This window comes from Agathobaculum sp. (genome assembly GCF_034098985.1).
In the GTDB taxonomy this organism is placed as follows: Bacteria; Bacillota; Clostridia; order Oscillospirales; family Butyricicoccaceae; genus Agathobaculum.
Genome location: NZ_JAXEOA010000014.1, coordinates 1 through 56,172, shown reverse-complemented (window position 1 = coordinate 56,172; position 56,172 = coordinate 1). Strand labels below are relative to the sequence as shown.

Annotated in this window: 61 protein-coding genes (1 of these 61 only partly in view); 60 read left to right on the top strand and 1 reads right to left on the bottom strand. The window is 60.6% G+C overall.

The window, feature by feature from the left end; all coding sequences use genetic code 11:
- From rplO to SO058_RS03845, 33 genes are all read left to right on the top strand, one after another.
- Positions 1-111, top strand: partial view of a 50S ribosomal protein L15 gene (gene rplO / locus SO058_RS04005; RefSeq protein WP_320841712.1) — the end only. 330 nt of this gene lie to the left of the window's left edge; 111 of the gene's 441 nt are visible here — the last part of the coding sequence; its start codon lies off the left edge, out of view; it ends in the stop codon at positions 109-111.
- A gap of 1 nt (position 112) precedes the next feature.
- On the top strand, positions 113-1,414 hold the full coding sequence (gene secY / locus SO058_RS04000) for a preprotein translocase subunit SecY (protein ID WP_320841711.1): 1,302 nt from the start codon (positions 113-115) through the stop codon (positions 1,412-1,414).
- Between the two features lie 17 nt (positions 1,415-1,431).
- Positions 1,432-2,061 carry an adenylate kinase gene (locus tag SO058_RS03995; RefSeq protein ID WP_320841710.1) on the top strand — a complete coding sequence of 210 codons (630 nt, stop codon included), beginning with the start codon at positions 1,432-1,434 and terminating at the stop codon, positions 2,059-2,061.
- A gap of 3 nt (positions 2,062-2,064) precedes the next feature.
- Positions 2,065-2,829 carry a type I methionyl aminopeptidase gene (gene map, locus SO058_RS03990; RefSeq protein ID WP_320841709.1) on the top strand — a complete coding sequence of 255 codons (765 nt, stop codon included), beginning with the start codon at positions 2,065-2,067 and terminating at the stop codon, positions 2,827-2,829.
- A gap of 4 nt (positions 2,830-2,833) precedes the next feature.
- Positions 2,834-3,109, top strand: coding sequence for a KOW domain-containing RNA-binding protein (locus SO058_RS03985; RefSeq protein WP_320841708.1), 276 nt, complete (start codon positions 2,834-2,836; stop codon positions 3,107-3,109).
- A gap of 15 nt (positions 3,110-3,124) precedes the next feature.
- Entirely contained in the window at positions 3,125-3,343 is a 219-nt protein-coding gene (gene infA, locus SO058_RS03980; protein ID WP_016148769.1) for a translation initiation factor IF-1, read from the top strand.
- A 100-nt stretch (positions 3,344-3,443) separates the two neighbouring features.
- On the top strand, positions 3,444-3,557 hold the full coding sequence (gene rpmJ / locus SO058_RS03975) for a 50S ribosomal protein L36 (RefSeq protein WP_320841707.1): 114 nt from the start codon (positions 3,444-3,446) through the stop codon (positions 3,555-3,557).
- Between the two features lie 130 nt (positions 3,558-3,687).
- Complete coding sequence (gene rpsM / locus SO058_RS03970; protein WP_320841706.1) at positions 3,688-4,056, top strand: 30S ribosomal protein S13; 369 nt, start codon at positions 3,688-3,690, stop codon at positions 4,054-4,056.
- A 16-nt stretch (positions 4,057-4,072) separates the two neighbouring features.
- On the top strand, positions 4,073-4,474 hold the full coding sequence (gene rpsK, locus SO058_RS03965) for a 30S ribosomal protein S11 (RefSeq protein ID WP_320841705.1): 402 nt from the start codon (positions 4,073-4,075) through the stop codon (positions 4,472-4,474).
- 18 nt (positions 4,475-4,492) lie between these two features.
- A complete protein-coding gene (gene rpsD / locus SO058_RS03960) occupies positions 4,493-5,086 on the top strand; it encodes a 30S ribosomal protein S4 (RefSeq protein WP_320841704.1) in 594 nt (197 codons plus the stop codon).
- A gap of 87 nt (positions 5,087-5,173) precedes the next feature.
- Entirely contained in the window at positions 5,174-6,121 is a 948-nt protein-coding gene (locus tag SO058_RS03955) for a DNA-directed RNA polymerase subunit alpha (protein ID WP_320841703.1), read from the top strand.
- A gap of 66 nt (positions 6,122-6,187) precedes the next feature.
- The gene (rplQ, locus tag SO058_RS03950) at positions 6,188-6,532 is read left to right on the top strand and encodes a 50S ribosomal protein L17 (protein ID WP_320841702.1); all 345 of its coding nucleotides are present in this window, start codon (positions 6,188-6,190) and stop codon (positions 6,530-6,532) included.
- 141 nt (positions 6,533-6,673) lie between these two features.
- Positions 6,674-7,546 (top strand): AraC family transcriptional regulator, encoded by an 873-nt coding sequence (locus tag SO058_RS03945; RefSeq protein ID WP_320841701.1) that lies wholly within the window; start codon positions 6,674-6,676, stop codon positions 7,544-7,546.
- Between the two features lie 143 nt (positions 7,547-7,689).
- On the top strand, positions 7,690-8,157 hold the full coding sequence (gene rimP / locus SO058_RS03940) for a ribosome maturation factor RimP (protein ID WP_320841700.1): 468 nt from the start codon (positions 7,690-7,692) through the stop codon (positions 8,155-8,157).
- 18 nt (positions 8,158-8,175) lie between these two features.
- On the top strand, positions 8,176-9,240 hold the full coding sequence (gene nusA, locus SO058_RS03935) for a transcription termination factor NusA (RefSeq protein WP_320841699.1): 1,065 nt from the start codon (positions 8,176-8,178) through the stop codon (positions 9,238-9,240).
- A gap of 21 nt (positions 9,241-9,261) precedes the next feature.
- Positions 9,262-9,540 (top strand): RNase P modulator RnpM, encoded by a 279-nt coding sequence (rnpM, locus tag SO058_RS03930; RefSeq protein WP_320841698.1) that lies wholly within the window; start codon positions 9,262-9,264, stop codon positions 9,538-9,540.
- Positions 9,530-9,991 (top strand): L7Ae/L30e/S12e/Gadd45 family ribosomal protein, encoded by a 462-nt coding sequence (locus SO058_RS03925; protein ID WP_320841697.1) that lies wholly within the window; start codon positions 9,530-9,532, stop codon positions 9,989-9,991. The genes rnpM and SO058_RS03925 overlap by 11 nt, the downstream gene beginning before the upstream one ends.
- Entirely contained in the window at positions 9,981-12,332 is a 2,352-nt protein-coding gene (gene infB / locus SO058_RS03920) for a translation initiation factor IF-2 (protein WP_320841696.1), read from the top strand. Before SO058_RS03925 ends, infB begins: the two co-directional genes overlap by 11 nt.
- Positions 12,333-12,359: 27 nt before the next feature.
- Entirely contained in the window at positions 12,360-12,731 is a 372-nt protein-coding gene (gene rbfA, locus SO058_RS03915; protein WP_320841695.1) for a 30S ribosome-binding factor RbfA, read from the top strand.
- Positions 12,728-13,687 (top strand): DHH family phosphoesterase, encoded by a 960-nt coding sequence (locus tag SO058_RS03910; RefSeq protein WP_320841694.1) that lies wholly within the window; start codon positions 12,728-12,730, stop codon positions 13,685-13,687. Before rbfA ends, SO058_RS03910 begins: the two co-directional genes overlap by 4 nt.
- Positions 13,674-14,588: a tRNA pseudouridine(55) synthase TruB gene (gene truB, locus SO058_RS03905; protein ID WP_320841693.1), complete on the top strand. Its 915-nt coding sequence runs from the start codon at positions 13,674-13,676 to the stop codon at positions 14,586-14,588. The genes SO058_RS03910 and truB overlap by 14 nt, the downstream gene beginning before the upstream one ends.
- 14 nt (positions 14,589-14,602) lie before the next feature.
- On the top strand, positions 14,603-15,508 hold the full coding sequence (gene ribF / locus SO058_RS03900; protein ID WP_320841692.1) for a riboflavin biosynthesis protein RibF: 906 nt from the start codon (positions 14,603-14,605) through the stop codon (positions 15,506-15,508).
- A 94-nt stretch (positions 15,509-15,602) separates the two neighbouring features.
- Positions 15,603-16,127, top strand: a complete 525-nt coding sequence (locus SO058_RS03895; RefSeq protein ID WP_320841691.1) for an RNA polymerase sigma factor — start codon at positions 15,603-15,605, stop codon at positions 16,125-16,127.
- Complete coding sequence (locus SO058_RS03890) at positions 16,090-17,022, top strand: hypothetical protein (protein ID WP_320841690.1); 933 nt, start codon at positions 16,090-16,092, stop codon at positions 17,020-17,022. Before SO058_RS03895 ends, SO058_RS03890 begins: the two co-directional genes overlap by 38 nt.
- 124 nt (positions 17,023-17,146) lie before the next feature.
- Positions 17,147-17,638 carry a tRNA (uridine(34)/cytosine(34)/5-carboxymethylaminomethyluridine(34)-2'-O)-methyltransferase TrmL gene (trmL, locus tag SO058_RS03885; RefSeq protein WP_320841689.1) on the top strand — a complete coding sequence of 164 codons (492 nt, stop codon included), beginning with the start codon at positions 17,147-17,149 and terminating at the stop codon, positions 17,636-17,638.
- 9 nt (positions 17,639-17,647) lie between these two features.
- Positions 17,648-18,529 carry a DegV family protein gene (locus SO058_RS03880; RefSeq protein ID WP_320841688.1) on the top strand — a complete coding sequence of 294 codons (882 nt, stop codon included), beginning with the start codon at positions 17,648-17,650 and terminating at the stop codon, positions 18,527-18,529.
- Positions 18,530-18,738: 209 nt separating this feature from the next.
- On the top strand, positions 18,739-19,929 hold the full coding sequence (locus SO058_RS03875) for a phosphoglycerate kinase (protein WP_320841687.1): 1,191 nt from the start codon (positions 18,739-18,741) through the stop codon (positions 19,927-19,929).
- 90 nt (positions 19,930-20,019) lie between these two features.
- Entirely contained in the window at positions 20,020-20,796 is a 777-nt protein-coding gene (gene tpiA / locus SO058_RS03870) for a triose-phosphate isomerase (protein ID WP_320841686.1), read from the top strand.
- A 101-nt stretch (positions 20,797-20,897) separates the two neighbouring features.
- Complete coding sequence (gene gpmI, locus SO058_RS03865) at positions 20,898-22,694, top strand: 2,3-bisphosphoglycerate-independent phosphoglycerate mutase (protein ID WP_320841685.1); 1,797 nt, start codon at positions 20,898-20,900, stop codon at positions 22,692-22,694.
- A 46-nt stretch (positions 22,695-22,740) separates the two neighbouring features.
- A complete protein-coding gene (eno, locus tag SO058_RS03860) occupies positions 22,741-24,051 on the top strand; it encodes a phosphopyruvate hydratase (protein ID WP_320841684.1) in 1,311 nt (436 codons plus the stop codon).
- A gap of 129 nt (positions 24,052-24,180) precedes the next feature.
- Positions 24,181-24,861 carry a response regulator transcription factor gene (locus tag SO058_RS03855; RefSeq protein ID WP_320841683.1) on the top strand — a complete coding sequence of 227 codons (681 nt, stop codon included), beginning with the start codon at positions 24,181-24,183 and terminating at the stop codon, positions 24,859-24,861.
- A 3-nt stretch (positions 24,862-24,864) separates the two neighbouring features.
- Complete coding sequence (locus tag SO058_RS03850; protein ID WP_320841682.1) at positions 24,865-26,310, top strand: sensor histidine kinase; 1,446 nt, start codon at positions 24,865-24,867, stop codon at positions 26,308-26,310.
- A 73-nt stretch (positions 26,311-26,383) separates the two neighbouring features.
- Positions 26,384-27,907, top strand: a complete 1,524-nt coding sequence (locus SO058_RS03845) for a S1C family serine protease (protein ID WP_320841681.1) — start codon at positions 26,384-26,386, stop codon at positions 27,905-27,907.
- 57 nt (positions 27,908-27,964) lie between these two features.
- Here SO058_RS03845 and SO058_RS03840 read toward each other — a convergent pair whose 3' ends face one another.
- Complete coding sequence (locus SO058_RS03840; RefSeq protein WP_320841680.1) at positions 27,965-29,164, bottom strand: ATP-binding protein; 1,200 nt, start codon at positions 29,162-29,164, stop codon at positions 27,965-27,967.
- 111 nt (positions 29,165-29,275) lie between these two features.
- On the opposite strand from SO058_RS03840, the gene SO058_RS03835 reads away from it, so the two are divergent.
- From SO058_RS03835 to secD, 27 genes are all read left to right on the top strand, one after another.
- Entirely contained in the window at positions 29,276-29,503 is a 228-nt protein-coding gene (locus tag SO058_RS03835; protein ID WP_320841679.1) for a DUF3343 domain-containing protein, read from the top strand.
- Entirely contained in the window at positions 29,500-30,627 is a 1,128-nt protein-coding gene (locus tag SO058_RS03830; RefSeq protein ID WP_320841678.1) for an aminotransferase class V-fold PLP-dependent enzyme, read from the top strand. Before SO058_RS03835 ends, SO058_RS03830 begins: the two co-directional genes overlap by 4 nt.
- Before the next feature lie 122 nt (positions 30,628-30,749).
- Complete coding sequence (gene cdaA / locus SO058_RS03825; RefSeq protein ID WP_320841677.1) at positions 30,750-31,643, top strand: diadenylate cyclase CdaA; 894 nt, start codon at positions 30,750-30,752, stop codon at positions 31,641-31,643.
- Positions 31,640-32,902 carry a CdaR family protein gene (locus SO058_RS03820; protein ID WP_320841676.1) on the top strand — a complete coding sequence of 421 codons (1,263 nt, stop codon included), beginning with the start codon at positions 31,640-31,642 and terminating at the stop codon, positions 32,900-32,902. The genes cdaA and SO058_RS03820 overlap by 4 nt, the downstream gene beginning before the upstream one ends.
- Positions 32,899-34,488, top strand: a complete 1,590-nt coding sequence (locus SO058_RS03815; protein ID WP_320841675.1) for an NAD(P)/FAD-dependent oxidoreductase — start codon at positions 32,899-32,901, stop codon at positions 34,486-34,488. Before SO058_RS03820 ends, SO058_RS03815 begins: the two co-directional genes overlap by 4 nt.
- Positions 34,489-34,499: 11 nt before the next feature.
- Positions 34,500-34,913, top strand: coding sequence for a SoxR reducing system RseC family protein (locus tag SO058_RS03810; RefSeq protein WP_320841674.1), 414 nt, complete (start codon positions 34,500-34,502; stop codon positions 34,911-34,913).
- 117 nt (positions 34,914-35,030) lie between these two features.
- The gene (locus tag SO058_RS03805; protein ID WP_320841673.1) at positions 35,031-35,915 is read left to right on the top strand and encodes a DUF5685 family protein; all 885 of its coding nucleotides are present in this window, start codon (positions 35,031-35,033) and stop codon (positions 35,913-35,915) included.
- Positions 35,902-36,507, top strand: coding sequence for a J domain-containing protein (locus SO058_RS03800; protein WP_320841672.1), 606 nt, complete (start codon positions 35,902-35,904; stop codon positions 36,505-36,507). The genes SO058_RS03805 and SO058_RS03800 overlap by 14 nt, the downstream gene beginning before the upstream one ends.
- A 1-nt stretch (position 36,508) precedes the next feature.
- Entirely contained in the window at positions 36,509-37,015 is a 507-nt protein-coding gene (locus SO058_RS03795) for a hypothetical protein (RefSeq protein ID WP_320841671.1), read from the top strand.
- 16 nt (positions 37,016-37,031) lie between these two features.
- A complete protein-coding gene (locus SO058_RS03790) occupies positions 37,032-37,907 on the top strand; it encodes a YicC/YloC family endoribonuclease (protein ID WP_320841670.1) in 876 nt (291 codons plus the stop codon).
- Positions 37,908-37,931: 24 nt separating this feature from the next.
- Positions 37,932-38,198 carry an extracellular matrix/biofilm regulator RemA gene (gene remA, locus SO058_RS03785; RefSeq protein WP_320841669.1) on the top strand — a complete coding sequence of 89 codons (267 nt, stop codon included), beginning with the start codon at positions 37,932-37,934 and terminating at the stop codon, positions 38,196-38,198.
- Positions 38,191-38,754: a guanylate kinase gene (gmk, locus tag SO058_RS03780; RefSeq protein ID WP_320841668.1), complete on the top strand. Its 564-nt coding sequence runs from the start codon at positions 38,191-38,193 to the stop codon at positions 38,752-38,754. The genes remA and gmk overlap by 8 nt, the downstream gene beginning before the upstream one ends.
- A gap of 66 nt (positions 38,755-38,820) precedes the next feature.
- On the top strand, positions 38,821-39,186 hold the full coding sequence (rpoZ, locus tag SO058_RS03775) for a DNA-directed RNA polymerase subunit omega (protein WP_320841667.1): 366 nt from the start codon (positions 38,821-38,823) through the stop codon (positions 39,184-39,186).
- Positions 39,187-39,190: 4 nt separating this feature from the next.
- Positions 39,191-40,393: a bifunctional phosphopantothenoylcysteine decarboxylase/phosphopantothenate--cysteine ligase CoaBC gene (gene coaBC / locus SO058_RS03770; protein WP_320841873.1), complete on the top strand. Its 1,203-nt coding sequence runs from the start codon at positions 39,191-39,193 to the stop codon at positions 40,391-40,393.
- Between the two features lie 21 nt (positions 40,394-40,414).
- Entirely contained in the window at positions 40,415-42,868 is a 2,454-nt protein-coding gene (priA, locus tag SO058_RS03765; protein WP_320841666.1) for a replication restart helicase PriA, read from the top strand.
- Between the two features lie 15 nt (positions 42,869-42,883).
- On the top strand, positions 42,884-43,393 hold the full coding sequence (gene def, locus SO058_RS03760; RefSeq protein ID WP_320841665.1) for a peptide deformylase: 510 nt from the start codon (positions 42,884-42,886) through the stop codon (positions 43,391-43,393).
- Entirely contained in the window at positions 43,390-44,313 is a 924-nt protein-coding gene (fmt, locus tag SO058_RS03755) for a methionyl-tRNA formyltransferase (RefSeq protein ID WP_320841664.1), read from the top strand. The genes def and fmt overlap by 4 nt, the downstream gene beginning before the upstream one ends.
- Before the next feature lie 9 nt (positions 44,314-44,322).
- Positions 44,323-45,027 (top strand): zinc metallopeptidase, encoded by a 705-nt coding sequence (locus tag SO058_RS03750; protein WP_320841663.1) that lies wholly within the window; start codon positions 44,323-44,325, stop codon positions 45,025-45,027.
- Positions 45,020-46,369: a 16S rRNA (cytosine(967)-C(5))-methyltransferase RsmB gene (rsmB, locus tag SO058_RS03745; protein WP_320841662.1), complete on the top strand. Its 1,350-nt coding sequence runs from the start codon at positions 45,020-45,022 to the stop codon at positions 46,367-46,369. The genes SO058_RS03750 and rsmB overlap by 8 nt, the downstream gene beginning before the upstream one ends.
- Positions 46,366-47,397, top strand: a complete 1,032-nt coding sequence (gene rlmN / locus SO058_RS03740; RefSeq protein ID WP_320841661.1) for a 23S rRNA (adenine(2503)-C(2))-methyltransferase RlmN — start codon at positions 46,366-46,368, stop codon at positions 47,395-47,397. The genes rsmB and rlmN overlap by 4 nt, the downstream gene beginning before the upstream one ends.
- A gap of 18 nt (positions 47,398-47,415) precedes the next feature.
- Positions 47,416-48,171 (top strand): Stp1/IreP family PP2C-type Ser/Thr phosphatase, encoded by a 756-nt coding sequence (locus SO058_RS03735; RefSeq protein WP_320841660.1) that lies wholly within the window; start codon positions 47,416-47,418, stop codon positions 48,169-48,171.
- A gap of 2 nt (positions 48,172-48,173) precedes the next feature.
- Entirely contained in the window at positions 48,174-50,201 is a 2,028-nt protein-coding gene (gene pknB, locus SO058_RS03730; protein ID WP_320841659.1) for a Stk1 family PASTA domain-containing Ser/Thr kinase, read from the top strand.
- Between the two features lie 21 nt (positions 50,202-50,222).
- Positions 50,223-51,119, top strand: a complete 897-nt coding sequence (gene rsgA / locus SO058_RS03725; protein WP_320841658.1) for a ribosome small subunit-dependent GTPase A — start codon at positions 50,223-50,225, stop codon at positions 51,117-51,119.
- Positions 51,089-51,733 carry a thiamine diphosphokinase gene (locus SO058_RS03720; protein ID WP_320841657.1) on the top strand — a complete coding sequence of 215 codons (645 nt, stop codon included), beginning with the start codon at positions 51,089-51,091 and terminating at the stop codon, positions 51,731-51,733. The genes rsgA and SO058_RS03720 overlap by 31 nt, the downstream gene beginning before the upstream one ends.
- A 163-nt stretch (positions 51,734-51,896) precedes the next feature.
- Positions 51,897-53,090: a pyridoxal phosphate-dependent aminotransferase gene (locus SO058_RS03715; RefSeq protein ID WP_320841872.1), complete on the top strand. Its 1,194-nt coding sequence runs from the start codon at positions 51,897-51,899 to the stop codon at positions 53,088-53,090.
- Between the two features lie 132 nt (positions 53,091-53,222).
- The gene (gene purB / locus SO058_RS03710) at positions 53,223-54,653 is read left to right on the top strand and encodes an adenylosuccinate lyase (protein ID WP_320841656.1); all 1,431 of its coding nucleotides are present in this window, start codon (positions 53,223-53,225) and stop codon (positions 54,651-54,653) included.
- Positions 54,654-54,726: 73 nt separating this feature from the next.
- Positions 54,727-56,034, top strand: a complete 1,308-nt coding sequence (gene secD, locus SO058_RS03705) for a protein translocase subunit SecD (protein ID WP_320841655.1) — start codon at positions 54,727-54,729, stop codon at positions 56,032-56,034.
- The last annotated feature ends 138 nt before the right edge of the window (positions 56,035-56,172 follow it).

The window sequence follows — 56,172 nt, the reverse complement described above, 5'->3', positions numbered from 1 at the left end:
ATCCTGGGCAATGGAACGCTCTCGAAGAAGCTGACGGTCAAGGCCGCCGCTTTCTCGGCTTCCGCCAAGGAGAAGATCGAGGCCGCAGGCGGAAAGACCGAGGTGATTTAAGGTGTTCCAGACCCTTAAAAACGCCTGGAGCCTGCCCGACCTGCGCAAGAAGATCCTATATACGCTGTTTATTCTGCTGATCTTCCGTTTCGGCTCGTCGGTGCCGGTTCCGTTCATCGACACCAATCTGCTCGCCCAGTTCTTCCAGGACTCGACGGTATCTGGTTCGATGCTCGGCTATGTTGATATGTTCACGGGCGGCGGACTGTCGCGCGCGACCATCTTCGCCATGTCGATCACGCCCTACATCAATGCGTCCATTATCCTCCAGCTGCTCACCGTGGCCATCCCCGCTCTCGAGCGTATGGTTCGTGACGGCGGCGAGGAAGGCCGCAAGAAGATCGCCAGCTGGACCCGTTATGTGGCGGTTCTGCTCGGTCTGCTGCAGGGCTTCTCCTACTATGTGCTCTTAAAGCGCGGCTTCAACGGCCAGAGCATGCTGGCCACCAACAGCCCGCTGGCTGCGGTCGCCATCATCCTGACCTTTACCGCCGGCACCGCGCTGATCATGTGGCTGGGTGAGCACATCACCCAGAACGGCATCGGCAACGGCATCTCGATCATCCTGTTCGCAGGCATCGTATCGCGCGGCCCGTCGCTGATCCGCACGCTGTGGAATCTGGCCAAGAAGGGCGGCACGGATATTATCGTGGCGCTGCTGATGATCGTCATCGGCCTTGCGCTGATCGTATTCATCGTCTTTATGTCGAACGCCGAGCGCCGTATCCCGGTGCAGTACGCCAAGCGCGTCGTCGGCCGCAAGATGTACGGCGGACAGTCCACACACCTGCCGATCAAGGTTTCGGCTTCCGGCGTTATGCCGATCATCTTCGCGTCCTCGATCCTGTCGCTGCCCCAGACCATTTCGATGTTCTGGACGCCCGCGGCCGGCACGGTGGGCTGGCATATCATGAACCTGTTCAGCCAGTCCAACCCGTTCTATATCATCGTGTACGCGCTGCTGATCATTGCGTTTGCGTATTTCTACGCATCCATCCAGTTTAACCCGATCGAGATCTCGAACAACCTCAAGAAGAACGGCGGCTTTATCCCGGGCTTCCGCCCCGGCAAGCCGACGAGCGACTTTATCACCAAGGCGCTCGGCAAGGTCACCTTTGTTGGCGCGATCTTCCTGGGCGTTGTAGCGGTTCTGCCGCTGATCGTCGGCGCAGTTTCGCCCAACCTCAGCAATGTGGCGCTGGGCGGCACGTCGGTCATCATCGTGGTCGGTGTTGCGCTTGACACGGTCAAGCAGCTGGAGGCGCAGATGATGATGCGCCACCACAAGGGCTTCTTAGAGTAATACGGGAGGCATAATCTGTGAATTTGATTTTACTCGGCGCGCCGGGTGCGGGCAAGGGGACGCTGGCGGCATACCTTATCGAAAAGATGGGCGTGCCGTCGGTATCCACCGGCAACATCCTGCGCGAAGCGATTAAAAACAACACACCGCTCGGCCGCGAGGCCAAGCAGTTTATGGACGCGGGCCAGCTCGTGCCCGATCAGGTTGTGATCGGCATGCTGAAAGACCGGATTGCCCAGGACGACTGCAAAAACGGTTTCATCCTGGACGGTTTCCCGCGCACCATCCCGCAGGCCGAGGCGCTCGACAAGATCGCGTCCATCGACTGCGCGCTGTCTCTCGAAGTGCCCGACGAGGTCATCGAAGGCCGTATGACCGGCCGCCGCGTCTGCCTCAAATGCGGCGCGACGTACCACGTCAAGGCCAACCCGCCCAAGACCCCGGATGTTTGCGACCATTGCGGCGACAGGCTGCACGTCCGCAAGGACGACCATATGGGCGTGGTCCGGCACCGTCTCGCGACGTTTCATGAGCAGACCGAGCCCCTCAAGGACTACTATGGGGCGCAGGGCAAGCTTAAAAGCATCGACGGGACGCAGGGCATCCAGCAGACCGAACAGTTTGCCACTGCGGCATTGGGTCTGTAAGCTATGATTCATATTAAATCAGAACAAGAGCTCGAACGGATGCGTTTAGCCTGCCGCATCACCGCCATGGCGCGGAAAGCGGCGGCTGACGCAGTTCGTCCCGGAGTTACCACGGGCGAGATCGACCGAGTGGTCCGCAAGACCATCGAGGAGAACGGCGCAACGCCGTCCTTCCTCGGTTACGGCGGCTTCCCGGCGAGCGCCTGCGTGTCGGTTAACGACGAGGTCATCCATGGCATCCCGTCCGAATCCCGGATCGTCCGGGAGGGCGATATCGTCAAGGTGGACGTCGGCGCCTATATCGGCGGCTTCCACGGCGATTGCGCCTGCACGGTAGCGTGCGGCGAGGTGTCGGACGAGGCCAAGCGTTTGATCGAGGTAACCCGGCAGAGCTTCTATGAGGGTATCAAATTTGCCCGGGAGGGTGCCCGCGTTTCCGATATCTCGGCAGCGGTTCAGGAATATGTCGAGAAAAACGGATTTTCCGTGGTGCGCGCCTATGTCGGGCACGGCGTCGGCAGTGCGCTTCACGAAGCGCCCGAGGTGCCGAATTTCGGCCGCCCCGGCCACGGCGTCCGCCTGCAGCGCGGCATGACCCTCGCTATTGAGCCCATGGTCAACGTGGGTGTGTATGACATTAAGGTTCTGCCTGACGGCTGGACCGTCAAAACCAAGGACGGCAAGCTGAGCGCCCATTATGAAAACACTGTCGTCATCACGGACGGCGAGCCCGAGATTTTAACGGGCATCGACGGCGAGGTGCTTTGACGCAATGGAAGCGCATACAGCCGATATCGTTTTGTCCCTGTCCGGCAGGGACAAGGGAATGCTGTTTTTGGTCATGGCAGAGGAGGGGGAGTTCCTCTTTCTGGCGAACGGACGCGCACGCCGCGCCGAAAGCCCCAAACGCAAGCGGCGAAAGCACGTGAGCTATCAGGGGCCGTGCGACGAGCGCACGAAAGCAAAGCTTTCGGATACCGGCCGCCTGACCAACAGTGAAATACGCAAGGCCCTGGCCCTTTGGACCGGGGACGAAGATTCCAATTGACCGAGGAGGGGTACAATGGCAAAAGATGATGTCATCGAACTGGAGGGTACCGTCATAGAGGCGCTGCCAAACGCCATGTTCCAGGTGGAACTGCCCAACGGCCACAAGATCCTGGCGCATATTTCGGGCAAACTCCGCATGAATTTTATCCGCATTCTCCCCGGCGACAAGGTCACCGTTCAGATGTCGCCCTACGACCTGACCCGCGGTCGTATTACTTGGCGTTCCAAGTAAGAAAAGCGGGCGGAGGCGCGTATGTGACCCGCGCGCCAGCGGTCGCCGGTTTTTGGCCGGTGTCCCATCCCACCATATCAAATGATGGAGGTAAAAAGCCATGAAAGTGAGACCGTCTGTAAAGCCGATCTGCGAGAAGTGCAAGATCATCCGCCGCAAGGGCAAGGTCATGATCATCTGCCAGAACCCGAAGCACAAGCAGAAGCAGGGCTAAGCGCAAATCCTAATGTTTCAGTGAACACGACAAGCAGGCGCACAAAGCGCCGCGCTGCAGGGGCGGAGGCGGCTCCTATACTGTGTTTGCCAACACGCCTCAGTGAAAAACAATCGGAGGTTTTTAAAGTATGGCACGTATTGCCGGTGTTGACCTTCCCCGCGAAAAGCGCGTGGAGATCGGCCTGACCTATATCTTCGGCATTGGCCGCAAGACATCGAACGACATTCTGGGCAAAACCGGGATCAATCCCGATACCCGCGTCAAGGACCTGACCGAGGAAGAGGCTGCCAAGCTTCGTGAGGTCATCGAGCGCGACTACAACGTCGAGGGCGACCTGCGCAACGAGATCGGCCTGAACATCAAGCGCCTGGTCGAAATCGGCTGCTACCGCGGCCTGCGCCACCGCCGCGGCCTGCCCGTCCGCGGACAGCGCACCAAGACCAACGCACGCACCCGCAAGGGCCCCAAGAAGACCATTGCGAACAAGAAGAAGTAAGGAGGGGAACGTATAAATGGCTAAGGTACAAAAGAAAGGCGCGACCCGTACGCGCCGCCGCGAGCGCAAGAACATTGAGAAAGGCGCGGCTCACATCCGTTCCTCTTTCAACAACACGATCGTTACCATCACGGATACGAACGGCAACGCGATCTCCTGGGCTTCGGCCGGCGAGATGGGCTTCCGCGGTTCTCGTAAGTCTACGCCGTTCGCCGCGCAGACGGCTGCCGAGACGGCTGCCGCCGCTGCGATGGAGCATGGCCTGAAGACCGTTGAGGTCTATGTCAAGGGCCCGGGCTCCGGCCGCGAGGCTGCGATCCGCGCGCTGCAGGCCGCCGGCCTCGAGGTGACCATGATCAAGGATGTCACCCCGATCCCGCACAATGGCTGCCGCCCGCCCAAGAGAAGAAGAGTCTAATAGAGGAGGAACCAAAATATGGCTAAGAATACACAGCCCGTACTCAAGCGCTGCAAGACGCTGGGCCTCTCGCCCGCGGTACTTGGTTACTCCAAGTCGACCAAGCGCCAGCCCAAGCAGTCCCGCCGCAAGCAGTCCGAATACGGCATGCAGCTGGCTGAGAAGCAGAAGGTTAAATTTGTATACGGCGTGCTCGAGAAGCAGTTCCGCGGCTACTATGAAAAGGCCGAGCGCAAGCAGGGCATCACGGGCGAAATCCTGCTGCAGGAGTTGGAGCGCCGCCTGGACAACGTCGTGTTCCGCATGGGCTTTGCCAACACCCGCCGCGAGGCGCGCCAGCTGGTAAACCATGCGCACTTCACCGTAAACGGCACTCGCGTCAACATCCCGTCGTACCAGGTCAAGCCGGGCGACGTGGTAGCGGTTTCCGAAAAGAGCCGCTCGAACACCAAGTTCAAGACCCTGCTCGAGGAGAACGGCAAAAAGTCTTGCCCCAAGTGGATCGACAAGGCTAAGGACTCCTTCGAGGGCAAGATCGTTTCCATGCCCGCGCGCGACGACATCGACTTCGACGTTGCCGAGCACCTCATCGTCGAGTTGTACTCGAAATAATAAACCCTCGTTTTGGGATTGGGTTCGGCGCTTTGCGCCGCGCCCCGTCCATCCCGAGTTTTTAACCAACGTGAAGGAGGGTACCACATGATCGAAATCGAAAAGCCGCGTATTGACTGCGAACAGCTCGCTGAGGACGGTTCGTATGGCAAGTTCGTCGTTGAGCCGCTGGAGCGCGGATATGGCACCACGCTGGGCAACTCGCTCCGCCGCATCCTGCTTTCGTCGCTGCCGGGCACGGCCGCGTCGTCCATCAAGATCGCGGGTGTGCAGCATGAGTTCTCCACCATCCCGGGCGTCAAGGAAGACGTGACCGAGATCGTGCTGAACGTCAAAGGTATTATCGCCAAGCTGCACTGCGACGGCCCTAAGACGGTCTATATCGAGGCCGCGGGCGAGGGCGAAGTGAAAGCGGGCGATATCCACGCCGACGGCGAAGTTGAGATTCTAAATCCCGACCTGCATATCGCAACGCTCATGAGCGACGCACGCCTGTCTATGGAGATCACGCTGACTTCCGGCCGCGGCTATGTCCCGGCGGAGAAGAACAAGCAGCATCAGACCTCGATTGGCGTCATTCCGGTGGATTCGATCTACACGCCGGTCTTTAAAGTCAACTATACGGTGGAAAACACCCGTGTACGCGACCTGACCGATTATGATAAGCTCACGCTCGAGGTCTGGACCGACTCGACCATCACCGCCCGCGACGCTGTGTCGCTCGGCGCAAAGGTCCTGCGCGACCACCTCGACCTGTTCGTCGACCTGTCCGAGGAGATCGGCTCCAAGTCGACCGTTGTTGAAAAAGCCGAAGCGCAGCACGATAAGGTGCTTGAGATGACCATTGAGGAGCTTGATTTCTCGGTGCGTTCGTTCAACTGCCTCAAGCGCGCAGGCATCAACACGGTGGAAGACCTGATCAATACTTCGGAAGAGGACATGATGAAGGTCCGCAACCTCGGCCGCAAATCTCTCGAGGAAGTCATCGGCAAGCTGGAGGCCATGGGGCTTTCGCTCGCCAAGAACGACGAATAACAAGGTTTTGACGCGGCGGCAGCCTTGCCGCGCCGCCGCATTACTTTTTAATGGAGGAATAACGCAATGGCTAACAATCGCAAGCTAGGCCGTCCTACCGACCACCGCATGGCGATGCTGCGCGCGATGGTGACCTACCTGCTGGAAAACGGCAAGGTTGAGACCACTGTTGCCCGTGCAAAGGAAGTCGGCCCGCTGACCGAAAAGATGATCACGCTGGGCAAGAAGAACACGCTTGCTACCCGCCGTCAGGCGATGGCGTTCATCACCAAGGAATCGGTCGTTGCCAAGCTGTTCTCGGAGATCGCTCCTGAGTACGCTGACCGCAACGGCGGCTATACCCGCATCATCAAGACCGGTCCCCGCCGCGGCGACGCTGCTGAAATGGCGATCATCGAACTGGTCAAGTAAGATGGTTTTAAAGAAGGTTATCCAGTAGCGTGCTTACTGGATAACCTTTTTTCCGTTTCGCCTGACAATACGCCGCACAAATGGTCATGAAACCTGCGCCGAAAACCGCTAAACTGGGTAACAGGAAAGGGGGAAAACATCATGGATTGGATCACAAGCCTGCAAAGCGCGATCGATTATATTGAGGAGCACCTGACCGAGCCGCTCGACTATGCCGAGATCGCCAAGCGCGCGTATTCCTCGAGCTTTCATTTTCAGCGCGTGTTCGGCATTCTTTGCGGCTGCACGCTCGGGGAATATATCCGGTTTAGGCGGCTGACGCTCGCGGCAAATGAGCTGGCGTCCCCGGGCAGCCGGGTAATCGACGTGGCGCTCAAATACGGATACGACAGCCCGGAGAGCTTTGCACGCGCGTTTCAGAGGTTTCACGGCGTCAAGCCGTCGCAGGTGCGCGCCGGCTATGTGCCGCTCAAATCGTTTTCCCGCCTCTCTGTCAAACTGATTTTAGAAGGAGGCGCAACAATGGAATACCGGATCGAAAAGAAAGACGCATTTCAGGTGATTGCAGTGAAAGAGCGGGTGCTGGGAGGCGGAGAGATCGGTAAGCAGGAGATCAAAAACCTGTGGATGCGAAGCCGCGAAAATGGCCTGATCGAAAAGCTGTGCCAATTCGCAGACCCGAACGGCGTGTTTGGCGACGCGCTTGCCGGCATCGCGCTGGACAATCCGCACGTTGGGGACTTTGATTATGCGCTCGGCGCGTGCTACACGGGCGGGGAGGTACCCGAAGGTCTGACGGTCGAAACCATTCCGGCATACACTTGGCTGATTTTCCCGTGCAGGGGGCAGATGCCGGACGCGTTTGTTACGCTGTGCAAGCGGATCTACACCGAGTTCCTTCCGACGAGCGAATACCAGCCCGCGGGCGGTCTATGCCTGGAAATTTATCCCGGAGATAACGTGGAGGACAAGGATTACTATTGTGAGCTTTGGCTCTCTGCGGAGAAAAAGTAAAGAACAAACGCTTTTTCTATTAAAAGCCTTGCAATCCCCGCAAAAGGGTGCTATACTATCTTAGTAATGTTAGATAAGAAACCGTAAGGAGTGGCGAAAGCCACTCCTTAACTGTTGCTTGGGACAAAAGAGGAGGGTATGCCTTGCAGGCAAAGCAGATCGTTGCGCGTGTGGAAGAGCTGGCGCGGCCGCTGTGCGCGGAAGCCGGCGTCTCGCTGTGGGACGTGGAATTTGAAAAAGAGGGCGGGCAGTATATGCTTACCGTCACCGTCGACCATCCCGAGGGCGTTCATATCGACCAGTGCGAGCAGGTATCCCGAGCGCTCGACCCCATGCTGGACGCGGGGGAGTTCGACAGCCTGCCGTCTTATACGCTGTGCGTGTCGTCCGCAGGGCTGTCGCGCCGCCTCAAGCGTCCCGAGCACTTTGCGGCGTTTATCGGGCATACGGTCGAGATCGGCTTTTATAAGCCGGTGGACGGCGCAAAGCAGGCAGAGGGCACGCTTGCCGCGTATGACGGCGGCCGCGTGACGCTCGACGTGGGCGGCAAGCAGACCGTCTATGAACCCAAAGACATTGCCGCGGTTCGTCTCGCGGTCGAGATAGGATAAGGAGCTGAATTGGAAAAAATGGTGAACGCAGAATTTTTCGACGCGCTCGAGCAGCTGGAACGCGAAAAGGGGATTCCGGTGGATTATATGCTCGACCGTGTCGGGCAGGCGCTGATCACCGCCTATAAGCGCGACAACGACGGCATGACCGACAACGTATACGTCGAGCCCGACCGGGAAAAGAAAACCATCCGCATGTATGTGCGCAAAACGGTTGTCAAGGCGGAGGACATTTACGAGCCTTATGAGGAGATCTCGCTCGAAGAGGCGCGCGATATGAAGCCGACCGCCATGCTGGGCGATATCATCGACATCGACATCCCGACCAAGTCGTTCGGCCGCATTGCGGCGCAGACGGCCAAACAGGTCATTATCCAGGGTATCCGTGAAGCGGAGCGCGGCATGGTCATCTCCGAGTTTGAGAGCAAGGAACATGAGATTTTGACCGCGGTCATCTCACGTATCGACCCGCGTTCGGGCAACGCCTATCTGGACGTGACCTCGGCAGGTGAAAAGACCGAGGCCGTGCTCGCAGCGAGCGAACAGGTTCGCGGCGAGGAGCTCATGGAGGGACAGCGCATCAAGGTCTACCTCATCGAGGTGCGCCGCGGTACGCGCGGCCCGCAGGTCGTCGTTTCCCGCACGCATCCGGGGCTGGTCAAGCGTCTGTTTGAACTGGAAGTGCCTGAGATCCATTCGGGTGTGGTCGAGGTCAAATCGATCGCGCGTGAGGCGGGCAACCGCACCAAGATCGCGGTCATGTCGAATGATGAGAACGTCGACCCGATCGGCGCGTGCGTCGGTACGCGCGGCGCCCGCGTGACCAATATCACAAATGAGCTGAACGGTGAGAAGATCGACATCATCAAGTGGTCGGACGATACGGCGGCGTTCGTTTCCGCTGCGCTTGCCCCGGCGGACGTGGTCTCGGCCACCGTCCAGGCGGACGGCAAAAGCTGCCGCGTGCTTGTGCCGGACGACCAGCTTTCGCTGGCAATCGGCAAGGAGGGGCAGAACGCCCGCCTCGCCGCTAAGCTGACCGGCTGTAAAATCGATATCGCACCTGCTTCACAGGGCGAATAACAGGGAAAGGGAGCGGCAATCATGGTACAAAAGAAAGTTCCCATGCGGCAATGCCTTGGCTGCCGCGAAATGTTCCCCAAGCGTGAGTTGATCCGGGTCGTGCGGTCGCCCGAGGGCGAGCTGTCGCTCGATTTTAAGGGCAAGGCTCCGGGCCGCGGCGCATACCTGTGCGGCAAGCCCGAATGCCTGAAAAAAGCGCGCAAGAGCCGCGCAGTCGAACGGGCGCTTGGTGTGCCCGTACCCGACGGGGTATACGACGCGCTCGAAGCGCAGATGGAGGCGCAGGCGAATGGCAAATGACCCGATCCTGGGAATGCTCGGCCTCGCGCGGCGCGCGGGCAAGCTCGCCGCGGGCGACGATATGGTGAAAGAACTGTGCACCGCCGGCAAGGCGCGCGCCGTGTTCGTCGCGAACGACGCGGGAGCGAGCGCCGCGAAAAAGGCGGCAGGCTATGCGGAGCGCGCGCGCGTGCCGTTCATTACGCTGCCGCAGGACAAAGACACGCTCGGCGCGGCGATCGGCCGGGCGCAGAGCGCGGTCTGCGCGGTGTCGGATATCGGCATGGCTGCGGCGACGGTGGCAAAGCTCGCCGCGGCGGACAGCCGCTATGCGGAAGCGGCTGAGCAGCTTTTGAGCAAGAACACGCGTATCCAGTTCCGCAAAGGAAAGAAGAAAAAATCCGCGTTGAGCGGCGCTGATAAACCCAACAAACAGAAAATCACTACGGAGGTGAGCGCCAATGGCAATTGATAACAAATACCGGGTGCACGAGGTCGCAAAGGACCTGGGCGCATCGACCAAGCAGATCACCGAGCTCCTGACCGAATACTGTACCGCCCCCAAAAACCACATGCAGGTGCTGGACGACCAGGAACTGAGCGTTATTTTTGAGTATATGACGCAGCATAACCAGGTGGAGGACATTGAATCCACGCTGAACGCGCAGATGGCGGCGGGAAAGCCCGCCCAGCCCGAAGCCAAGGCGGCCCCGGCGCAGGCTGCGGCCAAGCCAGCGGGCGAAAGCCAGTCTTCCGTGGCAAAACCCACGGAAGGCGGCAAGCCGGCCGACGCTAAGCCCGCCCAGCCGCAGCAGAGCAAGGTCAAGCAGGTGCACCGCATTGACACGCGCGGCGGCGGCGACGTCAACCTCGCCAAATACGACGAGCGCATCGACAAACTGGTGCCCAACAAGGCCGCGCAGATGGGCACCTCGACCAAGCAGAAGCTGACCAAAAAATCCGACCAGCGCGCGCGGCCGTTCGGTAACAAGCGCCGCCAGGAGGAGCAGGAAAAGATGCGCCGCCTGCAGCGTCAGCAACAGATGGCAGCATTGAAGAAGATCCCGGTCAAGGTCATGATCCCGGAGGAGATCTCTGTGGGCGAGCTGGCCAGCCGTATGAAGCGCACCGCGTCCGATGTCATCAAGGGTCTCATCAAGCTTGGCGTTATGGCGTCGATCTCCGAGGTGATCGATTATGACACCGCTGCGATCATTGCGGAGGAAATGGGCTGCAAGGTCGAAAAGGAAGTCCATGTCACCATCGAGGAGCGTTTGTTTGATGAGCATGAGGACAGCGCCGAGGAGCTCCAGCCGCGCGATCCGGTCGTGGTCGTGATGGGCCATGTCGACCACGGCAAGACCAGCCTGCTCGACGCCATCCGCAAGACCAAGGTGACCGAGGGCGAGGCCGGCGGCATCACCCAGCACATCGGCGCGTACCGTGTACAGATCGATGGCAAGCCGATCACTTTCCTCGACACACCGGGTCACGCCGCTTTCACCTCGATGCGCGCCCGCGGCGCGCAGGTGACCGATATCGCGATCCTAGTCGTGGCTGCGGACGACGGCATCATGCCGCAGACCATTGAAGCCATCAACCACGCCAAGGCGGCGAACGTGCCGATCATTGTCGCGGTCAACAAAATCGATAAAGAGGGCGCGAACCCGGATCGCATCCTGCAGCAGCTCACCGAATACGAGCTGGTGCCCGAAGAGTGGGGCGGCCAGACCATTGTGTGCCAGATCTCTGCAAAATACGGGCAGGGCATCGAAAACCTGCTTGAAATGGTGCTGCTGACCGCTGAGGTCGCTGACCTCAAGGCCAACCCGAACCGTCAGGCCAAGGGCACGGTCATTGAAGCCAAGCTCGACAAGGGCCGCGGCCCAGTCGCGACTATCCTCATCCAGAACGGCACGCTGCACGCGGGCGACGTGGTTATCGCGGGCACCGCGGTCGGCCGTGTCCGCGCGATGACCAACGACGACGGCAAAAAGATCGAGACTGCCGGCCCGTCTGTGCCGGTCGAGATCATCGGTCTGGCCGAAGTGCCGGGCGCGGGCGACGAGTTCTACGCGGTTGACGATGAGAAGATGGCGCGCGAGCTGGTCGAACAGCGTAAGGACAAGGAAAAGGAAGAGCGCAACAAGGCGTTCCACAAGGTCACGCTCGATAACCTGTTTGATTCCATCCAGCAGGGCGAGATGAAGGAGCTCGGTATCATCGTCAAGGCAGACGTGCAGGGCTCGGTCGAGGCCGTGCGTTCGAGCCTTGAAAAGCTGTCGAATGAAGAAGTCCGCGTGCGCGTGATCCACGGCGCGGTCGGCGCGATCAACGAGTCGGACGTCATGCTGGCTTCCGCTTCAGGTGCGATCATTGTCGGCTTCAACGTCCGTCCGGACCGCACGGCCACCGATTCGGCCGCGCAGCAGGGCGTCGATATGCGCATGTACCGCATCATTTACGACTGCATCGAGGAAATGGAGCAGGCCATGAAGGGCATGCTCGAACCCAAGTTCAAGGAAGTTGTGTTGGGCCATGCCGAGGTGCGCCAGGTCTTCAAGATCACGGGCGCGGGCGCTGTCGCCGGCACCTATGTGCAGGACGGCGTGATCCGCCGCGCGGCGCAGGTGCGCGTCGTGCGCGACGGCATCGTGTTCCACGAGGGCGTGCTCAACACGCTCAAGCGCTTTAAGGACGATGTAAAGGAAGTTGCTTCCGGGTATGAATGCGGCATGAGTATCGAAAACTATAACGATATCAAGGAAAACGATATCATCGAATGCTTCATCATGGAAGAGATCAAGCAATAACACCCCCGAAAAGGAGGGAATCCGCTTATGGCATCCAATCGAATCGACCGGATCTCGGAGGAGGTGCTCAAAGCCCTCGCCGAATCCATCCGCTCGGTCAAGGACCCGCGCGTGCAGAATGGGCTGGTGTCGGTCACGCATTGCGAGGTGACGAACGACCTGCGCTACGCCAAGGTCTTTATTTCGGTGCTGGGCTCGGAGGAACAGGCTAAAGAGGTCATGAAGGGCCTCAAGTCCGCCTCCGGTTTCCTGCGCCGCGAGGTCGGGCATAAGGTGCAGCTTCGCTATGCGCCCGAACTGGTGTTCACGCTGGACACCTCGATCGTGCATGGCGCGCACATCTCCGAGGTGCTGCACGAGCTTGACCGCGAGGGCAAGCTGGGAGGGCATGAGGAATGACGGTAGACGTAGCCGGAGCGGCGGCGGCGCTCGCCGCCGCGAATAACTTCCTCATCCTGACCCACCGCCGTCCGGACGGCGATACGACCGGCTGCGCAGGCGCGCTGTGCCGCGGCTTGCGCCAGCTCGGCAAGACCGCCTACGTGCTGGAAAATCCCGAAATTACCAAGCGTTATGCGCCGATGATTACACCATGTTATCCTCCTGCTGATTTCGTCCCGCAGTATATTGTGACGACCGACATCGCGGAGTATAAGCTGTTTTCGGACAATGCAAAGCAGTATGAGGGCAAGATCGACCTGGTGATCGACCACCACCGTTCCAACCCGCTGTTCGGCGTGAAAAATCTGGTGCGCACGGACGCGGGCGGCTGTGCCGAGGTGATCTACGACCTGCTCATGGCGCTCGGCGTGCGCCTGACGGGCGACATCGCGGAGTGCCTATATATCGGCGTTTCGACCGACACCGGGTGCTTCAAGTTTTCCAATACGACTGCGCACACGCACGCGGTCGCGGCGGCCTGCCTGTCGGCGGGCATCGACGGCGGCGAGATCAACCGCGCGCTGTTCGAGACCAAATCGCGCCCGCGCTTTGATATGGAACGCATCGTGTTTGATACGATGGAATTCACGGAAGACGGCGCGATCGCACTCGCCATGCTGTGGCGGCGCGATATCGACAATACGGGCGCGGATATGGACGATCTGGATTCGATCGCGTCGCTGACGCGGCAGGTCGAGGGCGTTCAAATCGGCCTGACGCTGACCGAAAACGCCGACGGCACGGTCAAGGCTTCGGTGCGCACAACCAAGGAGATGGATGCCTCCGCGATCTGCAAAAAGGTCGGCGGCGGCGGGCATATCCGTGCGGCGGGCGCGAGCTTCGACTGCGGTATGGACGAAGCTCGCGAGCGGCTGCTCGCGGCGGCGCGGGAGCAGTATCATGCCAAACAGTGAGTTTTCCGGCATCCTGCTGATGGATAAGCCGCAGGGCTTCACCTCGCACGACGTGGTCGCTAAGCTGCGCGGCATTTTGCGCATGCGCAGGATCGGGCATGGCGGCACGCTCGACCCGCTGGCGACCGGCGTTCTGCCTGTTTTTATCGGCGGAGCGACCAAGGCCGCCGATTTTGCCGCCGCGCAGGACAAGGAATATATTGCGGGCTTCACGCTCGGCTTTGCAACCGACACGCAGGACACGACCGGGCAAACAACCGAACAAAGCGCTCTGCGTGTCCGGCACGGCGAGGCCGAAGCCGCGCTTGCCCGCTTTTTGGGCGAGCAGGAGCAGGTGCCGCCGATGTATTCGGCGGTCAAGGTGAACGGGCAGAAGCTGTACGACCTCGCCCGCAAGGGCCGCGAGGTCGAACGGCCGGCGCGCCCGGTCACGGTACATGAACTCGAACTGCTTTCGTTCGACGAAGACGGTCAGACGGGCACGCTTCGCTGTGTGGTCAGCAAGGGGACGTACGTCCGCACGCTGATCCATGATTTTGGCGTTTCGCTCGGTACGTTTGCGTGTATGCATAGCCTCAGGCGCACCCGTTCGGGAACGTTTCCCATCGAAAGCTGTGTGGATTTTGCGGCGGTCGAGCGGGCGGCGGCGGAAAACGCAGTGGCGGGGCTGCTATTGCCGACAGACCGGCTGTTTGAGTCGTATCCCGTAACCGAGCTGACGGACGAGGGAGCGCAGCGCGCGTCCCGCGGGGCGGTCGTTTTCCCGCGCATGGCGGCGGGGATGCCCGAAACGGAAAACGCACTTTGTCGCGTGTACCACAGCGGGCGGTTCCTGATGCTCGGGCAGGTACGGACACTGGATATGGGCGGGCTTGGCCTGTTCGTGTATAAGAGGTTTTAAAGGATTTGAGCCACATGCAAGAACGACAAACGCCGCGCGCGATCGCGCTCGGCTATTTCGACGGCGTGCATCTCGGCCACCGGGCGCTAATGGATCGCGCGGTGCAGCGAGCCCGCGAGATCGGCGGCACGAGCGCGGTGTGCACGTTTGACGTGCATCCGGATTCGGTAGTTTTGGGGCGGCAGGTGCCGCTCATCACCGCAAACGCCTACCGCCGCGAGGAGATCAAGAAGCTTGGCGGTGTGGACGAGGTGATTTTTCTGCATTTCGACGCGCGCATGCAGCAGATGGACTGGCGGGGTTTCATCCATAAGCTTCTCATTGGCGAGTTCCACGCGGGCTGGATCGTGTCCGGTCGCAATAACCGCTTTGGACACAAAGGGCAGGGCACTGCCGAGGGCATGGCTGAGGAATGCCGCAAGGCCGGCATCGGTTACGACTGCATCGACGACGTGAAAGTGGACGGCGTGGTCGTTTCCTCGACCTATATCCGTCAGCTTATTTCGCAGGGTGACATGGAGGGCGCGGCGCGTTTTCTCGGCCATCCCTATACGGTGACGGGCGTGGTCGAGCACGGGCGCAAGGTGGGCACGAGCGTTTTGAAAGTGCCGACGGTCAACCTGCGCCTGCCGTCCGAAATGGCGCTGCCGCCTTACGGCGTGTACGCCGCACGCGTACTGGTGGACGGGGAGAGCTATCTTGCGGCGACCAACATCGGGGTGAAGCCGACGTTCGTGGACGGCGGCGCGCCGACCATCGAGCCGCATCTGCTCGACTTTTCAGGCGACCTATACGGGAAAATGATCCACGTCGAGCTGCACAAATTTTTGCGGCCCGAGCGGCAGTTTGCCTCGGTCGAGGCACTTAAGGCGGCGATCGCGGAAAACGTCCGGCAGACAAGAGAATTTTTTGAGGCGTAAAACGGCTGAACTTTTGTTCAGCCGTTTTTTATGTTATCATGAGAGAACAATTTGCATCCCCCAAACGTGTTGCTTGTGAAAGGAGGAGATCACCATGCAAAGTACATTGCGTTCGGACGCGTTCCTGTGCGCGGCGATGGAAAGCTGTGGCGACGCGGTCTACCGCCTCGCGCTGTGCCGCCTGCGCTCGCGTGCGGACGCGGAGGACGTGTACCAAGAGGTGTTTCTTCGGCTCATCCGCGACACGACGGATTTTCAGGACGGCGAACATCTAAAAGCCTGGCTGCTGCGGGTGACGCTCAGCCGCTGCAATGATCTTCGGCGCAGCGCGTGGTTCAAGCGCACCGCCCCGATCGACGAGCTGCCCGAAACCGCGGCACCCGTGCCGGACGAACACGCGGATTTATGGAACGCGGTCGCGCAGCTGCCTTACGACCTGCGCATCCCCATCCATCTGCACTACGTCGAAGGCTATTCGACCGAGGAGATCGCCGATATGGTCGGCTGCCGGCCGGCCACTGTCCGCACCCGGCTGCACCGGGCGCGCAAGCAACTGAAACTCGATTTGGAGGGAACTGACGATGAATATGAACGATTTGCAGAAGTTGCAGGACATTAAAACGCCGGACGAGCTCAAAGCCAAGACCCTGTCCGCCGCGCGTGAAATGCGCCGCAGCGAGCAGGCGGATCAGCCGCAGCACCTTGCCGCCGCGCCGCGCCGCCGCTTCGGCATGGCAAAACGTATCCTGGCGGCGGCCTGCGCATTCGGCGTGATCGTCGGCGGCACGGCCATTTGGAAAACGCGCGGCACCGGAGAGCCTGCGGGCGACGCGGTGGCAAACGCGGTAGCGAACACGTTTGGCCTAGTGGCCTATGCGGCCGATTCCCGTGAGGTTATGGAGCCCAAGGATTCAAAGATCGTATTCGACAGCGGTTCGGGCGCGGACGATCTGGAAAACGGCTTTTTCTCGGGCTGCCTGTTCCGCGTGACGGGCGAAAACATCAAAACCGTGTCCGCGTCCATCGACAAGGGCAGCCTATACCGCGCCAAGACGATCGAGATCGGCAAGGACGACGTGCAGGGCATGCATATGCGGACCGACCCGCGGATCGACGGCGCGTCGCAGGTCATGGTTTACGGTATAGGCGACGAGGAGATCGACCATTGGTACGCCGACCTGTGCTGGAAGCTGGAAAACGGCTTTACCGAGGACTACGACCCGGACGCGAGCTATGGCTTCTGGGCGCCGACCGAGTCGGAAATCGCCGGTGAGGAAGATTTACAGCAGGCGTGGCACAACCGCATCGACACGTTTGACGGCGCGAAACTGTCGGTAACGGTTACCTTTACCGACGGCGCGACCCAGACCCGCACGATGGATCTCAAGACCGGCAAGCTGGCTTGCGAGTACATTGACGACGTGAGCGGCCCCCAGCTGACCGGCGAGGTGCTGACCGACGAACAGGCGGAAACGCAGGGTTATCTTTACGGCGTTTACGCGGAACTTGCATAACGGGCTCTTCCCCCGATCCTTTCGGATCGGGGGATTCTTTTTGCGGAAAAACATGCAAAAAGCTTGAAAAAACGGTGCAAATCCCATAGAATAAGAAGCGTAGTTTTGAAACGAGGATAAACATATGCTGCATATCGTATTGGTCGAGCCCGAGATCCCGCAGAACACCGGCAACATTGCGCGCACCTGCGCGGCCACGGGGTGCGTGCTGCACCTGGTCGAACCGCTCGGCTTCAAGCTCGATGACAAAAAAATGAAGCGCGCCGGGCTGGACTATTGGCATCTGCTCGACGTGCGCATCCATAAAAACCTTGCGGATTTTTTCCGCGAGAACCCGTCCGGCCGCTATTTTTACGCGACCACCAAAGCCCCGCACGCATATCACGAGGTGCAGTACCGAGACGGTGATTTCTTGCTGTTCGGCAAGGAAACCAAGGGCCTGCCCGAAAGCCTGCTCATTGAACATCCTGAGCGGTGCGTGCGCATCCCGATGCGCGAAGGCGCGAGAAGCCTCAATCTGTCCAATTCGGCTGCCGTCGTAGTTTACGAGGCGCTGCGGCAGACCGGTTTTGAAAACTTGAAGCTCGCGGGGCCGTTCCCCGCGGCGCAGGAATAAGGAGAGCAAATGGAAAAGATCCATATTTTCACCGATTCGGCCGCCGATATCCCGGAAGCACAGGTCGAAGCGCACGGGATTGAGATCCTGCCGATCACGGTCACGCATGAGGGGCGCACATTTCGCGAATACTATGACATCACGCCAGAGGAATATTGGAAGCTGCTCGAAACAAGCCGTGAAATTCCCACAACCGCGCAGGTGACGCCCTCGCAGTTCCTCGATACCTACCGCCGTGCGTTTGAGCGCGGCTGCACCCATGTGCTGGGTGTGCTCATCAACGGCAACGGTTCGGGTACCTACCAGTCCGCACGGATGGCGCGCGACCTGTTTTTTGAGGAATACGGCGAAAAAATGCGCATCGAGCTGCTCGATTCCGAAACGTATACGTATATTTACGGGCACATCGTCGTGCTGGCCTCAGAGCTGCGCGACGCAGGCGACAGCTTCGACGCGATTTTGGGCGTGGTCAAAAGCAGGCTGAGCCGTGTCGAGGCGTTCCTCGGGGTGTACAGCTTAAAGCACCTGAAAAAATCCGGCCGCATTTCGGGCGGCGCGGCGTTTGTCGGCGAGGCGCTAGGGCTCAAGCCCATCAGCCATGTGTACGCGGGCGCGGTTAATGTGTGCGACAAGGTGCGCGGCGAAAAGGCTCTGGTTTCCGGGCTGATCAAAAAAGTGTCCGCGCGCGTCATCCAGCCCGAAAAGCAGACCGCCATCCTGCTCTATGGCGACGTTCCCGCCGAGCGGATCGACGAATTGGAAAAACGCCTGTTTACCGAGCTTGGCTTTATGGGTGTACGGCGCAGCCCGATCGGCGTTTCGGTCATTACCAACACCGGGCCGCAAGCCTTGGCCGTCGCGTTTTACGGCCCGGGACGCGCGGAAACGTGATTGGGCATATTGTTTAATATTTCACATAATCTGAGGTGAAAACGCAAAAATCCTCTAAAAGAAGACTTTTTGACGAGGTTTTTTGCGAATTTGCTTGCGGAGCATGGGAAAAACGAGTATAATTTTGTCTTGGAAGCGGAATTCTTTGGATAGGAGACCGCGTTTTGAATCCCTTAGGTTATCTTTTATATCTTGAAGGAGATGTATTTATGCAGTATAACAAGAAGAGCGTCGAGGACATCGACGTAAATGGCAAAAAAGTCATTGTTCGCTGCGATTTCAACGTCCCCCAGGACGAAAATGGCCGCATCACCGATGACAAGCGCATCGTCGCTTCGCTCGAGACCATCAAGTACCTGCTCTCCCACAACGCCGCGGTCATCCTCTGCTCGCACCTCGGCCGTCCGAAGGGCGAGTTTAACATGAAGTATTCGCTCGCGCCTGTTGCGGAGCGCCTGTCGGAACTGCTGAAGACCGATGTCAAGCTCGCGAAGGACGTGGTCGGCCCGGACGCCAAGGCCCTTGCGGCCGCGGTAAAGCCCGGAGAAGCCATCCTGCTCGAAAACGTCCGCTTTGAAAAGGGTGAGGAGAAGAACGACGCCGCGCTCGCCAAGGAAATGGCGTCCATGGCCGAAATCTATGTCAACGACGCGTTCGGCACCGCGCACCGCGCGCACGCCTCGACCGCCGGCATCGCGGATTACCTCCCGGCCGTATGCGGCTTCCTCATCAACAAGGAAATCTCGATCATGGGCAAGGCGCTTTCCGACCCGGCGCGCCCGTTCGTCGCCATTCTGGGCGGCGCGAAGGTTTCTGACAAGATTAACGTCATCAACAACCTGATCGACAAGTGCGACACCGTCATCATCGGCGGCGGCATGGCTTACACGTTCTCCAAGGCGCAGGGCGGCTCGATCGGCACGTCGCTGTGCGAGGAGGATAAGCTGGAGCTCGCGCTGGGGCTGATTAAGAAAGCGGAAGAAAAGGGCGTCAAGCTCCTGCTGCCGCTTGATACGGTCTGCGGCGACCACTTCGGCGCGGATGCGGAGCCCGTCGTATTTGACGCTGGTAAGCTGCCCGAAGACATGATGGGTCTCGATATCGGCCCCAAGACGGTCGAATTGTTCTCGAACGCGGTAGCGGATGCGGGAACGGTCGTTTGGAACGGCCCGATGGGCGTGTTTGAATTTGATAAGTTCGCGGTTGGCACCAAGGCGGTCGCCAAGGCGATCGCGGGATCGAAGGCGGTTTCCATCATTGGCGGCGGCGACTCGGCGGCGGCTGTTGAAAAACTCGGCTTCGCGGATAAGATGACGCACATCTCGACCGGCGGCGGCGCTTCGCTCGAGTTCCTCGAGGGCTTGGAGCTGCCCGGCATCGCCTGCCTGCAGGATAAATAAGAAAGCCTTATACCGGGGCGGAAATTTTGCCCCGTATAATACATATAGGGCGGAAGTGCCGCCCGGAAGCATTGAAAGGGGTAAAACCAAATGAATCGCAGATACCGTAAGACCATCATCGCAGGCAACTGGAAAATGAATAAGACTCCTGCCGAGGCCAAGTCGCTCATCGAGGAGATGAAGCCACTGCTTTCCAAGACCAAGTGGTGCGAGATGGTGCTTTGCGTTCCGTTCACCGATATCCAGGTCGCCGTCAAGGCCGCCAAGGGCTCCAAGATCGCCATCGGTGCGCAGAACATGCACTTTGAGAAATCCGGCGCGTTCACCGGCGAGATCTCTGCCGATATGCTCAAGGAGCTCGGCGTCAAGTATGTCATCATCGGCCACTCCGAGCGCCGCCAGTATTTTGCTGAAACCGACGAGACCTGCAACAAAAAGGTGCTCGTCGCGCTGGAAAACGGCCTGCGTCCGATCCTGTGCGTCGGCGAGTCGCTCGAGGAGCGCGAGCAGGACGTGACCATGGAGGTCATCCGCAAGCAGCTGAAAGTGGCCCTGCAGGGCGTTGCCATTGAGGATATCAAGAAGGTTGTCATCGCATACGAGCCCATCTGGGCGATCGGCACGGGCAAGACCGCTACCGCCGAGCAGGCGGGCGAGGTCTGCGGCGCCATCCGCGACTGCCTGCGCGAGAAATACGGCGCGCGCGCGGCCCGCGGCATCACGGTGCAGTACGGCGGCTCGATGAACGCCAAGAACGCGGCCGAGCTGCTTTCCCAGCCCGACGTGGACGGCGGCCTGATCGGCGGCGCTTCGCTCAAGAGCGAGGATTTCTCCAAGATTGTTGAAGCTGCGAACCAGGATAAGTAAGATAAAAACGGAACGGGTTTTTCCCGCGACGTGCTGCGGGAGGGGACATCGGGGAAACGCGTTGTCCCCTTTCGCCCGCTCTGCAAAGGAGTATTGAGTGAATGAAAGTTGAAATAGTACCGAACAAGGCCGAAAAGGCCGGTAGTACGGCCGAAGCGGCCCCCAAGGCGGAGACGGTCAAGGCCGCGCCCAAAACCGCTGCCAAAAAGCCGGCTGCAAAGCCCGCGGCGAAAAAGGCTGCTCCGAAAACCGAAGCGGCTGCAAAATCCGCTGCGGTCAAAACGGAAACGGTGAAAAAACCGGCGGTGAAGAAAGCTGCGGCCAAGCCTGCGGCGAAAAAGCCGGCTGCCGCCAAGAAGCCTGCCGTGAAAAAAGCGTCCGGCCCCAAGAAGCCGACCGCGCTTATCATCATGGACGGCTTCGGCCACCGCGCTTCCAAGGACGGCAATGCGATTGAAGCGGCCAAGACCCCGAACCTTGATAAAATTTTCAAGGAAAATCCGCTCACGTATATTGGCGCGTCCGGCTTGGACGTCGGCCTGCCGGACGGACAAATGGGCAACTCCGAGGTCGGCCACACCAACATCGGCGCGGGGCGGATCGTCTACCAGGAGCTGACCCGCATCACCAAGTCCATCCAGGACGGGGATTTCTTTGAAAACCCGGCGCTTGTCAAGGCGGTCGACCAGTGCCTGTGGTTCGGCTCGACACTGCATATTTTCGGCCTGCTGTCGGACGGCGGCGTGCACAGCCATATCGACCATATGATCGCGCTTCTGGAACTTGCTAAGCGCAAGGGGCTGCGGAAGGTTTGCTTCCACTGCTTCATGGACGGCCGCGATACGCCTCCGGAGTCGGGCATCGGCTATATCGACCGGCTGCAGAATAAGATCGACCTGATGGGCGTGGGCTGCATCGCGACGATCGAGGGACGCTACTACGCGATGGACCGCGACAACCGCTGGGACCGCGTAGAAAAAGCGTATCTGGCGATCGCAGAGGGCGAGGGCAAGCGCGCCGAAAGCGCGCATGCCGCGATGGAAGCTTCCTATAAAGCGGGCGTGACCGACGAGTTCGTCGAGCCGGTCATTATCACCGAGGGCGCGACCGTGCAGGACAACGACGCGATCATTTTCGCGAACTTCCGCCCGGACCGTGCGCGCGAGATCACCCGCGCGTTCGTCGACCATGAGTTCCAGGGCTTCAAGCGCCAGCAGCATAATATCCACTACACCTGCATGACGCAGTACGATGTGACCATCCCGGGGGTCGATGTGGCGTTCAAGCCGCAGAGCCTCCAAAACACGTTCGGCGAATATATTTCCGCAAACGGGCTGACCCAGCTTCGCATCGCGGAGACCGAGAAGTACGCGCACGTCACATTTTTCTTCAACGGCGGCGTGGAGAAAGAATATAAGAACGAGGACCGCGCGCTGATCCCAAGCCCCAAGGTCGCGACCTACGATCTTCAGCCTGAAATGAGCGAGCCCGCCGTGACTGAGGAGTGCGTTAAACGCATCAAGTCTGGCAAGTACGACATGATCGTTCTGAACTTTGCAAACTGCGACATGGTCGGCCATACCGGCGTGTTCGACGCGGCGGTCAAGGCCGTCGAGGCGACGGACGACGGCGTGGGCAAGGTCGTCGCGTCGCTGCTCGAAATGGGCGGCCAGGCGCTTTTGACCGCCGACCACGGTAACGTCGACCAGATGTACGACGCGGACGGCAAAACGCCGTTCACCGCGCATACGACAAATCCCGTGCCGCTCGTGATGATCGGCCATCCGGGAGGACTCGCGGACGGCGGCGTGCTCGCCGACCTTGCGCCGACGCTGCTCGATATGATGGGTCTTGACAAGCCCACGGAGATGACCGGGCACAGCCTGCTCGTCAAGTAATCATTGCGCATTCCAAAATTTTTATGATACAAAGGAGAAGAAAGCTATGAAGGGTTACATTGAAATCGTTGATGTACTCGGCCGTGAGGTCATGGACTCCCGCGGCAATCCGACCGTAGAGGTCGAGGTCTACGTGGAGGCCGATACCGGCGCATACATGGGCCGCGCGGCGGTTCCGTCCGGCGCTTCGACCGGTATTTTTGAGGCCTGCGAGTTGCGTGACGGCGATAAGAGCCGTTATATGGGCAAGGGCGTTCTGAAAGCTGTCGACGCGGTCAACGGCGAGATCGCCGAGACCGTTATCGGCATGAACGCGCTCGACCAGCAGGCCATCGACAAGGCCATGATCGAGGCCGACGGCACCCCGAACAAGACCAAGTTCGGCGCAAACGCCATCCTCGGCGTATCGCTGGCGGTTGCCAAGGCTGCCGCTGAGGCGCTTTCCATGCCGCTGTACCAGTATATCGGCGGCTGCAACGCCAAGACGCTGCCCATGCCCATGATGAACATTCTGAACGGTGGCGCGCACGCGACCAACAACGTTGAGATTCAGGAGTTCATGATCATGCCGGTTTCCGCGCCGTCGTTCCGCGAGGCGCTGCGCCGCTGCGCCGAGGTGTTCCACACGCTGAAGGGCACCCTCAAGGAGAACGGCACCCCCGCCGCCGGCGTGGGCGACGAGGGCGGCTACGCCCCCAACCTCAAGAAGGATGAGGACGCGCTTAAGGTCATCGTCAAGGCCATCGAGGACGCGGGCTACAAGCCCGGCGAGGACTTCATGATCGCGATCGACGCCGCTTCCTCCGAGTGGTGGAACGACGAAGAGAAGTGCTATATCCAGCCCAAGTCCGGCAAGAAGATGACCCAGCAGCAGCTGGTCAAGATGTGGAAGGGCTTTGCTGAAAAGTACCCGATCATTTCGCTTGAGGACGGCATGGCCGAAGAGGACTGGGAAGGCTGGGAGATGCTCACCAAGGCGCTGGGCGACAAGATCCAGCTCGTCGGCGACGACCTGTTCGTTACCAATGTGACCCGTCTGTCCAAGGGCATCGACATGGGCGTTGCCAACTCCATCCTGATCAAGGTCAACCAGATCGGTTCGCTGACCGAGACGCTGGACGCGATCCAGATGGCCAACCGCGCAGGCTACACCGCGGTCGTTTCGCACCGTTCGGGCGAGACCGAGGACGCGACCATCGCGGACATCGCGGTCGCGCTGAACGCCGGCCAGATCAAGACCGGCGCGCCGAGCCGCACCGACCGTGTCGCCAAGTACAACCAGCTGCTCCGCATTGAGGAAGAGCTGGACGACGTGGCGCAGTACCTGGGCAAGGACGCGTTCTTTAACCTGAAGTAAGTTTTTTGAAAAACGAAAGGCCGCCGGGAAACTTCCCGGCGGCCTTTTCTCGTGTTTTACACTTTGTTAATGCAATTTTTTTCAAAAAGCGGTATAATAAAAACATCTTACCGGAAGGCAGGGAAAACCATGGCCAAAAAGATTCTGCTCGTCGAGGACGAAGCCAATATCCGCGAGCTGCTGCGCCTCTATCTGGAGCGCGAGGGATATACCATACTGGAAGCGGAAAACGGCGTAGAGGGCGTCAAGCTCTGGAAAAGCGAAAAGCCCGATATGTTGCTGCTTGACGTGATGATGCCCGTTATGGACGGCTGGGCGGTGTGCAAGGAGATCCGCGAAACCAGCGACGTGCCCATCATCATGCTGACCGCAAAGGGCGAAACGATGGACCGCGTGTCCGGCCTGGAAATGGGCGCGGACGATTATATCGTAAAGCCCCTCGATATGCGCGAGGTCATCGCGCGCGTGCGCGCGGTGTTTCGCCGCATGGCGCCGGATGAAACGCCGGAAAAGATCTCGTTTGATAAGCTCACCATCGATAAGCAGGCCTACGACCTGATTATCGACGGCAAGCGGGTGGACGCGCCGCCCAAGGAGATCGAACTGCTTTATTTCCTCGCCTCAAGTCCCAACCGCGTGTTCACGCGCGCACAGCTTCTGGACGACGTGTGGGGCTTTGATTATTTTGGCGACACGCGCACGGTCGACGTGCATGTCAAGCGCCTGCGCGAAAAACTGGAGGACGTTTCGGATAAGTGGGAGCTCAAAACGGTCTGGGGCGTGGGCTACAAGTTCGAAACCAAGGAGTGAGCCATGAGCAGGCATACCTTTTTCTTTAAGAATTACGTCGCGCATGTTCTTTTGATCATCGCGGCGTTTTCGCTGGCCGGCGGCACATTTTATTATCAGATGAGCCAATACGCGCTGACCGCCAAGCAGGCCGAGCTCCGCACGACGGTGGACAGCCTCGCCGAGCAGACCAAGCTGCTCGTGGACAACAACTCGGAGTTTGGCCAGCAGCTTTTCAACATCTCGGTAGCCCGCGTCGCGCAGGAGGACGAGATCATTGTCATCATCACTGACCAGGACGGGCTGGTGCGCCTGATCGCGCTGCCGGACGGCACGGCTACCAACCCCTCGGAGGAGCGGCGCTATGTCGTGGAATCGGGCGCGGTGCAGCAGGTGCAGCGCACCGGCGGGTATGCGGCGGTCGGCTCAGTGGGCATCCTTTCGGAAACGTCCAGCTATTCGGTCGGAACGAGCGTTATGGACGACGACGGCAGTCTCATCGGTATGGTGTTTGTGTCCACGCAGGACCGCGCCGTTGCGGGCGTGATCCGCCATTCGACGCAGACGCTGCTGCTGATCATCTTAGTTACATTGGCGGGCGCGCTCATCATTTCGTTTATCATTTCCAGCCGCATGACCCGGCCGCTCAAAGCGATTGCGGACGCGGCCAAGCAGTTTGCGGCGGGCAATTTTGATGTGCGCGTGCCTGAGGACAACCACTGCCTGGAGATCGACGAACTTGCGGTGTCTTTCAACAATATGGCGCGCGACCTCGACCAGCTCGAGGAGCTGACGCGCGGCTTTATCGGAAATGTGTCCCATGAGTTCAAGACTCCGATGACGACCATCGGCGGCTTTGTGGACGGCATGGTGGACGGCACGATCCCGCCCGAACAGCACGACAAATACCTGCGCATCATCGCGGAGGAGTCGCGCCGCCTGTCCCGCATGGTAAACCGGATGCTGGATGCGGCAAAGATCCAGTCAGGCGAGCTGCTTTTGAGCCCCGCGCCGTTTGATTTTTCTGAAATGACCAGCCAGATTATCCTATCATTTGAACAAAAGATCGAGTCACACCGCATTGAGGTCGATTGTGACCTGACCGACCGCCTGATCGTTATGGGTGACCGCGACCATGTGTTCCGCGCGGTCTATAACCTGGTGGACAATGCGGTAAAGTTCACGCAGGAGGGTGGCAAACTGACGTTGCGCGCCGCCCCGGAGGGCGCAAACTGCGCGTTTTCTATCACCAACACGGGCGCGGGCATCTCGGAAGAAGACCTGCCGCATGTGTTTGACCGCTTCTACAAGGCCGACCGTTCCCGCTCGCTCGATAAGACAGGCGCGGGGCTGGGGCTCTATATCGTCAAGAACATCATCAACCTGCACGGCGGCGAGATCTCCGTGCGGTCGGACGGCGGCGAGACCGAGTTTGCATTTACGCTTCCGCTGGCAAATGTTCAAAAATAGTTCATATTGTTTTCAAGAAAACACCACATTGCCACCGTACAATAGCATCAGAACCGAAAGGGAGGCATCCAAAATGAACGAATTTGATAACAATGGTTACACGCCCGAACCCCGCGGCGATGAACATACCGAGCAGACTGCGCCGCAGGCCGGGGCAAATCAGCAGCAGGCCTATGAGCCGCAGCAGGCGGCCGAACCCGCACAGGCGCCGCAGAACACCGCGCCTCCGGTAGACGAACAGCCGCCGCGCACACCGTATCAAACGCCGGTGCGCGAGCAGCCGCCTTACCAGCAGCAAACTCCTTACCAAGCATATCAGAGCCAACAGGCGGGCGCGCAGCCCGAACCCCCGCAGCCGCCGAAAAAGAAAAAGCGCGGAAACGGCCCGGTGATTGCGCTGTGCTCGGTCGCGGCGGCGTGCCTGCTGTTCGCGGGCGGCGCGCTCATTGGCGGCCTTGCCGGCGGCGGCAGTGACGGCGGCGCCGCTGCGCCGGCGTTCGGCAACAGCAATATGCCGACTGTTTCGATCTCCAAAACGCCCGACCTCGACCCGGATAACTATGACGTGGTCAACGGTCTCGCGGGCGAGGAGATCTACAAAAAGGTCAACCCGTCGATTGTCAGCGTGATCTCGACTTCGCTGGAGAGCGGCGGCACCGGCTCGGGCGTCATCATGACCGAGGACGGCTACATCATTACGAACAACCACGTCATCGAGGGTGCAGACGCGGTCGCGGTCCAGCTGTCCGACGGCACGCGGCTTGAAGCCAAGGTGATCGGCGCGGACGAAAAGACCGATCTGGCAGTGCTCAAGGTCGAACCGGAAAGCGCACTGACGCCCGCCGAGTTCGGGAATTCCGATGAGTTGCAGCCCGGCGAGTATGCGTATGCGATCGGCTCGCCCGGCGGGCTGGAGTTGGCTAACACCATCACGGGCGGCCGTATTTCGGCCATCAACCGCGATATTACCATTGACGACCGCGTGATGACGCTCATCCAGACAGACGCGTCCATCAACCCCGGTAACTCGGGCGGCGCGCTCATCAACAAATACGGCCAGGTGGTCGGCATCACGTCGGCCAAGCTCGGCATCAGCTACTATGAGGGCCTTGGCTTCGCCATCCCGATGAACACGGCCAAGGAGATTGTCGACGAGCTAATCTCGAACGGCTATATCGCGGGCCGTCCCTCCATCGGCATCACGGGCTATAACGTGTCCGAGCAGACCGCGCAGTATAACAATGTCCCGCAGGGCGTTTACGTCAAGTCGGTCGATGAGCGCGCGGCGGCCTATAACGAGGGCCTGCAGCCGGGCGATATCATCACCAAGGTGAACGGCAAGACCATTACCACGATGGACGAGATCAACGCGGTCAAGGAAGAGAAAAAGGCGGGCGAGAAGCTGTCGGTGCAGGTATACCGCATGTCGACCGGCAAACTGATCGACCTGACCATTACGCTGACTGACGAGCATGACCTCGCGGGCGATTCCCCGAGCGAACAGCAGGCACAGCAGCCGCCTGAGCAGGGCGGCCGGGGCGACAACGGCTATTCGCAGTATGACGACGACCCGTTCTCCTATTTCTTTAACTGGTAAAAATCCTGCAATAGCAAAAGGAGGTTCCGTAAGGAACCTCCTTTTTTGATGATTTGGTCAATGATAACGTTCTGCGAGCTGGTGGCTGATAAACTGGCGCGCCGTGCGCGGGGAACGGCCGTTCCGGCGCAGGGCGAAACGCTCAGCCAGCAGGTGGAGCTGCTCGGCGGGCAGGGCAAGCCCGCTTTCGGCAGCGAGCTGGTCGACGATGAACAGGTATTCGTCCTTATCGGGCACGGAAAACGTGATCTCCAGCCCGAACCGGTCGGACAACGAGGTGACCGTTTCAAGCGCGTCACGCGTGCTGACCTCGTCGCCCTGCCGGTCGGCAAAGCTCTCGCGGATCAGGTGGCGGCGGTTGGAGGTCGCGTACAGCACGAGATTATCCGGCTTGCCCGCAAGTCCGCCCTCGATAAACGCCTTGAGGGCGGCGAAATTGTCGTCCTCGCGGTTAAAGGAAAGGTCGTCCAGAAATACGATGAAGCGGAACGGCGAACGCAGGGTCTCTTCAAAAATCTGCGGGAACACCGTAATGTGCCGCGGCGACATTTCAATGATTTTAAGCCCGCGGCCCGCATATTCGTTGACCACGGCCTTGACGGTCGAGGATTTGCCCGTGCCCTTGTCACCGTACAGCAGGATGTTGTTGGCTTCGCGGCCGTCTAAGAATGCGAGCGTGTTCGAAATGATCTGCTGCTTCTGGCGTTCGTAGCCCGGCAGGTCGGAAAGGCGGATGGGATCGGGGTGTACGATAGGCGTGAACGTGCCGTCATCCTGCACCGCGAACGCGGACGACTGGGCGAAAAATCCGTAGCCCTGCGCACGGTAGTAGCTTGCGAGCGCCGCGCCATCGCGGAATGGCAGCGGGGCGGAGGGGGGAAAACCGGGAAGATCACGCAGCGCGGGCTCGTTGAAGCGGCGCGCGGCGTCCTCCTTGAGTACCGCGCCGTCTAGTGCAAGCAGTGCGTTCAGCACGTCGATATCATGGGTCGCCGCGTCCAGTAGCACGGGATCGGGGTCGGCGAGCGCATCGGTCAGCGCATTCGCGTCGAACCGGACCGCGTCAAGCGCTGCCTGATACACGTCCTGCGCGTGGAACCGCGCCGCGCACAGCGCGCCATAGCACGCGGAAAAGGTATGCGCGTCCGATTGCAGCGCGTCGAGCGTGTCGCTGTAGGCACGCAGCAGCGGGCCGCCAAGAAGCTCGCGCAGCACGCTGAGCGCCTGCAAACGCAGGCGGAGAGCGGAAAGCTCCATTTTTCTGTCACTCCTCACTTGGATTGTCTATGTTTCAAAGCCAGCATAGCACACTTCATACGCTTTTTCAACATAGCATGGATAGAGATCCAAACGTAAGGAGAGACAGACATGCGCTATACGCTTTTGATATGCCGCAGCCAGACGGAAGCGATCGGCCTGCGGCGGCATCTGGCCCAGATGGGCATACCGGGAGAGGTGGCACGGCCGCCACGCCACGCGCGCACCGAATCGTGCGGCTATGCAGTGCGCGTCGCGTCCGGACAGACGGAAAACGCGCTTTACCGGATGCGCCAGCTCGGCATTTCGCCCTGCCGCGTCATGGAGGAGGATGGATGATTTATCTGGATAATGCCGCGACCACACTGTATAAGCCGCGCGCGGTGACCGAGGCGGTCTTGCGCGCGATGCGCCGCACGGCGGGCTATGCACGCGGCAACCACGCAGCGGCTGCGCGGGCGGGCGAGACGGTTTACGCCTGCCGGGAGGCCGCCGCCGCACTGTTCGGGGTCGATGATCCTGCGCGGGTCGTGTTTACGATGAATGCGACCCATGCGCTCAACCTCGCCATTCATGCGCTGGCGGACAAGGATACCCGCGTGGTGGTCGGCGGATATGAGCACAATGCCGTCATGCGGCCGCTTGCGCTGCGGGGCATCGAGCCGCGCGTGGCGGCGAGCCCGCTGTGGGACGGGGGCAAAATGGTGCGCGAATTGTCGCGCGCGGTGGCGACGGGCGCCGATCTGGTGGTGCTGAACCATGTGTCCAACGTGTTCGGCTTTGCCGCGCCGCTGGACGAGATCGCCGCGCTTTTGACACAAAAGGGCGTGCCGCTTATACTGGACGCATCGCAGTCGGCGGGCGTCATCCCGATCGATGTGAAGAAATACCCTTGCCTTGCCGCGGTTTGTATGCCCGGGCACAAAGCGTTATATGGCCCGCAGGGCACGGGCATCCTGCTCGCGCTGGACGACCGTATCGCTCAAAAGCCGCTTCTCGCGGGCGGCACGGGCAGCGTGTCGGAGGAGCTTCGCCAGCCCGATTTCCTGCCTGACGCGCTCGAAAGCGGCACGCCGAATGTTCCCGCCATCGCCGGGCTTGCGGCCGGGCTCGCATTTGTGCGCGCGGTCGGCCCGGCGGAGTTTGCCGCACACGAGCGCGAGCTGATGCACGAAATGGCGCGTGCTCTGGGGGGCGAGCCGCGCATCGAGTGCTTTACTGGCGGGGATCAAACGGGCGTGCTGTCAGTGCGGGTTGAGGGGGCTTCGTGCGAAACGCTGGCGGAGGCGCTCGCGGCGCACGACATCGCTGTTCGAGCCGGCCTGCACTGCGCGCCGCTCGCCCACCGGACGGCGGATACCGAGCAAACGGGCACCATCCGGTTCTCGGCCTCGTTCTATACGACCGCGCAGCAGGTGGAACGCGCCGCGATGGCGCTCAAACAATCTGTGAAAAATCTGTGAATCCGCTATACAGACATGGCGTTTTGTGGTACTATTATGCTAGAAATGTACACATTGGGTGGGCGCGTTCGCGTGCCCGCCCGATTCGCCGTTTGTATTTTTAGGATAGGACAGGTCGATTCATGGAAAACTTGCAAAACATCTTCATGCCTGATTTTCGCATCAACTGGAAAATGTTCATCCCCGATCTGGATTATTTGCGCACGGCTTCGCTGACCGATGTGATCGATATTCTGATTGTGGCCTATATCCTATACCGGGTGATCAAACTGTTGCGCGGCACGGGCGCGGAGCGCGTCATCAAGGGTGTGCTGGTGCTTGCAATCGCCGTTTTTCTTGCCACTTCGATGCACTTGACGACGCTCGCCTATATCCTGCAGCTCGTGTTCACTTACGGCGGCATCGTGCTGGTCGTCATCTTCCAGCCCGAGCTTCGCCGCATCCTGGAGCAGCTTGGCAAGGGCAATGTCAGCCGGCTGCTGATCGGCGTCAGCAATCCGGACGCCATTGAGGCCTCGATCAAGGCCGCTGTTTCAGCCTGCGCTGATATGTCCAAGGATCGTACGGGCGCGCTGATCGTGTTTGAGCGCGCGGAAAAGCTGGGCGAGATCGTCAGCACGGGCACGATGGTCAACGCCGAGCCTTCAGCCGAGCTGATTAAAAACATCTTTTTCAAAAACAGCCCGCTTCACGACGGCGCAATGATCGTGCGGGACGGGCGGGTGTATGCCGCGGGCTGTGTGCTGCCGCTTTCGGGCAGCCAGAACCTTTCGCGTGATCTCGGCACACGGCACCGCGCCGCGGTCGGCATGAGCGAATCGGCGGACAGCGTGCTCGTCGTCGTCTCCGAGGAGACCGGCGCGATTTCGGTCGCGCTTGGCGGCATGCTCAAGCGCCATTTGTCGCCGGAAACGCTGCAAAAGGTATTGGAGACCGAACTTTTGAAGGATCCTGTGGTCGATAAGAGCCGGGTGGCCGCCCTGCGCAACCTGTGGAAGGGAGGGCAGGACAAATGAGACAATTCATGAAAAAGCACGATATTTTCCTGCGCCTGCTGTCGCTGGTGCTCGCAGTTGTTTTATGGGCGATCGTCATGAGCGTCGTCGATCCTGAAAAGCCCTTTTCCTATGATGACGTACAAGTCGATATTCTGGGCAAGAGCGAATTGCTGCAAAAGACCGGCCTGTCGGTCATTGAGGTGTCCAATGAAACCGTCTCGGTGCGGCTGACGGGTAAAAGCAGCGAGGTCACCGCGCTGTCGGCTGACCGTATCACCACAACGGTGGATGTATCCGGGCTGCCCGCCGAACCCGGCGAGTACGACCTGCCGGTCGCGGCGCAGTCGCCCCGGTATGGCGTCGATATCAGCCGCGTTACACCCGCCACCGTGCACGTGCGCGTCGATAAGGTGACCACGGCGACCAAGGAGATTCGCGTCCATGTGACGGGCACGCCCGCGGAAGGCTACCGCGCGGGCAAGGCCAAGGCGACCACGGAAAAGCTGACCATTGAGGGCCCCTCGGCCGATCTGGACGAGGTGAAATACGCGCTCGTTACGGCTAACGTCGACGGCGCGACCAGCACGGTCCAGCAGGACTGCGCGGTGACCCTGTGCAACGAGGCGGGCGAGCCGATAACCTCGGCGCACGTCAAGAGCAAGACCGACACCATCCGCGTCACCGTCCCAATCTATCAGAACAAGGTGATCCCGCTGACCGTGTCCTTTAAGGACGGCGCGGCGGTCAAGGCGGATCAGGCGCGGTATACCATCAACCCCGAAACTGTAGAAGTGTCGGGTGACCAAAACACCATTGCTTCCATGACCGAGATCAACCTGGGCGAGATCGATCTGGGCAGCGTCAAGACCGGCACGCCGGTCTCTCTGCCGATCAAACTGCCGGACGGCGTCGAGCTGGCGGCGGGGCAGCCGCGTGAGGCCGAAGTGACCATCACGATCGACGGCGTGGACACGCGCACCATCGAGGTGACTAAGTTCGTCGTCAACGATACCTCGGAGGACAAGGACGCCTTTGTCACCGAGGTCGAAACCGAAAAGGTCGAGATCGAGCTGCGCGGCACGCAGCAGGCGCTTGAGGAAATCGATCCTGAGATATTCTCCATCGGCCTGACGATCGACACGGCCTCGCTCGGCGAGGGCACCCACGAAGTCAAGGGTGTGGTCGCCGCTACCAGCCTACCTGTCGGCGTGACGCTGGTGGATGAGGACGTGCAGGTGGTCGTGGCCATCCGGCCTGCCGGAGGGATCTCGCCGTGAGCATCCTGATTCAAAATATCCGTCTGCCGTTCGACGAGCCCGAGGCCGCAGCCATCCAGCAGGCGCTGCGGAAATGCGGGCTTGCCGCGGGAGACGGCGCGGCAGGCGTGCACCGCGTCAGCATCGACGCGCGGCGGGGCAAGCCCTGCCGCGTGTATTCGGTCCGCGTGGACGGATTGCCGGACGAAGAGGCATTTGCAGAACGCCTGCAAATGCCGTTCGTGCGTTTTGTGCCGGATACCCGCCCGGTCCCGCCGCGCGGGATCCGGGAGCTTGCACACCGGCCGGTCGTGGTCGGGCTGGGGCCGGCCGGGCTTTTCGCGGCTTATACGCTCGCGCAAAACGGCTACGCGCCCATCGTTTTGGAGCGCGGCGGCGATCTGGACGCGCGCGATCAGGCAGTGGAGGCCTTTTGGGCAGGCGGCGCGCTCGACCCGGAATGCAACATCCAGTTTGGCGAGGGCGGTGCGGGCGCCTATTCGGACGGCAAGCTGACAACGCGCATTGGCGACCCGCTGTGCGAGAGCGTGCTCGAAACGCTTCGCCGGCACGGCGCGCCCGCCGATGTCTGTAAAAAGGCCAAGCCCCACGTGGGGACGGATATCCTGAAAAACGTGGTGCGCGACATGCGCCGCGCGCTTATCGAGGCGGGCGGCGAGGTGCGTTTCCGGTGCAGGATGGACGGTGTTTCGCTGCGGGGCGGCGCGCTGCGCGCCATTTTGGCGGACGGGCAGGAGATCGCCTGCGAGCGGGCGGTTATCGCGGTCGGCCATTCGGCGCGGGACACCTTTTTTGCCCTGCATCAAAACGGGGTATACTTGGAGCCGAAAGCGTTTTCGGTCGGCGTGCGAATCGAGCATTTGCAAAGCGCGCTTGACCGCGCGCTTTACGGCAAGTACGCCGGACATCCGCTGCTGCCGCCCGCGGAATACAACCTGTCTCGCCGAGAAAACGGCAGGGCGTGCTATTCGTTCTGCATGTGCCCGGGCGGCGTGGTGGTCGCGGCGCAGAGCGAGCAGGGTACGGTCGTGGTAAACGGTATGAGTTATCATGCGCGGGACGGCCAAAACGCCAATGCGGCGCTCGCGGTCTCGGTAGACCCCACAGATTTTAACGACGGCACGCCCTTTGGCGGCGTGGCGCTGCAGCGCGGGATCGAGCGGGCAGCCTTTGCGCAGTCGGGCTCTTACCACGCGCCGTGCCAGCGCGTGGGCGACTTTTTGGCGGACAGGCCGAGTACATGCTGCGGCGAGGTAAAGCCCACCTACCCGGTCGGCGTGGCATACGGCGAGGCGGCGAAAAGCCTGCCCGCGTTCGCGCAGCGCATGCTGCGGGACAGCCTGCCCGCGTTCGGCCGAAAAATACGCGGCTTTGACGCGCCCGACGCGCTGCTGACCGGTCCGGAGACCCGCACGTCCGCGCCCGTGCGCATGACGCGCGGGGACGATCTGTTCGGCCTTAAGAGCGCCGGGCTGATTCCGTGCGGCGAGGGCGCGGGCTATGCGGGCGGCATCCTGTCCGCCGCGGTCGACGGCATCCGCGCCGCCTACCGCATCATGGAGGAATTTGCACCCATCGAGGTTTAAGGAGATACCATATGACACAGCAGGCAAAAGTAAAAAAACTGATGGATAACGATTTGGCTGAGGTCGAGGTCGTGCGCCAGGGCGCGTGCATGCACGATTGCGCAAAGTGCGGCGGCTGCGATACCATGGTCGGGCAGACGATCACGGTGACCGCGAAAAACGCCGCCGGGGCCCGGACGGGCGACCGTGTGATGATCGAGGGCGAGACCAGGCAGCTGCTCAGCATTGCGGTGCTGGTGTACCTGCTGCCGCTTGTGCTGTTTTTTGTGGGCTTTGCGTGCGGCAGCCTTGCACATTTGGGGGAGGGCCTGTCCGCGCTCGCGGGCGGCGTGCTGTTCGTGATCGGCGTTTTGGCGGCCATGCAGTACAGCCGCACGGCGAAAGCGCGCAGTGCGGTGACCTACCGCATCATCGAACGGCTCTGAACTTTTTGTGAATTTTTGCGCGCAAAACCGGGTTTTGTCTTGTGTTATCCGTAAAAATCCGGTAAAATATATTGAATACGGTTTAAGCCGCGTTTCGCGCGGCGCGGGAGGGAACGCATGTTTGGCTTTATCCGACCGGTAAAGCCCGAACTGCGCGTCAGGGAGGCCGACCGGTTCCAGCAGGTATACTGCGGGCTGTGTCACGCGATCCGCGCGCGGTACGGCAGGTTTTACACGCTGTTCCTGAGCTATGATATGACCTTTTTCGCGCTGGTCGCCGGGTGCGGGCAGGGCGAAACGCCGCCGCCCTGCAAAAAACGGTGCGACGCGAGCCCGGTGCGGAAAAAAGCCTGCGCCGAGGCGGACGGGGCGATCGAACTTGCCGCAGACGTAAGCGTGCTGCTCACCTACCACAAATTCCGCGACAGCGTGCAGGACGACCGGGGCGCAAAGCGCTTGCTGGCGCGTTCTCTGTGCCGTCTGGGGCGGAACGGCTATGAGCGCGCCCGCGCGCGCCTGCCTGAAGCGGACGCGGAAATGGTTTTCGCGCTGTCCGATTTGCAGGCGCTTGAAGCACAGAACTGCGATTCTATGGACCGCGCGGCCGACGCGTCCGCGCGCCTGACCGCCGCCGTGGTTCAAAAGACCGGGGACGCCCGCGAACGTATCCTGCGGCAGATGTTTTACCATATCGGCCGCTGGCTTTACCTGCTCGACGCGTGCGCCGATCTGGCGGACGACCTCGAAAGCGGGAACTATAACCCGGTCGCCCGGCGGTACGGGCTATCAGAGCCAACGCTTTCTCAGATCCGCGAGCCGCTTGAGCGCACGCTCGAACGCTCGCTGGTCGACGTCTGCACCGCGTTCGATCTTTTGGACGCACAGCGCGACGCCGACCTGATCAGAAATATAATTTTTCTCGGTATGCCGCTTGCCACCCGACAGGTGCTTGACGGAACCTACCAAACGAACGGAGGATGGGGCAAACATGGATCCCTATAAAGTGCTGGGCGTCACGCCACAGACAAGCGACGACGACGTCAAGCGTGCATACCGCGACCTTGCGCGCAAATACCATCCGGATAACTATATCAACAACCCGCTCTCCGATCTGGCCGAACAGCGCATGAAAGAGATCAACGAAGCGTACGACATGATCATGAATGAACGCGCGGGGCGGACAAACGGTTCGCAGCAGCAGGCGGGCGGCGCTTATGGCTCGCAGCAGCAGCGGCAGTATGCCGGCGCGAACGCCGGGATGTACAGCCAGGTGCGGCAGGCGATCAACCAAGGCAACCTCGGCCTGGCCGAATCGCTTTTGCAGCGCACGACCGCGCGGGACGCCGAATGGTTCTTCCTGATGGGTACGGTATACTACCGTAAGGGCTGGTATGACGAAGCCGGGCGGGCATATACGCAGGCCTGCCAGATGGATCCGTCGAACGCCGAATACCGGGGCGCGCTGAACAGCCTGAATATGTCGGGCGGATACGGCGGCTACCGGCCGATGAACGAGGCCAATATGTGCGATTGCTGCATGCAGATGATGTGCCTCAACTGCTGCTGCCAATCCTGCTGTGGAGGCGGATGCTGACGTGAACGCGCGGGATATCGCGCGCGGCGGGCTGCTGGCGGCAGCCGCGGTCGCGCTGCTGTGGGTGGGCAGCCTGTCCCCGTGGATGGGGCCGGCGGCTTGTATTTTAGCCGGGGTGAGTGCGGCGGTGCCGCTATTGAAGCACGGAAAGGTCAAGGCGTCCGTGCTGCTCTATCTGGCGAGCGCAGTGCTCGCCGCGCTGATCGTGCCGCGCAAGGGTCTTGTCGCGGCATATATTGCGTTTACCGGGCTGTATCCGATTGTTAAATACGGCATCGAGTGCCGTTTGCCGAGAAAAACGCAGCTTTTTTTCAAGCTGCTGTATTTTAACCTGCTGCTGGCGGCTGTGGCCGGAGCGGTAGCGTTCGGCTTGTTCCCGCAGTTCGCTATGCCGGGAACGGCGCGTCTTGTGATGGGCTGGCTTATTGCAAACGCGGTCTTTTTGGTCTATGACGGCGGCCTGTCCAGGCTGATCGCGCTGTTAACGCGCACACTGCCGCCACTATAAACAGGGGGAAACAACCATGAAGAGCATGACCGGCTACGGCCGAGCAAAAGAGCTTATTGGCGAGCGCACGATCACGGTCGAGCTGCGCGCCGTCAACCACCGCTATCTGGACTGCACGGTCAAAGCGCCGCGGCAGTATGGCTTTTTGGAAGAGGCCGTCAAGAAAGCGGCGGCCGGGCGGATCGCGCGCGGCAAGGTCGAAATCTATATCGCGGTCGAGGTGCAGCAGGCGGGCGACGTGGCCGTAACGGTCAATGAGGAGCTGGCCGGGCATTATTTAAGCGCGCTTCGCGCGCTGGCGGCGCGGCACGGCCTGAAAGACGATATCTCCGTGATGCAGCTCGCCTCGCTGCCCGATGTGCTGGGCGCGGAACGCGTCGAGCAGGACGCGGAAGAGGTGACGCGCGACGTGCTTTCCGTGTTCCAGAAAGCGGCCGATCATTTTGACGAAATGCGCGCCCGCGAGGGCGGAAAGCTCGCGGACGACGTGCGCGGCCGCTGCGCCGCCATTGAAGGCATGGTCGGCGTTGTGGAAAAGCGCTCGCCCGAGCGCGTGCGGGAATACCGTGAGAAGCTACTCGCCCGGATGAACGAGGTGCTGGCCGATACCGCGGTGGACGAAAGCCGCATCCTGACCGAAGCCGCCATCTTCGCGGACAAAACCGCGGTGGATGAGGAAACTGTGCGCCTGCGCAGCCATCTGCACCAGCTCGGCCTGATGCTGGAGGAAGAAGGCGCGGTCGGCCGCAAGCTGGATTTTTTGGTGCAGGAGATGAACCGCGAGGCCAACACGATCGGGTCCAAGGCGAACGACGTTGAACTGGCCCGCGTCGTAGTCGATATCAAGAGCGAGATCGAAAAGATCCGCGAGCAGATCCAGAACATCGAATAACGGACAGCAAGGGAGGGGACTTTCGTGAAACTCATCAACATCGGCTTTGGCAACATGGTTGCCGCGGGGCGGCTGATCGCGATCGTCAGCCCGGAATCCGCGCCGGTCAAGCGTACGGTGCAGGAGGCGCGCGACCGCGGCATGCTGGTCGACGGGACCTATGGCCGCCGCACCCGCGCGGTGCTGATCATGGACAGCGACCATGTCGTATTAAGCGCCCTGCAGCCGGAAACCGTCGCCGCGCGTTTTGATGAGAACGCACCCAGCGAGGGGGTGGCCGAGGATGCGTAAGGGTACGCTTTATGTGGTCACCGGTCCGTCGGGTGCGGGCAAGGGAACCGTGCTCTCGCGCCTGCGCGAGGAGGACGGACGGCTGTTTTATTCGATCTCTGCCACCACGCGCGCGCCGCGTCCGGGCGAAGCGGACGGCGTGCAGTATTATTTCCTCAAAAAAGAGGATTTTGAAGCCAAGATCGGGCAAAATGCCTTTTTGGAATACGCCAAATATGTGGATAACTATTATGGCACACTGGAAGCGCCGGTCGAAGAAAAGCTCCGGGAAGGCTTTGACGTTATTCTGGAGATCGAGGTGCAGGGCGCGATGCAGGTGCATGAAAAACGGCCGGACGCGGTGCTGGTGTTTTTAGCGCCGCCGTCGTTTGACGAGCTGGCAAGGCGCCTGCGCGGACGCGGCACCGAAGAGGAAGAAAAGGTGCAGAAACGTCTGGAGACCGCGCGGCAGGAACTTACCTGCGCGGAGAAATTCGACTATACCGTGATAAACGACGAGGTCGAACACGCGGTAGACGAGCTAAAAAAAATCATTTTATCCCGCCGTGAGGCATAGCATGTACATCCCAATTAAGGCTAAACCGACATATTTACTAAGGGAAGATAGAAGGAGACTACCATTATGCTGAAACCGTCTATGCAGGAATTGATGAAACGTGTGGGCAACCGTTATCTGCTGGTCAATCTGGCCGCGCAGCGCGCCCGCGATATTGCCGATCAGGCCGATGAGACCGGCGAGCCGCTGAACGATAAGGCTGTCAAGCTGGCGCTCGACGAGATCGCGGCCGGAACGGTCATTTACCGTCCGGGCCCGCGCACCACGCCGATCATCCCGCAGAACAACGCGATCGCGGCCGCGATCGTCGACGTGGGCGACGATATCGACTTGGACGAGGTGGACGAGAACGAGGCTTCGGAGGACGATGTGCTGTTTGGCGAAGCCGAGGACGATTACGGCGACGATGACGTGCCCGAAGAGGACGAGTAACATGGTGCTGCGCGGCAAGACCGTCGCCCTGTGTGTGACGGGCGGCATCGCGGCGTATAAGGCCGCGGACCTGACAAGCAAACTGCGCGGCGCGGGCGCGGATGTCCGCGTGCTGATGACCGAATCGGCCACGCAGTTCATTTCGCCCATCACGTTTGAAACGCTGTCGGGCAACCGCGCGGTCGTCGATACGTTTGACCGCGATTTTGCCTGGGAGGTCGAGCATATTTCGCTTGCCAAGGCGGCGGACGTGTTCGTGATCGCCCCGGCGACGGCCAATATCATCGCCAAGGCCGCACATGGTATCGCGGACGATATGGTCTCGACCACGCTGCTCGCGACGCGCGCGCCGGTCGTCGTCGCGCCCGCGATGAATACCGGTATGTATGACAACCCGGTGACACAGCAAAACCTCGAGACCCTGCGGGAGCGGGGATTCCATATCGTCGAACCGGCGAGCGGCCGTCTGGCCTGCGGGGACGAGGGGCGCGGCAAGCTGGCCGATACGGCGGCGCTGCTTTGCGGCATTGAGGCCGCGCTGACGGCGCAGGACCTTGCCGGCCTGAACGTGTTGGTCACGGCGGGTCCGACGCGCGAGGCGCTTGATCCGGTGCGCTTCCTGTCCAACCATTCGACGGGCAAGATGGGTTATGCGATCGCGGCGCGCGCGGCGATGCGCGGCGCGCGGGTGACGCTGGTCTCCGGCCCCACCGCGCTTGAAACGCCGAAAGGCATTTGCCGCGTGGACGTGGTTTCGGCGTGCGAAATGCGCGACGCGGTCGTGTCCCGCGCGGAGCAGCAGGATATCATCATCAAGGCCGCAGCGGTGGGCGATTACCGCCCGGCGGAGACGGCCTCGGAAAAGCTTAAAAAACGCGCGGACGACATGGCGGTGTCGCTCGTGCGCAACCCGGACATTTTGCAGGAACTGGGGCGCAAAAAACGCGTCGGCCAGCTTTTGTGCGGCTTTGCGATGGAGACGCAGAACCTGCTTGCAAACGCAGAAGAAAAACTCCGGAACAAAAACTGCGACATGTTGGTCGCCAATTCGCTGCGCGAGCCGGGCGCAGGCTTTGCACACGACACCAACGCCGCGACGCTGCTGTTTGCGGACGGTCGTCGGGAGACTGCGCCATTGATGCGCAAGGACGAGTTGGCCGACCTTATTTTAAGCCGTCTGCTCGCGCTGCTGCGAAGCGGGCGGTAAGCACTGGAAAAGGAGCGGAAGATGGCGGAAACCATCTGCGCGGTCGCCGTGGATGCGGCGACCTTTGCAATCGACAAATTATATTCTTACCGCGTGCCGGACGAGCTGCGGGGACAGGTGCAAATCGGCAGCCGTGTCCTCGTGCCGTTCGGCTTTGGCAATAAACGGGCGGAGGGCGTCGTGCTCGCGTTCCGGGGGGAGGCGCCGGAGCGGAAGCTTAAGCCCGTTGTCGAGGTGCTGGATGACGAGCCTATCCTGACCGCCGAACAGCTCAAGCTAGCCGCGTGGATGCGCGAGCGGCTGTACTGTACGTTTTTCGACTGCGTGCGCGTCATGCTGCCTGCCGGACTGTGGTTCAAGCGGAACGAGACCTATACGCTCTCACCCGCCGCCGACTTGCCCGCACTGCACGCGCGCGAGGGCTTGGAAGGCGAGGTGCTGCGGCTGTTTTCCGCGCCGGGGGAGTCGCTTCCGCTGTCCGACATCCGCGCGCGGTTTGGCGGCAAAAGCATGACCCGCGTGCTCGACGGCCTTGCCGCCGAGGGCGTGCTCCTATACCGCAGCAACACGGCGCAGCGGTCGGGCGACAAGACGGAAAAGCTGCTTTCGCTCGATATGGAATACGAACAGGCGGCCGCACGGGTGGCGGCGGGGCGCAGCCCCGTGCGCATGGACATCGTCTCGGTGCTGGCGGACGGCGGGCAGATGAGCCAGAAAGAGCTGTGCTACATGACCGGCGCGTCCGACGCGACCGTGCGCGATATGGTCAAAAAGGGCTTTTTGCGCGCAAGCTATGAGGAGCGGCTGCGAACGCCGGATTTTTCCAATATCCCAAAGGCCGCGCCGCCCGTCTTGTCGCAGGAGCAGCAGCGGGCGTACGACGGCCTCGCGGCCCTGCTGGACGCGCCCGAGGCGCGCGCGGCGCTGCTGTTCGGCGTGACCGGCAGCGGCAAGACGCAGGTTTATTTACAGCTCATCGAAAAAGCGCTCGCGCAGGGCAAGGGCGCGATCATGCTCGTGCCCGAGATCGGGCTGACGCCGCAGGCCATCCGGCAGTTTGCCGCCCGCTTCGGCGACGAGGTGAGCGTGATGCACTCGGCGTTGTCGGCGGGCGAGCGGTACGACAGCTTCAAAAAGATCAAATCGGGCCGCGCGCGCGTCGTTGTGGGCACGCGGTCGGCGGTGTTCGCGCCGGTGCAGAATCTGGGTGTGCTCATTATCGACGAGGAGCAGGACGGCGCATACCGCTCGGAGCAGACCCCGCGCTACCATGCGCGCGACGTGGCGAAATACCGCGTTTCGCAGGCGGGCGCGCTGCTCGTGCTCGGCTCGGCGACCCCGTCGGTCGAGACTTATTTTGGCGCGAAGCAGGGCAGATACCCGGTATTCCGGCTGACCGAACGCTTTCTCGGCGCGTCGCTTCCCGAAGTCATGATCTCCGATATGCGGGGGCTTACACGCGAGGGGAACGCGGGCGTGATCGGCCCGCAGCTTCGGGAGGAGCTTCAAAGCACGCTGACGGCCGGCAAACAGGCCATCCTGTTTTTGAACCGCCGCGGCAACAGCCGCGTCATCGGCTGCGCGGGCTGCGGCTGGGTGCCCGAATGTCTGTCGTGCTCGGTGAGCATGACCTACCATTCAGCCTCGGGCCGCGCCATGTGCCACTACTGCGGCGCGTCTGTGCGCATCACGGGGGCGTGCCCGCAGTGCGGCGGCGCTTTGTTTACCGAAACGCCGGGCACGCAGAAAGTCGAGCAGGAGCTGCTCGAAAAATTCCCGAAAGCCCGCGTGCTGCGCATGGACGCGGACACGATGCACACGAAAAACGCTCACGAAACACTGCTGACGCGCTTCGCCAAGCGGGAAGCCGATATCCTGCTCGGCACGCAGATGGTGACCAAAGGGCTGGATTTCGATTCGGTCACGCTGGTGGGCGTGCTGGACGCGGACCAGAGCCTATACGCGCAGGACTACCGCGCGCGGGAACGCACGTTTTCGCTGATCACGCAGGTGGTCGGGCGGGCGGGGCGGCGGTTTGACACCGGGCGGGCAGTCATCCAGACCTATAGCCCGACCCATCCGGTCATCCTGTCTGCCGCGCGGCAGGATTACGAACAGTTTTATGAAACCGAGATTGAAACGCGTGGGGCGCTCCAGTGCCCGCCCGCGGCCGATTTGCTTGTGTTGACAGCGGTGGGCGAGGTGGAACAGCAGGTGCTGAAAAGCCTGCTCGCGCTGAAAGCCCGGCTGCAAAGCCTGATGGAGGGGCAGTACGCCGACGTGAAAGCGCCCGTCTTAGGCCCTGCGGCGGCGCAGGTTGTGCGCGTTATGGGGCGCTACCGTTACCATTTGACGCTGCGCGGCACGGAATGCGCGCGCAGGCGCGCGCTGATTGCAGGTGTGATGCGGGAATTTATGCAGGACAATAAAAACCGGGGCGTGACCGTGTTTGCGGATTTGAACCCGGATCTATAAAAAGGAGATTACACTATGGCACTTCGCAAAATTTTAACCAAGGGCGACGAACAACTGGAAAAGCGCAGCCGCAAGGTCGAAAAGTTTGACGCGCGCCTGCATCAGCTGATCGACGATATGCGCGAAACGCTTGAGAATGCGGGCGGGGTCGGGCTGGCCGCGCCGCAGGTCGGCGTGCTGCGCCGCGTGGTCGTGCTGCTCGATGTGAACAAGGACCCGGAAGAGATGGTCGAGCTTGTAAACCCCGAGGTTATCGAAAAGCGGGATGAGGAACGCATGATCGAGGGCTGCCTGTCCGTGCCCGGCGTATACGGCTATGTCACCCGCCCGACGTGGGCCAAGATCCGCGCGCAGGACCGCTTTGGCAACTTCTTCGAGCGGGAGGGCGAGGGCATGGTCGCCCAGTGCTTCTGCCACGAGACCGAGCATCTGGACGGGCATATCTTCACGGAAAAGGTGGAAGAATACGTGGATATGGAGGCGCTCCAGTCCGGCGGGGAGGCTGAGGAGGCCGAGGCCGAATGAGGATCGTCTTCATGGGCACGCCCGATTTCGCCGTCCCCAGCCTGCAAAAGCTGCTGGATGAGGGGCACGAGGTCGCGGCGGTCTATACCCAGCCTGACAAGCCGCAGGGGCGCAAGCAAGTGCTGACCGCGCCGCCTGTGAAAGAATTGGCCTTGCGGCACGGCATCCCGGTCTGCCAGCCAGCCACGCTTAAAAACGAGGACGAACAGCAAAAGCTGCGCGCGCTCGCGCCTGAACTCATCGTGGTCGTGGCATACGGCAAGCTGCTGCCAAAAGCCGTGCTGGATATCCCGCCGCGCGGCTGCATCAACGTACACGGTTCGCTTTTGCCGCGTTGGCGCGGCGCCGCACCCATTCAGTGGGCGGTCATCGCGGGCGACAGAACCGCGGGCGTGACCACGATGCAGATGGCTGAGGGGCTGGACACCGGCGATATGCTGCTCAAATATGAGACAGCCATCGGCGAGCGGGAGACGGCGGGCGAGCTGTTCGACCGTCTGGCGCAGGCGGGCGCGGAACTTCTGGCCGAGACCCTCGTCAAACTGGACAAAATTATACCGCAGCCGCAGGATGACAGCCAGAGCTGCTATGCCAAGATGCTCGACAAGCAGCTCGCGGTGATCGATTGGAACAGATCCGCGCAGGAGGTCGACTGTTTGGTGCGCGGCCTCAACCCGTGGCCGGTTGCGCTGACGACGCTCGCGGGCGAGCGGCTGAAGATTTTTGCAGCCGTGCCGTGTGCGGGAGAGGGCAGGCCGGGCGAAGTTCTGCGGGCCGATGCCAAGCGCGGATTCATCGTCGCGTGCGGCGAGGGGGCTGTCGAACTCACGGATGTCCAGCTCGTCGGCGGCAAGCGAATGACCGCTTCCGACTTTTTACGCGGCCATTCCGTGACCGAACGTTCATTATTAGGAGACTAAGGAGCGAATATGCCATATTATGGATTTTACGGCATCGATATCTACTATATTGTTCTGATTTTGCCCTGCATCCTGCTTGCCGCATGGGCGCAGATGAGGGTCAAATCGACATTTAACAAGTTTTCCCGCGTGCGCAATATGCGCGGTATCACGGGCGCGCAGGCGGCCGAGGCGGTGCTGCGGCAGAACGGCGTTTTGGACGTGCGTATTGAGCGCGTCGCGGGCAACCTGACCGACCATTATGACCCGCGCACCAATGTGATCCGTCTGTCCGAATCGGTGTATGATTCGACCTCGGTCGCGTCGGTCGGCGTGGCGGCGCACGAAGCCGGGCATGCTGTGCAGTATGCGGTGCACTATGCGCCTATCCACCTGCGCGCCGCCATCGTGCCGGTGACGCAGATCGGATCAACCGCCGCCCTGCCGCTGCTGCTTTTGGGTTTGTTCCTCAACCGGGGCATCCTGATTGATATCGGCATCTGGGCGTTCGCGCTGTCGACCATTTTTCAGCTGATCACGTTGCCGGTCGAACTCAACGCCTCGAACCGCGCGCTGGCCGCTATTGAACAGGGCGGCCTATTGACGAGCGAGGAATATCCGATGGCCAAGCAGACGCTGTCCGCCGCCGCGATGACCTATGTGGCCGCGCTCGCCGCTTCGCTCGCGCAGCTTCTGCGCCTGATCCTGCTGTTTGGAGGCCGCCGCCGTGATTGACAAGCGTCCCAAAACGCCGCGCGAAACCGCCGTGTTTTCGCTGTTTTCCATGGAAGAAGAGGGCTCGTGGTCGGACGGGGCGCTGCATTACTACCTGTCGCGCGCCGGGCTTTCGCCGCGCGACGCGGCTCTTGCGACCCGGCTTACTTACGGCACGGTGCAAAACCGCCTGTTGCTCGATTTTTATCTCCGGCGCTTTTCCAGCGTCCGCCTGAAAAAGATACAGCCGCGCGTGCTGGCGTGCCTGCGAATGGGGATCTATCAGCTTGTGATGCTCGATAGGATCCCGGTGCACGCGGCGGTCGATGAAACGGTCGCGCTTGTGCGGCATTACTGCCATGCAAGCGACCGCACCGTGTCGTTTGCCAACGCGGTGCTCCGCAGCGCTGCAAAAGCGGCCGAGACCAAAACGCTTCCAAAGCTGGACTGCCCGGATAAGGAAAGCTATTACGCGCTCCGGTACAGCCATCCTGAATGGATGGTGCGCCTGTTTTCCGAACAGTATGGGCAAAAGGAGGCCGAGTGCATCTGTCAGGCAAACAACGCGGACACGCCGGTCTCGGTGCGCGTCGACCGTATGAAAGCCGCGCCCGGCGAGGTGAAGACCGAGTTGGAACGCGCGGGGCTGACGGCCGCGCCGCATCCGGCGTTCCCGGATATCCTGCTGGTTTCCGGCGGCGACGTGGCCGCGCTCCCGGCCTTTGCCGAGGGACGTGTGACCGTGCAGGACGCGGCAAGCGCGCTGGCGGCGGCGGTCGCCGGCCCGGAGCCGGGCGAGACTGTGCTCGACTGCTGCGCCGCCCCCGGCGGCAAGAGCTTTGCCATGGCCGAGCGCATGGAAAACACCGGCCGCGTGATCGCGTGCGATATTTACGGGCATAAGCTCATACGTATCGAAGAGGGAGCCGCGCGCCTTGGGCTGACGAACGTGGAGACTGTTCTGGCCGACGCATCACAGCCGCGCGCCGAATGGGAACGGCTGGTCGACCGCGTGCTGTGCGACGTGCCGTGTTCGGGGCTCGGCATCATCCGCAAGAAGCCTGAGATACGCTTTAAGGACGAGAAGGAAATAGAAAAGCTGCCCGCCTTGCAGGCGAAAATTCTGCAAAACTGCGCGCGCTATGTAAAACCGGGCGGGACGCTGGTATATTCGACCTGCACGATTTTGCGCCGGGAAAATGAAGACGTCGTCCGCGCGTTTTTGGCGGAAAACCCGGAGTTCGTGACCGTGCCGTGGTCGCATCCCGTGTGCGGCGAGCGGCCGGACGGTATGGTGACGCTGCTGCCGCATGTGCACGGCACCGATGGATTTTTTATTGCAAAGCTGAGGAAAAAGGCATGACCGAGATCAAAAACCTGACAATGGAAGAGCTGAAAACGGCGTTGTCCGAACTGGGCGAAAAGCCTTTCCGGGCGGGACAGATCTTCAAATGGCTGCACACGCCCGTGCAGTCCTTTGAAGAGATGTCCAACCTGTCCAAGGCTTTGCGTGAGCGACTGCGGGAGCATTTTGTGCTCACCGTGCCCGAGATGGCGCGCAAGCAGGTGTCCGCGGTCGACGGCACGGTCAAATATCTCTGGCGCATGCAGGGGGGCGACTGCGTCGAATCCGTGCTGATGCACTATGAGCACGGCAATACGGCGTGTGTGTCCACACAGGTCGGCTGCCGGATGGGCTGCAAGTTCTGCGCCTCCGGACAGGGCGGCCTCAAGCGCCATCTGTCGCCGGGTGAGATTTTGGATGAGATCCTGTTCATGCAAAAGGACAGCGGCGAAAAGATTTCCAATATCGTGCTCATGGGCACGGGCGAGCCGCTCGATAATTACCAGAATGTGCTCAAATTTTTGCATTTGGTGAGTTGTTCCGGGGGTGTCAATATCGGGCAGCGGCATATTTCCTTGTCAACGAGCGGAATTGCTGATAAAATAGAAAAGCTAGCGAAGGAGAAATTGCAGATCACGCTGTCGGTATCGCTCCACGCGCCGGACGACGAAACGCGCTCCCAAATCATGCCGGTGAACGACGCGTTCCCGGTCGAGCGGCTGATGCGCGCCTGCAACACCTATTTCGATACGACCGGCCGCCGCATCTCCTACGAATACATGATGGCGCGTGATGTGACCGACCGGCCATGGCAGGCGGAAAAGCTGGCAAAGCTGCTGCGCGGCCGCCCGTCCCATGTAAACCTGATCCCGCTGAACGAGGTGGCGGAAAGCCCGCTGAAGCCCTCCTCCAAAGAAACGATGCGGCGGTTTCAGCAAGCGCTGGAAAAACGCGGTGTGACCGCGACCGTGCGCCGCAAGCTCGGCCCCGATATCGACGCGGCATGCGGCCAGCTCCGCCGCCGCGAACAGGGCGGCAACCCCTAACGAGAGGTGTGTACACATATGGAATGGTTTGGCATGACCGATAAAGGGCGCATGCGCCCGACCAATCAGGATATTTATCAGATCGACGCGCGCGAGCCGCAGGAGACTGCGCTGCTCGTCGTGTGCGACGGCATGGGCGGTGCGAACGCGGGCAATGTGGCGAGCCGCTTTGCCGCTGAAACGTTTACGCGCGCTTTGAAAGACGAACTGGATGGCGGGCTTTCCGCGCAAGCGCGGCAAAAGCTGCTGGCAGGCGCGCTCAAACGCGCAAACGACACGGTGTTCGAGCTTGCGGGCAGGCAGCCCGAGTTTCGCGGCATGGGTACGACCTTGGTCGCCGCCTTGGTGTGCGGAAAAGAGGCGACGCTGCTGAACGTCGGCGACAGCCGCGGCTATTTGTTTGACGGAGAAACACTGCACCAGCTGACCGAGGATCATTCGTATGTGGAGGAGATGCGCCGCCAGGGCCGCATCACCGAGGCGGACGCGCGCACCCATCCGCAGAAAAACCTTATCACCCGCGCGGTCGGCGTCGACCCGATCGTCGAGGGCGATTTGTTTGAGGCGCGTCTTCAGCCGGACGAGATCCTGCTGCTCTGTACGGACGGGCTGACCGGCATGATGGAGGACGGCCAGATCGCCGAAACGCTGCGGCGCGCACCCAGCCTTGCCGCGGCGGGCGAGCAGCTTTTAAGCCAAGCCAACGAAGCGGGCGGGCGCGACAACATCACGGTCGCGCTGTTTCGCCGCGGCGGAGCGGAAGGGGAGGCTTGAACATGGACAAATACATAGGAAAGCTTCTCGGCGGGCGCTATGAGATCATCGACGTGGTCGGCGTGGGCGGCATGGCGATCGTTTACCGCGCGCGCTGCCATGTGCTCAACCGCTATGTGGCCGTCAAGATCCTCAAGGATGAATACGCGAAAGACGCCGACATCCGCCGACGTTTTTCGATCGAATCGCAGGCGGTCGCCAAGCTCTCGCACCACAACATCGTCTCGGTGTATGACGTCGGCAACGACGGCGGCGTGGACTACATCGTCATGGAGCTGATGGAGGGCGTTACGCTCAAGGAATATCTGCAGAAAAAAGGACATCTGTCCTGGCAGGAATCACTGTTCTTTGCCCAGCAGATCGCCCGCGCGCTCGTACACGCGCATTCCCGCGGCATCATCCACCAGGATATCAAGCCGCAGAATGTCATTATTCTGCGCGACGGCACAGCAAAGCTGACCGATTTCGGCATCGCCTCCTTTGCGACGACGCAGGAGACCCGCGTCGTGCAGGAAGCGATCGGTTCGGTGCACTATATCTCGCCCGAGCAGGCCAAGGGCTCGACCATCGATTACCGAACCGATATCTATTCGCTCGGCGTGGTCATGTATGAAATGCTGACCGGCAAGCTCCCGTTCGAGGGCGAAACGGCGATCCAGGTCGTCATGCAGCACCTGAACGCGGTGCCGCTCCGCCCGAGCGAAATGCAGCCCGGCATTCCCGCAGGTATGGACGATATCGTCATGCACGCGATGTGCGCCAATATCAGCAAACGGTATGCCACGGCGGACGAGCTGTACGCCGACCTGGAGCGGCTGAAGAATAACGAGCACGCGCAGTTTACCTATGAGCGCGCGCATGGGACGGGCGAAACCCAGGTGCTCGGCCCTGAGGTGCAGCAGGCGGCGCGCCGCACGCCGGTATCGGCGGAGCGCGACCGGAATGCAGCCCCGCGCCGCAGCCAGACCGCGGTGCGTGAAAAAGAATCGTTTTTCGACCGGCTGGGCGAACGTCCCGCGCTGGCCGCAGGCATTGCGGTCGCGGTGTTCGCGGTTATCGCACTGATCGTCGCCGGCGCGCTCATCCTGACGGGCGGCGGCGGAGAAAAGGTCAAGGTGCCAACATTTGTCGGCCAGTATATTGACGACGTGATGGAAAATGAAGAGTGGACCGGGAATTTCACACTCAAAGAAGCGCCGCAGCGCGTCGAATCGACCCGCCCGTTGGGAGAGATCCTTGAACAAGATATTGACAGCGGAAAATCAGTCGCCAAGGGCGCGGTGATCACGCTTACCGTATCGGCGGGTGGTGATCAGGTGGACAACAGTTACAGCATCCCCACCGAGTTCAAGGGGCAGACGTTGGAATACGTCCAGACTGTGCTCCAAAAATACGATATCCCCTACAAGGTGGAGGAGGAATTCTCCGAGGATATTCTTGCGGGCGGCGTGATCCGCACGTCTCCGGAAGCCGGCGAAAAGCTTAAAAAGGGCGAAACGCTGATCCTATATGTCAGCAAGGGCAAGGAGATTAAGGAAACCGAGGTGCCCAATCTGTATGGGCAGACCAAGAGCGCGGCGGAAAAAATGCTGACCGACGCGGGGCTCAAGTTGGGTTCGGTGAACGAGGTCGAGAGCGACGCCGCGGTAGGAACTGTGGTCTGGCAGTCGGCCAATAAGGGAAGCAAGGTGTCCGAGGGGGCTGAAATCAGTATCCAGATCGCCAAAGCCAAGGAGGCGCCGCCGGATACGCCCGACAACCCAGACGACCCGAACCAGGGCGGAACGGACGACCCGGGCACCGAGCCGCCCGCGCCAACCACGGGTACGGCGAGCATCCCGGTCGTCGCACCGGAGGACACGGAGAGCGCGCATATCGTCATCACGCTCGACGGCGAGGTGCTGTTTGACGCGGTGCGCGAAATGCCGAACGGTTCGGTCATTGTGCAGGTCACCGGGCCGCTCGGCTCGCATCAGGTGCAGGTCAGCGTGGACGGCGCGAGCGCGCCGTATACGGCGACATTTAATTAACACGGAAGAGGGAACGCTTTTTTGACAAAAGGAATCATCCTCAAGGGCATCGGCGGGTTTTACTATGTGGATACGCCGGACGGCCTGATCGAATGCAAGGCGCGCGGCAAATTCAGAAAAACGGTGGGCAAGCCGGTCGTGGGCGACAGGGTGTCGCTTGAACTCCAGCCGGACGGCACGGGTTATTTACAAGAGATCGCTCCGCGCAAAAACTGCCTGATCCGTCCGGCGGTCGCCAATCTGGATCTGCTGGTCGCCGTCGCGTCTGCCGCGCCGCCGGTGACCGACCCGTTCCTGATCGATAAGGTGACCGCGATCGCGGCGCACAAGGGCATAGACGTGCTCGTCGTTGTCAATAAAAGCGATGTGGACCCGGGCGATGAGCTGTTTGCGATCTATCAGAAAAGCGGTATCCCGACGCTTCGCGTCAGCGCGCTTACCGGAGAGGGCATCGGGGAGCTGCGGGCGATGCTCGCGGGCAAGATCGCGGCGTTCGCGGGCAATTCCGGCGTGGGGAAATCGAGCGTTTTAAATCGGCTGGACGGACGTTTCGCCGCGCAGGTCGGCGAGATATCCGACCGCATCGGGCGCGGCAAGCATACGACGCGGCACGTCGAGCTGATGAAGACCCCGGGCGGCGGTTATATCGCGGATACACCGGGCTTTTCCTCTTTTGAGACCGAGCAGATGGATCTGGTGCTGGCGGGCGACCTCGCGGATGCGTTTCCCGAGTTCGCACCATATCTGGACGCGTGTAAATTCACCGGCTGCGCGCATGTCAAGGAAAAAGGGTGCGCGGTGCTCGCCGCGGTTGAGCGCGGCGAGATCGCCAAAAGCCGGCATGAGAGCTATGTGAAGCTCTATGAAAGCGTAAAGGACATTAAAGAATGGGAACTTTCCAAGGGCGGCACGCGCTGATTTTCGCGGCCGCGCCCGAAACGGAATACGGCTATATCCGGTCGTTTCTGGCCGAGTATCCGGACGCGGTCATCGCGTGCGCCGACGGCGGCCTGCGCCATGCGCGCGCGCTTGGCCTGCGCGCGGATTTCATGGTGTCGGACTGCGATTCATTTTCCGAGACCGAGGCGAGCGAGGTGCTGCGCCTCAAACCCGAAAAGGACGACACCGATACCCAGTCCTGCCTGCGCGAGGTGTTCCGCCGTGGCTGCCGGGAGGCGACGCTGGTCTGCGCGACCGGCGGACGGATCGACCACATGCTTGCAAACCTCTCTCTTTTAGAGGAAGCGTACGCGCTCGGCGGACAGTTGACCGTGCTCGACAGGCAGAATAAAGTGGTTTTGCATCAGGGCGGTCATCAAAAATTCAAAATGACGGGAAACTATTCGTATTTTTCGATTGTGCCGCTCGATTCCGTGCTCACCGGTGTGAGCATCGAAAACGCGAAGTACCCGCTTGACCACGTGACCGTGACGCGATCGGGGATGATCACGATTTCCAACGAGGCGCTCGGCTCCGTGTTTTCGATCGACATCGCGGAAGGCCGCGCGCTGGTCGTGTTTTCACGCGACTAAGTTTTTCCGATTTGTGAAAAAGCGACATGGAAGCCGCCCCGACGGGCGGCTTTTTTCTCTTTCTTCAGTTTTGCAATTTTTCTTCAGCGGACTTGCAAAACCGCTGTGGGGAGCATATAATAGGAAAACAGAGAGATGTAAGGGAGTTGCAGAGAACGTGGAATTGAAACCGATTTCCAAGATTGCAGCAGGCGTGCAGGCGTCGACGACGCTCGCGATTGATTCGCTTTTTAAGGCAATGAAAGCTGAGGGCAAGGACGTGGTCGGCTTTGGCGCGGGCGAGCCGGATTTTCCGACGCCCGAGCACATCAAGCAGGCAGGCATCGAGGCCATCGAGACCAACCTGACCCGCTATACCCCGGCCGCCGGCCTGATGGATCTGCGCCGCGCCGCGTGCCACCGTCTGGAACAGGACTTCGATCTGCACTATGAGCCGCAGCAGATTGTGGTCGCGTCGGGCGCCAAGCATTCGGTCTTTATCGCGCTGCAAACGCTGTGCGATCCGGGCAACGAAGTCGTGATCGCCGCACCCTACTGGGTGTCTTACAGCGAGATGGTGCAGCAGGCGGGGGCTGTGCCCGTCATCGTTTCGGCGGGCGAGGAGCAGGATTTTAAGATCACTGCCGCCCAGCTCGATGCGGCTGTGACCGATAAGACCAAGGTGTTCATGCTCAACTCCCCCTGCAACCCGACCGGCATGGTTTATACCCGCGACGAGCTTCAGGCGATCGCCGAGGTTTGTACGCGGCGCAACCTCTATGTGATCGCGGATGAAATCTACTGCAACCTGGTGTACGACCATATTGAATTTACCTCGTTTGCCTCATTGGGCGAGGATATCCGGGAACGCACCATTCTGGTAAACGGCGTATCCAAATCCTATGCCATGACCGGCTGGCGCATCGGCTATACGGCTTCAAATCGCTATCTGGCCAAGGTGATGGCCAACTACCTGAGCCACTCGACCTCGGCCCCCTCAACCATCTCACAGCACGCGGCCATCGTCGCGCTGGCCGGCCCGCAGGAGGATATTTACGCCATGCGCCGCGCGTTTGAGCAGCGCCGCGACCATCTTGTCGAGCGCATGAACAAGATCGGGGGCGTTTCCTGCTTGAAACCGCAGGGCGCGTTCTACGTCATGATGAACATGAAGAGCTTTCTCGGCAAGACGATGTACGGCCAGAAAATCGAAAGCGCGGAGGATTTCGCGCATCTATTCCTGGAGAAAGGGCTGGTGGCGACCGTGCCATGCACCGCTTTCGCCGCACCCGGATTTATCCGCTGGAGTTATGCAACTTCGATGCAGGAAATCGACAAAGGGCTCGACCGTTTGGAACAGTTCATAAAAAATGCGTAAACCACCCACCCACGGCGTTTTTTTCTTGAAAACAACCGTATCAAGTGATAAACTAAGAACGGACTGGACACCAGTCCGTTCTTTTGTGTTATGTGAAAAAAACAGATAGAGAAAGTGGAAAGGAAGAACCGCATGAACGCTGCCTATGAAAGCCCGTTTTCCGCGCGCTACGCCTCCAAGGAGATGCTGTATATCTTTTCGCCCGATATGAAGTTTTCCACCTGGCGCCGGCTGTGGGTATCGCTTGCCAAAGCCGAAATGGCGCTCGGCCTGCCGATCACGCCCGAGCAGGTCGCCGAAATGGAGGCTCATTTGGACGATATCGACTACGACACCGCCCGCAAACGAGAAAAAGAGGTGCGCCATGATGTGATGGCGCATGTGTATACATTCGGCAAGGCCGCGCCCAAAGCGGCCGGTATCATCCATCTGGGCGCGACGAGCGCATACGTCGGCGACAACACCGATATCATCCAGCTTCGCGAGGGGCTGCGGCTTACGCGCAAAAAGCTCGCCGCCGTGCTGGACAAGCTTGGCACATTCGCGGACGAGCATAAAGCGCAGCCAACGCTCGGCTTTACGCATTTCCAGCCCGCGCAGCTCACGACGGTCGGCAAGCGCGCGACACTCTGGATGAACGAACTGCTGATGGATCTCGATGAGATCGAATACCGTATCGAAAACCTGCGTATGCTGGGCAGTAAGGGTACGACCGGCACGCAGGCCTCCTTTATGGAGCTGTTTGACGGCGACGAGGGCAAGATCCGCGAGCTGGAACAGCGCATCGCGGACGATTTCGGCTTTGCGGGCGTTGTGCCGGTATCCGGACAGACCTATTCCCGCAAGATCGACGCGCAGGCGCTCGCGACGCTGTCCGGCATCGCGCAGTCGGCCTCGAAGTTTGCCACCGACCTGCGGCTTTTGCAGCATCTGAAAGAGATCGAGGAGCCGTTCGAGGCGCATCAGATCGGGTCGTCCGCCATGCCGTATAAGCGGAACCCGATGCGCTCGGAGCGCATTTGCGCGCTCGCCCGGTATGTCATCTGCGACAGCCTGAATCCCGCATTCACCGCGGCGACGCAGTGGTTCGAGCGCACGCTGGACGATTCGGCCAACAAGCGTATTTCGGTGCCTGAGGCGTTCCTTGCGGTTGACGCGATCCTCAATATCATGCTCAACGTCGTTTCCGGGCTGGTTGTCTATCCTAAGGTCATCGGGCAGCGCGTGATGAACGAACTGCCGTTTATGGCGACGGAGAATATCATGATGAGCGCGGTCAAGCGCGGCGGTGACCGGCAGGAGCTGCACGAGCGCATCCGCGAGCATTCGATGGCGGCGGGCAAGCGCATCAAGGAGGAAGGCCTTGACAACGACCTGATCGACCGCATTGCGGCCGACCCGATGTTCGGCCTGACGCGTGCCGAGATCGAAAAGGAACTCGATCCGAAAAACTATATCGGCCGCTGCCCCTCCCAGGTGAACGCGTTCCTTTCCGAATGCGTGCAGCCCAAAATCGCGCCCTATCTTGACGGCAGCGATATGCAGGTCGAAATCAATCTATGATTTGACTTTTTTCTCGAAAAAAGTTATACTGTACTTTATGCTGTGCATGAAACAATAAGGAGGCTGTAAAACATTGAAAAAGAGTGTGATTTCCTTTATCGCAGTCATACTCGTGATCGCCGTTATGGCGACCTTTGCGGTAACAGGATTGACCATCGCCGGTCATACGATCATCCCCAAGGTGACCGATTCCGAGAATGGCATCCGTCTGGGGCTTGACCTGGTCGGCGGTTCCCGGATCGTCTACGAAGCCGAGCTGCCTGACGGCTATGATACAAGTAATTTATCGGGCGATATGCAGACCGCGCAGTCAATGATCCGCAAGCGTCTGACGGCTAAGGGCTTCACCGAAGCGACCGTCACGCTGCAGGGCGAAAACCGCGTCACGGTCGAGATCCCGCAGATCACCAACCCTGAAGAAGCGGTGCAGACGCTGGGCACGACCGCTCAGCTCGTTTTCCTGGACGCTGACGGCAAGGAATGGCTGACCGGGCAGGACGTTAAGCGCGCGACCTCGGACTTCGGCAAGCCGACCGGCAACGAGCTGGTGGACGAGCATTTTGTCCGCGTCGAGTTTACGACTGAGGGCGCCAAGAAGTTCGCGGACGCTACCGGCGCGATCGCCGCCCGCACCGACGGCACCAACTATATGGCCATCGTCATGGACGGCGAGGTCGTTTCGGCGCCGCGCGTCTCTTATCAGATCAATTCGGACGGCTGCGTCATTTCGGGCGGCGATTTTACGCTTGAGAGCGCGAAGGAGCTGGCGGATCTGATCAACGTTGGCCAGATGCCGTTCTCGCTCAAGCAGGTCGAACTCCGCTCGGTCGGCCCGCAGCTGGGCGCCAACGCGTTGCAGACTTCGCTGATGGCGGGACTGATCGGCCTCGCACTCGTGTGCCTGTTCATGCTGATCGTTTACCGCATCCCGGGCCTTGTCGCCTGCCTGGCGCTGGGCTTCTATATCGTCATTGAAGCGCTGGTGTTCGGCCTAGTGCGCGTCAACCTGTCGCTGCCGGGCATCGCGGGCATTATCCTGTCGATCGGTATGGCAGTCGATGCAAACGTCGTCATCTTTGAACGCATCAAGGAAGAACTCCGCGTCGGCAAGACGGTCAAGTCTGCCATCGATTCGGGCTTCAAGCGTGCGTTTACAGCTATCCTTGACTCTAACGTGACCACGCTGATTGCGGCGGCCGTGCTGTTCTGGAAAGGCACGGGCACGATCGTCGGCTTTGCGACCACGCTGGGTATCGGCGTTATCGTATCGATGTTCACTGCGCTGACGGTCACGCACTTCCTGCTCAACCGCATGGTTGATTTCCACATCCGCAACCCCAAGGCTTACGGCGTCAGCGCGCCCAAGACCCAGGACGCATAAGAAAGATTAACTATTAGAAGTCAACCCCAAAAATGAAGGATGGTGGTAAAAAGTCAGATGGCTCGAAAAAGGTATAGCAAAGCAGAGGTCCGGCAGGACCTCAGATGGCTATTAAGGGGGATCAGGCTGCGGGGCAGT

What these genes read in the sequence shown, in the direction of transcription:
- map (WP_320841709.1), top strand. Translation starts at nt 2,065, where the DNA reads ATGATTCATATTAAATCAGAACAAGAGCTCGAACGGATGCGTTTAGCC.
- SO058_RS03985 (WP_320841708.1), top strand. Translation starts at nt 2,834, where the DNA reads ATGGAAGCGCATACAGCCGATATCGTTTTGTCCCTGTCCGGCAGGGAC.
- infA (WP_016148769.1), top strand. Translation starts at nt 3,125, where the DNA reads ATGGCAAAAGATGATGTCATCGAACTGGAGGGTACCGTCATAGAGGCG.
- rpmJ (WP_320841707.1), top strand. Translation starts at nt 3,444, where the DNA reads ATGAAAGTGAGACCGTCTGTAAAGCCGATCTGCGAGAAGTGCAAGATC.
- rpsM (WP_320841706.1), top strand. Translation starts at nt 3,688, where the DNA reads ATGGCACGTATTGCCGGTGTTGACCTTCCCCGCGAAAAGCGCGTGGAG.
- rpsK (WP_320841705.1), top strand. Translation starts at nt 4,073, where the DNA reads ATGGCTAAGGTACAAAAGAAAGGCGCGACCCGTACGCGCCGCCGCGAG.
- rpsD (WP_320841704.1), top strand. Translation starts at nt 4,493, where the DNA reads ATGGCTAAGAATACACAGCCCGTACTCAAGCGCTGCAAGACGCTGGGC.
- SO058_RS03955 (WP_320841703.1), top strand. Translation starts at nt 5,174, where the DNA reads ATGATCGAAATCGAAAAGCCGCGTATTGACTGCGAACAGCTCGCTGAG.
- rplQ (WP_320841702.1), top strand. Translation starts at nt 6,188, where the DNA reads ATGGCTAACAATCGCAAGCTAGGCCGTCCTACCGACCACCGCATGGCG.
- SO058_RS03945 (WP_320841701.1), top strand. Translation starts at nt 6,674, where the DNA reads ATGGATTGGATCACAAGCCTGCAAAGCGCGATCGATTATATTGAGGAG.
- nusA (WP_320841699.1), top strand. Translation starts at nt 8,176, where the DNA reads ATGGTGAACGCAGAATTTTTCGACGCGCTCGAGCAGCTGGAACGCGAA.
- rnpM (WP_320841698.1), top strand. Translation starts at nt 9,262, where the DNA reads ATGGTACAAAAGAAAGTTCCCATGCGGCAATGCCTTGGCTGCCGCGAA.
- SO058_RS03925 (WP_320841697.1), top strand. Translation starts at nt 9,530, where the DNA reads ATGGCAAATGACCCGATCCTGGGAATGCTCGGCCTCGCGCGGCGCGCG.
- infB (WP_320841696.1), top strand. Translation starts at nt 9,981, where the DNA reads ATGGCAATTGATAACAAATACCGGGTGCACGAGGTCGCAAAGGACCTG.
- rbfA (WP_320841695.1), top strand. Translation starts at nt 12,360, where the DNA reads ATGGCATCCAATCGAATCGACCGGATCTCGGAGGAGGTGCTCAAAGCC.
- SO058_RS03910 (WP_320841694.1), top strand. Translation starts at nt 12,728, where the DNA reads ATGACGGTAGACGTAGCCGGAGCGGCGGCGGCGCTCGCCGCCGCGAAT.
- truB (WP_320841693.1), top strand. Translation starts at nt 13,674, where the DNA reads ATGCCAAACAGTGAGTTTTCCGGCATCCTGCTGATGGATAAGCCGCAG.
- ribF (WP_320841692.1), top strand. Translation starts at nt 14,603, where the DNA reads ATGCAAGAACGACAAACGCCGCGCGCGATCGCGCTCGGCTATTTCGAC.
- SO058_RS03895 (WP_320841691.1), top strand. Translation starts at nt 15,603, where the DNA reads ATGCAAAGTACATTGCGTTCGGACGCGTTCCTGTGCGCGGCGATGGAA.
- SO058_RS03890 (WP_320841690.1), top strand. Translation starts at nt 16,090, where the DNA reads ATGAATATGAACGATTTGCAGAAGTTGCAGGACATTAAAACGCCGGAC.
- trmL (WP_320841689.1), top strand. Translation starts at nt 17,147, where the DNA reads ATGCTGCATATCGTATTGGTCGAGCCCGAGATCCCGCAGAACACCGGC.
- SO058_RS03880 (WP_320841688.1), top strand. Translation starts at nt 17,648, where the DNA reads ATGGAAAAGATCCATATTTTCACCGATTCGGCCGCCGATATCCCGGAA.
- SO058_RS03875 (WP_320841687.1), top strand. Translation starts at nt 18,739, where the DNA reads ATGCAGTATAACAAGAAGAGCGTCGAGGACATCGACGTAAATGGCAAA.
- tpiA (WP_320841686.1), top strand. Translation starts at nt 20,020, where the DNA reads ATGAATCGCAGATACCGTAAGACCATCATCGCAGGCAACTGGAAAATG.
- gpmI (WP_320841685.1), top strand. Translation starts at nt 20,898, where the DNA reads ATGAAAGTTGAAATAGTACCGAACAAGGCCGAAAAGGCCGGTAGTACG.
- eno (WP_320841684.1), top strand. Translation starts at nt 22,741, where the DNA reads ATGAAGGGTTACATTGAAATCGTTGATGTACTCGGCCGTGAGGTCATG.
- SO058_RS03855 (WP_320841683.1), top strand. Translation starts at nt 24,181, where the DNA reads ATGGCCAAAAAGATTCTGCTCGTCGAGGACGAAGCCAATATCCGCGAG.
- SO058_RS03850 (WP_320841682.1), top strand. Translation starts at nt 24,865, where the DNA reads ATGAGCAGGCATACCTTTTTCTTTAAGAATTACGTCGCGCATGTTCTT.
- SO058_RS03845 (WP_320841681.1), top strand. Translation starts at nt 26,384, where the DNA reads ATGAACGAATTTGATAACAATGGTTACACGCCCGAACCCCGCGGCGAT.
- SO058_RS03840 (WP_320841680.1), bottom strand. Translation starts at nt 29,164, where the DNA reads ATGGAGCTTTCCGCTCTCCGCCTGCGTTTGCAGGCGCTCAGCGTGCTG.
- SO058_RS03835 (WP_320841679.1), top strand. Translation starts at nt 29,276, where the DNA reads ATGCGCTATACGCTTTTGATATGCCGCAGCCAGACGGAAGCGATCGGC.
- SO058_RS03830 (WP_320841678.1), top strand. Translation starts at nt 29,500, where the DNA reads ATGATTTATCTGGATAATGCCGCGACCACACTGTATAAGCCGCGCGCG.
- cdaA (WP_320841677.1), top strand. Translation starts at nt 30,750, where the DNA reads ATGGAAAACTTGCAAAACATCTTCATGCCTGATTTTCGCATCAACTGG.
- SO058_RS03820 (WP_320841676.1), top strand. Translation starts at nt 31,640, where the DNA reads ATGAGACAATTCATGAAAAAGCACGATATTTTCCTGCGCCTGCTGTCG.
- SO058_RS03810 (WP_320841674.1), top strand. Translation starts at nt 34,500, where the DNA reads ATGACACAGCAGGCAAAAGTAAAAAAACTGATGGATAACGATTTGGCT.
- SO058_RS03805 (WP_320841673.1), top strand. Translation starts at nt 35,031, where the DNA reads ATGTTTGGCTTTATCCGACCGGTAAAGCCCGAACTGCGCGTCAGGGAG.
- SO058_RS03800 (WP_320841672.1), top strand. Translation starts at nt 35,902, where the DNA reads ATGGATCCCTATAAAGTGCTGGGCGTCACGCCACAGACAAGCGACGAC.
- SO058_RS03790 (WP_320841670.1), top strand. Translation starts at nt 37,032, where the DNA reads ATGAAGAGCATGACCGGCTACGGCCGAGCAAAAGAGCTTATTGGCGAG.
- gmk (WP_320841668.1), top strand. Translation starts at nt 38,191, where the DNA reads ATGCGTAAGGGTACGCTTTATGTGGTCACCGGTCCGTCGGGTGCGGGC.
- rpoZ (WP_320841667.1), top strand. Translation starts at nt 38,821, where the DNA reads ATGCTGAAACCGTCTATGCAGGAATTGATGAAACGTGTGGGCAACCGT.
- priA (WP_320841666.1), top strand. Translation starts at nt 40,415, where the DNA reads ATGGCGGAAACCATCTGCGCGGTCGCCGTGGATGCGGCGACCTTTGCA.
- def (WP_320841665.1), top strand. Translation starts at nt 42,884, where the DNA reads ATGGCACTTCGCAAAATTTTAACCAAGGGCGACGAACAACTGGAAAAG.
- fmt (WP_320841664.1), top strand. Translation starts at nt 43,390, where the DNA reads ATGAGGATCGTCTTCATGGGCACGCCCGATTTCGCCGTCCCCAGCCTG.
- SO058_RS03750 (WP_320841663.1), top strand. Translation starts at nt 44,323, where the DNA reads ATGCCATATTATGGATTTTACGGCATCGATATCTACTATATTGTTCTG.
- rlmN (WP_320841661.1), top strand. Translation starts at nt 46,366, where the DNA reads ATGACCGAGATCAAAAACCTGACAATGGAAGAGCTGAAAACGGCGTTG.
- SO058_RS03735 (WP_320841660.1), top strand. Translation starts at nt 47,416, where the DNA reads ATGGAATGGTTTGGCATGACCGATAAAGGGCGCATGCGCCCGACCAAT.
- pknB (WP_320841659.1), top strand. Translation starts at nt 48,174, where the DNA reads ATGGACAAATACATAGGAAAGCTTCTCGGCGGGCGCTATGAGATCATC.
- SO058_RS03720 (WP_320841657.1), top strand. Translation starts at nt 51,089, where the DNA reads ATGGGAACTTTCCAAGGGCGGCACGCGCTGATTTTCGCGGCCGCGCCC.
- purB (WP_320841656.1), top strand. Translation starts at nt 53,223, where the DNA reads ATGAACGCTGCCTATGAAAGCCCGTTTTCCGCGCGCTACGCCTCCAAG.